Origin of the sequence: Pseudogulbenkiania ferrooxidans 2002, from assembly GCF_000174355.1 — a bacterium.
Taxonomy (GTDB): Bacteria; Pseudomonadota; Gammaproteobacteria; order Burkholderiales; family Chromobacteriaceae; genus Pseudogulbenkiania; species Pseudogulbenkiania ferrooxidans.
The window spans coordinates 1-53,949 of record NZ_ACIS01000005.1; the positions used below are offsets into that span (position 1 = coordinate 1).

Consider the following 53,949-nt stretch of genomic DNA (forward strand, 5'->3'; position numbering starts at 1 on the left):
CCGACGCTGCACCGCATGCTGCAGCAACTGGAAAGCGCCGGGATGCTGCAACGCGACGGCGACGGGCGGCACTACAGCACCGGGGTGCGGCTGCGGCGCATGGCCGAGAACCTGCTGCTCAACAACACCGTGCACGGCGCGCGCCACGCGGTGCTGCGCCAGCTGGTGGAAGAAGTGGGGGAAAGCTGCAACATCACCGCGCTGTCGGGCAGCGAAGTGCTGTACCTGGACCGGGTGGAAACCCCGGCGCCGCTGCGCTTCTACCTGCACCCCGGCTCGCGGGTGCCGGCGCACTGCTCGGCGAGCGGCAAGCTGTTTCTGGCACAGATGAGCCCGAGCCAGCGGCGCCGGCTGCTGGAACACGTGCCGCTGGAACGCTACACCGCGAAGACGCTGACCGACCTGGCGGCGCTGGAGCGGGAGATCGAGCGGGTGAAGCGGGACGGCTACGCCTGCGACGACGAGGAATTCCTGCCGGGGCTGTTCTGCCTGGCAGTGCTGGTGCCGACGCCGGGGGGCAAGTCCAACACCGGGATAGCGATTCAGGCGCCGGTGCTGCGGGTGACGCCGGACAAGGCGCTGCAGCTGTTGCCGGCGTTGCAGCGGGCGGCGGCGGCCCTGGCCAAGATCGAGGCCGAGGCCATGCCCGAGGCACGGGAGGGCGAATGATGCTGCATCTTCCGGCCGGCCGGGGGTGTCCCGGCGCGAATGCTCTGGCCCCGCCGCAGGGCGAGACCGGCTGAAGCCGGACCTGCACGGGAGCGCCAGAGGTTGACGATTATTTGACCCACGCCGCGCAGCACGCCGCGGCAACCACTGGAGAGCTTCCGTGACAGACATCAACCAGATTCAGCCCGACCGCAAGGTCTCGGTGCGCGAGGTGTTCGGCATCGATTCCGACCTGAAAGTGCCCGCCTTCAGCGAGCGCGACGACCACGTGCCCGAGGTCGACGAGGCCTATCGTTTCAACCCGGACGTGACGCTGGCGATTCTCGCCGGCTTTACCCGCGACCGCCGCGTGATGGTGCAGGGGCTGCACGGTACCGGCAAGTCCACGCATATCGAGCAGGTTGCGGCGCGCCTCAACTGGCCGTGCGTGCGCGTCAACCTGGACGGCCACATCAGCCGCCTTGACCTGGTCGGGCGCGACACCATCGTGCTGCGCGACGGCCTGCAGGTGACCGAATTCCAGGAAGGCATCGTGCCGTGGGCGCTGCAGCGCCCGGTGGCGCTGATCTTTGACGAGTATGATGCCGGCCGCCCCGACGTGATGTTCGTGATCCAGCGCATTCTCGAGCGCGACGGCAAGTTCACCCTGCTCGATCAGAGCCGGGTGATCCGGCCGCACCCGTATTTCCGCCTGTTCGCCACCTCCAACACGGTGGGGCTCGGCAACCTGTCCGGGCTGTACCACGGCACCCAGGTGCTGAACCACGCCCAGATCGACCGCTGGAACATCGTCGCCACGCTCAACTACCTGTCGCGCGAGGAAGAGATGGCTATCGTGCTGGCGCGCGTGCCAGCCAAGGACCACGAGCAAGGGCGCAAGCTGGTGGCGTCGATGGTGGCGGTGGCGGAGTTGACGCGAAAAGGCTTTGCCGCCGGCGACCTGTCGACGCTGATGTCGCCGCGTACCATCATCAGCTGGGCGGAAAACTGCGAAATTTTCCGCAACCCGGCACTGGCCTTCCGCCTGTCCTTCCTCAACAAGTGCGACGAGGCCGAGCGCCCCATCGTCGCCGAGTACTACCAGCGCTGTTTCGGCGTCGAACTGGACGAATCCTGGATGCTCACGGCGGGAGCGCAGTAATGGCCAGCCAGCAGCAGAACGCCCAGCGGCAGCAGCAGGTCGAGGAGCTGTGCGCGGCGGCGCTCCGCGCGCTGACCGGCGATGCGGCGCTGCACTACCGCGGCGGCCGGCTGCATCGCGCGACGCGGGCGCTGCCGGTGCACGCGCCCCACCTGCGCGTCGACCCCGGCGCCGACGACTTCGTGGCCTGCCGGGCAGCGGCCGACGGCATGGCGCTGCGCCTACAGTATTCCGATGCCGCGCTGCACCGCAGCCTGTGCCCGGAGGAGCCGATCGATCGTCTGGTCTTCGAGCTGCTGGAACAGCTGCGTGTCGAGACCCTGGCGCCGACCGACATGCCGGGCATGGCCGGCAACCTGCGCCGGCGCTTCGAGGACTGGTCGCGCGCGTTTTATCGTTCCGGGCTGACCGAGGGTGAGGCCGGCATCCTGCTCTACACCGTGGCGCAGATGTGCTGGTCGCGCCTCAACGCGCTGCCGGTGCTGCACGAAACCGAGGATTACATCGAGAGCACCCGCTGGTCCCTGGTGTCGGCGCTGGGCAGCGCGCTGGCAGGCATCCGCCGCCAGCGCCACGACCAGGCCGCGTTCGCCCCGCACGCGCTGGAGATCGCCCGCATCGTCGGCGACAAGGTGCGCGCCAAGCGCGCTCAGCCGGGGGAGGGCGAGGCCGGCGAGGAGGCCGAGGGCGACGCCCGTGCCGCTTTCGCGCTGCTGCTCGACTTTGACCAGGACGAGGGGGGCGACGGCATCGCCGCCGCCGTCAGTGGCGCCAGCAAGGTGTTTGTCGAGGCGGAGCAGGCCTACCGCGTCTATACCACCCGCTACGATGTCGAGCTGGCCGCCGGCGCGCAGGTGCGCAAGGCGCTGCTGGAGGAGTACCGCGAGCGCCTCGACCGGCGCGTCGCCGCCCAGGGCGTCAATGTTCCGCGTCTGGCGCGCCTGCTCGGGGCCGTGCTCGCCGAGCCGCGCCGCGACGGCTGGCGCTTCGGCGAGGAGGAAGGTCAGGTGGATGGCCGCCGCCTGTCCCAGCTGATCACCTCGCCGGGCGAGCGCCGCCTGTTCCGCCGCGAGCAGTTCAAGCCGGCGGCGGACTGCCAGGTGAGCGTGCTGGTGGATTGCTCGGGCTCGATGAAGACGCACGTCGAATCGGTGGCGACCCTGGTGGACATCCTGTTGCGCGCGCTCGAGATGGCCGGCGTCAGCACCGAGCTGCTCGGTTTCACCACCGCCGCCTGGAATGGCGGCCGTCCCTACCGCGAGTGGATGAGCCGCGGGCGGCCACGCCATCCGGGGCGGCTCAACGAAGTTTGCCACCTGGTATTCAAGGACGCTGAGCGCAGCTGGCGGCGCGCGCGCCGTGACATCGCGGCGTTGCTCAAGGCCGACCTGTTCCGCGAGGGAATCGACGGCGAGGCGGTCGACTGGGCCTGCAACCGCCTGCTGGCGCGCAGCGCGCAGCGGCGCCTCCTGATCGTGATTTCCGACGGCAGTCCCGCCGACAGCGCCACCGGGCTCGCCAACGATGCCTTCTATCTCGACAACCATCTCAAGGACGTCGTCGCCCGGCGCGAACAGCAGGGGCAGGTGGAGATACTCGGCCTTGGCGTTGGCCTAGACCTGAGCCCGTTCTACCGTCGCTGCCTGGCGACTGACATGAGCCAGGCGCTCGACAACGCACTGTTCTTCGAGATCGTGCAGCTCATCGGCGGGCGACACCGGCGCTGAGTGGTCTTTCCCCGATTCTTCAACCTGACCAGACACTGACCATGACTATCAAGGTAATCGATTTTGACAAGGACGCAGGCCAGCGCTCCGAGCAGCGCCTGGCGAATCTTCCCGACCGCGTGGTCGAGGGCGACCCGCATCATCAGACCGTGTTGCAGTTCGAGAGCGCGAACGGCGAGGTGATCGCCGGCACCTGGCGCAGCACTCCCGGCAAATGGCACGCGTTCACCGACCGCGACGAGTTCTGCTACATCATATCCGGGCACGTGCGCCTGATCGCGGCGGACGGCAGCGCCCAGGCGTTCAAGACCGGCGATGCGTTCCTGATCCCGAACGGCTTTCGCGGCTACTGGGAAGTGCTCGAGCCGACTACCAAACATTTCATGATCCGCCGTTATGCGGCGCAGTGAGCAGAAACGGAACAGGTGAACCATGGCAAAAACCAGAATGGTGGTGGAGTTCGGCATGGGGACGTCAATCCGCAGCCGCAATTACACCGAGGCCGCGGCGCGCGCGATCCGCGATGCGCTGTGGCGCAATTCGCTGAACGTGGCCGAGTTTTTCGGCTTTCCCAAGACGGCGATGATCATCGACGTCGAGATCGGCATCCAGCGGCCGGAGGAGGTCGACTGCGAGGCGCTGGTCGGGCTGTTCCCCTACGGCACGCCGTCGATCACCGTGGTGAGGGGCGGCCTGGACGTGCCCAAGCACGGCAGCGATGGCCTGAGCGTGATCGCTCACGCCGCGATCATCGTGTCCTTTGATATGGAGCCGGCACATGGCTGAGAAGCGCATCATCCTGGAAATGGGGTCCGGTAACGACCTCTATGGCGGCGACTACACCAAGGCCGCCTGCCGCGCGGTGCAGGACGCGCTGCATCATTCGTCGATCATTCTGTTCCGCTCGCTGGGCTATGACCACCGCACCATGCGGGTGCAGGTCACCATCGGCGTGCAGGAGCCGGACCAGGTCGACACCGCCGCTGTCGCCGCCACCTTGCCGCGTGGACGGGCCGAGGTGACGGCGGTGTTCGGCGGCCTCAACGTGCATGACCCGGAGCAGGGCACCACCCATATCATCGCCACCGCTGCGGTGGAAGCGTTTCTGCCTGCCGACAACGACTGGCGTCTGAGCGAGCCGGCCTGAACAGTCGCCCGGTTGCCGTCGGCAACCGGGCTCACTTCCCCTGCATGCCTGCTGCAAGACAGGGGGGCCGGATCACGAGCCTGACGTCAGGCTGCACCCGGCTCCCGGCCTCTTCGCGGCAACACCCCCGTCGCCGGCTCTCGGCTATTACGGCGGCGGGGGATCAGACCTTGAAACGCTCCAGCAACGCATCCTGCTGCCCCACCTGCTCGACCATCACCTGGCAGTGATCCAGCTGCGTCGCCGCCCCCTGTGCCACGGCGTGGCTGATGTCGCGGATGCCGTCGGTGCGCCGGCTCAGTTCGCGCGTGGCCATGCTTTGCTCCTTGGCGACTTTGGCGATGTGCAGGTTCATGTCGTTGATGCGCGTGATCGCGTCACGGATGCGCCCCAGGATGTCGTTGGCGCTGGCGGCGTCGTCGACGGTCTGCTTGGCGGTGTGGCTGCATTGCAGCATGCTGCTCTCGGCGCGTTTCACGCCGTTTTGCAACTGCTCGATGATGTCGCGGATCTCGGCGGTCGAACTCTGGGTCAGCGAGGCGAGGGTGCGCACCTCGTCGGCGACCACGGCAAAGCCGCGTCCGGCCTCGCCCGCCCGTGCCGCCTCGATGGCCGCATTGAGCGCCAGCAGATTGGTCTGGTCGGCGATGCCGGCGATCTTGGTCAGGATCGACTCGATGTGGCGGCTGAGCAGCACCAGCTGGTTGATGGAGAGTCCAGTCTCGCCCAGCTTGTCGGCCAGCAGCTGGATCGTGCTGGTGGTGCGCGATACCACCGCTACGCCGTGCTCGGTTTCAACGTTGGCGGTTTCGACGGCGCGGGCCGCCACCTCGGCGTGCTCCGCCACGGCCTCGGCGGCGCCGTTCATGTCGTTCATGGTATGGGCCAGTTGATCGAGCTCCTGCAGTTGCAGGTACAGCCGCTCGGAGGCGGATTGCGCCTGACTGGAGGTGGCCGTGCTGGTCTGGCGCACCTGCGCGGCGCTGTTCATCACGTTGCCGATCAGGGTTTGCAGGTGCTGCACGAAGCCGTTGAATTCGGCCGAGAGCAGCGCGACTTCGTCCTTGCCCGTGGCCGGCAGGCGGCGCGTCAGGTCGCCCTCGCCACGGTTGATGTCCTGCAGGGCGTGATGCAGCCGCTGCAAGGGCGACAGCAGCCGTCCCATCAGGACGCCCAGCACCAGCAGGCTGAGCGCCACGCCAATGATCGCGCCCACCAGCGCACGCTGGCTGGCGGCGTCGGCCTCGCGCATCAGCGCGGCTTCGTCGAGCACCACACCCAGGTACCAGTGCATGCCGTGCAGGCCGCTGAGCGGCACGAAGGAGACCAGTTGCCGTCGCGCGCCGTTGACCGCGGTCAGTGCCGGCGTCAGTGCGGGGCGTTGTCCGTCGAACAGCCGGCTGTAGGGCTGGCCGTTCAGCTTGGCGTCGGGGTGCGAGATGATCTTGCCGTCCCCTGCCAATAGGAAGGCGTAGCCGGCGTCGTTGAAGTCGAGCGCGTTGACGGCGGCGGCGATGCCTTGCAGGCTCAAGTCGCCGCCGAACGCCCCCATGAAGCGGCCATGGTCGCTGAGTTTCGCCACCGCGGAGATCAGGATCTCGCCGGTGGCGGCGTCGGCGTAGGGTTCGGTGAGCACCGCCCGCTGCGCCTGGCGTGCCACGGCATACCACGGCCGCTGGCGCGCGTCCCAGCCGGGCGGGTTCCATTTCGGGTCGTTGGTGAGGCGCTTTCCGTCGCTGTCCAAGCCGCCGAAGACCAGCAGGAACTGTTCTTTCAGCAAAGGTCGGTCGAAGACCTGCTGAATCTGCTCGGGGCGGAAGTCGGCGTCGATGCTCTGGGCCATCAGGTCGATCAGCTGCAGCTTGGCGTTGAGGCCGTTTTCAATCTGGCGCGCCAGCGCGTTGCCAGCCTGGGCGATGCTGGATTCGGCCTGCGAACGCAGGCTGGTGCGCAGCTGGCTCACTTGCACCAGCGACAGCAGGCTGACGGTGAGAAACAGAACGGCGGCGCCAGCGAGGCCGGCCTTGTGTGAGATCTTCATATCGAGAGCTTCTTGTTGGTTTGGTTGGGGGATGAGGTCACGGCCGGCCGGGTAGGGCAGTTCCGGCGCCTCCTGACCCGAGCAGCGCGGGCAGGGCGCTGAGCATCAGGCTGACCCCGATCAGCAGCAGGATGCAGAAGGCGATGCGGCGCATCGTCGCCGGGGCGACCGGCGGCGGGTAGCGGCGCCCAAGCAGGGTGACGAAGGCAGCCAACAGCATCGATAAGCCGGTCAGCAGCCAGACCGGCGCCGACAGTTCGCCCTGGCTCGCCACGAACAGGGTGCGGGTGCCCGAGGTGAAGGCAAACACCAGGAGCAGCATGCTGCGCACCGCCGCCAACTCCATCGGCTGGCGGTAGAAGTGAAAGATCACCGGCGGCCCGGCCATGCCGAACAGCCCGCCGAACAGCCCGGAAAACAGCCCGCTGACGAAGAAGCTGCGATCGGGCGAGCGCTGTGCCAGCTGCGTGGGACGCAGAGCGAACACGATGCCGCTGTAGGTGATGGCGCCGCCCAGCAGGAATTCCAGCAGGAGTGAGGCGGAACTGCTGAGGTAGTTGAGCAGCACGACCCCGGCCAGGATCGACGGCAGCACCCCCAGCAGCACCGCGCGCGCGGCGCGCCAATCGATCAGGTGCCACTTGCCGCGCAGCGCTACCGCGCTGTTGACCAGCGTCACCATGCTGACCACTGCCGCCGCGACCGGCACCGGGGCCAAGGCGAAGCCGCTGGTGGCGCCCATCACGATCATGCCCAGTCCGAAGCCGGTGACGGTCTGGAAATAGGTGCCGGCGGCGATGGTGGCCAGCAGGGCGAGGAGGGTGTCGAGGTGCATGGGCGTGTCCTGGCGGCGGGTCGACGGGCGGTCTAGCCCGCTGTGGCCGTCTCGCGGGCGGCGTGCGCCTGCACCACCGTCACCGCGATGACGTGGAACACGTCGTCGGCGCTGCAGCCGCGCGACAGGTCGTTGGCCGGTTTGGCCAGGCCTTGCAGCAGCGGCCCGATGGCCACCGCGCCGCCCACTCTTTCGGCCAACTTGTAGCCGATGTTGCCCGCTTCCAGATTGGGGAAGATCAGCACGTTGGCCTTGCCCTTGACCTGCGAGTCCGGCAGCTTGCGGTTGGCGATCTCCGCCACGATGGCCGCATCGAGCTGTACGTCGCCGTCGATGGCGAGCTCGGGGCGCTGCGCCTTGACCTGGGCGGCGGCCTGCGCCACCTTGTCCACCGCCGCATGCTTGGCGCTGCCGTTGGTGGAGAACGACAGCATGGCCACGCGTGGCTCTTCCATCAGCAGCTGGCGCGCGCTGTCGGCTGCGGCCAAGGCGATGTCGGCCAGTTCGCTGGCGCTCGGGTCCACCACCAGGCCGCAATCGGAAAAAATCAGCCCGCCCTTGAGCGAGTGGAACGGCTCGCACAGCATCATCAGGAAAAAGCTGGAAACCAGCTTGAAGGAAGGCTGCACGCCAATGACCTGGATCGCGGTGCGAACTACGTCGGCGGTGGTGCGTACCGCGCCGGAGACCGTGCCGTCGGCCCGCCCGGTTTTCACCAGCAGGTTGGCGCAGACCAGCGGGTCGCGCGCGGCGCTGTCGGCCTGTTCGCGCGTCATGCCCTTGTGCTGGCGCAGCTCGAACAGAGTCTGTGCCAGCTCCGCCTGCAACGGGGCGTCGGCGGGGTCGTGAAAATCGATGCCGCTCAGGTCGAGACCGCGTTGTTGAGCCAGCGCCGCGATGGCGGCGCGGTCGCCGACCAGCACGATACGGGCGATGCCCTCGCGCGTGGCCCGTACCGCGGCATCGAGGACACGAGGGTCCTCACCTTCGGAAAGGGCGATCCGGGCGGGGGCGTGGCGGGCCTGCTCAATGATGCGGGTGAGTGCTCTCATGGTGGGGACTCCTGATAAAACCATTCCCGGCAAGGGAAAAAAGGGCCGGAACCCAGGCGCGAGGGACGCCAGAGCCCCGGCTAACACTCAACATGGATTGAGTAGGAGGATGAAAGGGTCGAAGTCATTGCCATGGGAGGCGCCCCGGCGGTCAGACCAGAGCGCGTCCCGTTTGCTCATACATAATCCTTGTACTTATCGAGGAAGCGGACCGGCTTGGACAGCGCATCGCGACGGAACGGGTCACCCAGCTCGCGGGTGCACATGATCTCGATGATGCAGGTCTTGCCGTGGTTCATCTGCAGGTCGATGGCCTTCTTCAGGGCCGGGCCGACGTCCTCGAGGCGGTCCACGGTGATGCCTTCGGCGCCCATGGCGCGGGCGATCTCGGCGAAGCTCTGGTTGTCGAGTTCGCCGGCAACGAAGCGGCGGTTGTAGAAGTCGACCTGGTTCTTCTTCTCGGCACCCCACTGGCGGTTGTGGAACACCACGGCGGTCACCGGGATGTTGTGACGCACGCAGGTCATCGTCTCCATCAGGCTCATGCCCCAGGCACCGTCACCGGCGTAGGACACCGCCGGGCGATGCGGTGCCGCCACCTTGGCGCCGATGATGGTCGGGAAGGCGTAGCCGCAATTGCCGAAACTCATCGCGGCGAAGAAACTGCGCGGCTTCTCGAAGCGCAGGTAACTGTTGGCCACCGAATTGATGTTGCCGATATCGGTCGATACCATCACATCCTCCGGCATCGCCTTCTCCAGCTCGCGCAACACCTGGCGCGGATGCAGGTAGTGGCCGCCGTTGAAGGTGCGCTCCTGGGCGTTCTGGTCGATCATGTCGAGGCTGAAGGCATCGCGCTCGTGCGTCCACTCGTCCAACTCCTTCTCCCAGGCCGCCTTCTCGGTGGCGATCTTGTCGCCCCGCTCGGCACGGGTCGCATCGCAGGCCAGGGTGCGGTTGGCCAGACGCTGCGTCAGCGCCACCGCCGCCGCCTTGGCATCGCCGCAAATGCCCACCGAAATCTTCTTCACCAGGCCCAGCATCTTGTTGTCGGCGTCGATCTGGATGATCTTCGCGTTCTTCGGCCAGTAATCCATGCCATGCTGCGGCAGCGTGCCGAACGGCCCCAGGCGCGACCCCAGCGCCACCACCACGTCGGCCTGCGCCATCAGCTTCATCGCCGCCTTCGAGCCCTGATAGCCCAGCGGACCGCACCACAGCGGATGGCTGGCCGGGAACGAATCGTTGTGCAGGTAGCTGTTCACCACCGGCGCCCCCAGGCGCTCCGCCAAGGCCTTACACTCCTCGACGGCATCGCCCATCACCACGCCGCCGCCGGAAATGATCACCGGAAACTTGGCCTGCGCCAGCAACTCCGCCGCCTCGTTCAGGCTCTGCTCGCCACCGGCACCGCGATCCAGACGCGCCGGCTGCGGAATCTCGGCGGTGATCTCGCCGTAGAAATAATCGCGCGGGATATTGAGCTGGGTCGGGCCCATCTCGCTCATGGCGCGGTCGAAGCAACGGCCGGTGTACTCGGCCATGCGGGCCGGGTGCGTGACATGTCCCTGGTACTTGGTGAATTCCTGGAACATCGGCAACTGGTTACACTCCTGGAATCCGCCCAGACCCATGGTCATGGTGCCGGTCTCCGGGGTCACGATCACCACCGGGCTGTGTGCCCAGTACGCGGCGGCGATGGCGGTGACGCAGTTGCTGATGCCCGGGCCGTTCTGGCCGATCACCACGCCGTGGCGGCCGGACACGCGGGAAAAGCCATCCGCCATGTGGGCGGCGCCCTGCTCGTGGACCACCGGGATCAAACGGATGCCGGCGGGGGCGAAGATATCCATGGCATCCATGAAGGCCGACCCCATGATGCCGAACATATCGGTCACGCCATTGGCCACCATGGTTTCGACGAAGGCTTCGGAAGGGGTCATCTTGGTGGGGCCGACGGGCACCGTACGGTTGGCTTGCTCGCTCATGCTGACTAGTCTCCTGTGGGTATTATCTCAAAACCGGTACGAAAGATTCCGATATGTGAGACACGACTCAACTCTAGGAGGCTGCTCGCGGCAAGTCAACAAGAAATTACGTAAAACGATACTTGTTGTATCAAAAACAGAAACTGAACTATGATGGAAACGCCATGAACGACACAGCACAGACCCCGAAGAGCGAACCGGGCCGGCTCGACGGCGACACGCCGACGCTGCGGCTGTTCGCGCTGTTGGAAGTGATCGCCGAAAAGGACCAGTTCTTCAGCCTGCAAGGACTGGTGGAAGAAACCGGGCTGCCCAAGCCGACGCTGCACCGCATGCTGCAGCAACTGGAAAGCGCCGGGATGCTGCAACGCGACGGCGACGGGCGGCACTACAGCACCGGGGTGCGGCTGCGGCGCATGGCCGAGAACCTGCTGCTCAACAACACCGTGCACGGCGCGCGCCACGCGGTGCTGCGCCAGCTGGTGGAAGAAGTGGGGGAAAGCTGCAACATCACCGCGCTGTCGGGCAGCGAAGTGCTGTACCTGGACCGGGTGGAAACCCCGGCGCCGCTGCGCTTCTACCTGCACCCCGGCTCGCGGGTGCCGGCGCACTGCTCGGCGAGCGGCAAGCTGTTTCTGGCACAGATGAGCCCGAGCCAGCGGCGCCGGCTGCTGGAACACGTGCCGCTGGAACGCTACACCGCGAAGACGCTGACCGACCTGGCGGCGCTGGAGCGGGAGATCGAGCGGGTGAAGCGGGACGGCTACGCCTGCGACGACGAGGAATTCCTGCCGGGGCTGTTCTGCCTGGCAGTGCTGGTGCCGACGCCGGGGGGCAAGTCCAACACCGGGATAGCGATTCAGGCGCCGGTGCTGCGGGTGACGCCGGACAAGGCGCTGCAGCTGTTGCCGGCGTTGCAGCGGGCGGCGGCGGCCCTGGCCAAGATCGAGGCCGAGGCGCAGGCCGGGGTCGGACGCGCGGAGGGGCCGGCACTGTCGGACCCGGATTGATATAAGGAGCGGGTCATGAAAATTATCGTCCTGGGGGCCGGTGTCGTCGGGGTCACGTCCGCCTGGTACCTGTCCCGGCAGGGCCATGACGTCACCGTGATCGAGCGCCAGCCCGAGCCGGCACTGGAAACCAGTTTTGCCAACGGCGGCCAGATATCGGTCTCGCACGCCGAACCATGGGCCAATCCCCATGCCCCGCTGAAAGCGCTGCGCTGGCTGGGAAAAGAGGATGCGCCGCTGCTGTTCCGTTTGCGCGCCGACCCGGCCTTGCTGGGCTGGACGCTGCGCTTCCTGCGCGAGTGCCGTGCCGACCGCTACAAGCAGAATATGCGGCACGTCGTCGCGCTGGCGCTCTACAGTCGGCAATGCCTGAAACAGCTGGGCAGCGAGCTGGCCGGACTCCAGTACGACCGGCTGGAGCGGGGCATCCTGCACGTCTACACCGACCACGCCGAATACGCCAAAGGGATCCAGGCCGCCCGGCTGCTCGGCGAGTTCGGCTGCGAACGGCGCCCGGTCTCCGCCGAACAATGCCTCGAGCTCGAGCCAGCGCTGGCGCCCCTTGGCGAGCGGCTGGTCGGGGGCGATTTCGCCGCCGACGATGAGTCGGGCGACGCCCGCCAGTTTACTCGGCAACTGGCCGAGCACTGCCGGCGCGCCGGGGTGCAGTTTGCCTTCGGCCAACCTTTGGTTCGCCTCGAAGCGGAGCCGGGGAGGATCGCGGCGGCGGTGACCGCTGACGGGCAGCGCCACGTCGCCGACGCCTACGTCGTGGCGCTGGGGAGCTACGGCCCGGCGCTGCTGCGCCCGCTGGGCATTTCCCTGCCGGTTTACCCGGTCAAGGGCTACTCGGCCACCTTTGCCCTGTCGGAATCGAGTGTCGCCCCCACGGTCAGCCTGATCGACGACGAATACAAGATCGTCTTCTCCCGGCTGGGAAACCGCCTGCGTGTGGCCGGTACCGCCGAGATCGCCGGTTTCAATCACGACCCGAACCCCATCCGTTGTGACCTGCTGGTGCGCCGCACCCGGGAGCTGTTCCCGGAACTCAACGATCAGGGCGAACCCGAATTCTGGAGCGGCCTGCGCCCCGTCACGCCATCCGCGGTCCCCTTCATCGGCCGCTTGCGCTACCCCAACCTCTGGGTCAACACCGGTCACGGCACCCTGGGCTGGACTATGGCGTGCGGCTCGGCCGCCGCACTCAGCAGTCTCGTGGGCGGGCGGCAGCCGCCAGTCGATTTTCCGTTTATGGGGTGAGCGGGTGGCCCAGTGCAGGGCAAGGCCGTTCTCGGGCTAAAACCCGTAGCGGGCGAGAATGCGGTCGACTTCGCCTTCCTGCTGCAACGCCTGCAAGGTGGCATCGAGGCGCTTGATGAAATCGGCCTTGAACGACGGGGAGGCGCGGCGGCTGAAGCCCACGTAGGCTTCTTCCCCCGACAGTTCCGCCACCTCGTGCAGCGTGAGTGCATCCAGCTCCGGAAAGTGGGGGGTATCGTTCTTCATGCGCCTCAGCGTGTAACGGATCGACAGGCTGTCGTTGGCGTAGCAGCCGATACGGTTCAGAGCGAGCTTGCGCAGGTTTACTATGTTGCCGTTCGCCTCGTCAATCCGCACCGTGTGGTTCTGACGGGCGGCCACCAGCACGCCGGAGAGGGCGAAGCCGGCGTTGACGCCGATGGTGACGTCGCCGAAGTCGCGCGGGAAGCGCTGGCGAGGCTTGCTCATGGTCCTGTCGTTGCACACCACCACCACGCGTTCGCGGTAGAGCGGGATCGAGTAGGCGTCGATAAACGTACGCTCCGCCCGACGGTATGGCGGAAACAGCGCGAACGCCTCGCCGCTCTCCAGCATCGACAGTCCTCGCCGCCACGGCGTCGGCACCAGTTCCAGCTGGTAGCGCTCCGCCATCCTGCTGGCGGCCGCCTGCAGCAGCTCGACATAGACGCCTCTGAACTGGCCATCCTCGAGGTAGGCATACGGAGGGTAGGAGTCGTCCCCGTACAGCACCACCTTCTCGCCTGCATCGCAGGACAGTGCAACCAGAAGGGCCGCCAAGGCGGGGCAGGCGCAAGGCTTCACGATGGTCCTCCCTGAACCGATTCGTTGACGCGTTGAGTATAGGTGCGGTGGTCCGTCACGGCCGGACAAGAGCAAGCCGGCAACCTGGCGGAAATCCGTCCCGGCGCCGGCGCTGCCCGTAATGGAGGTGGCCGGTCACGGCTATGCCAGTAGAAATGCCCGTCAATGGGGGATGTTTCTTCGGGCGGATGCGCGCAGGGCAGACCCGCCTGCCATTTCATGGGCATCGAAAACCGGATTGATGGCGGGAGTCCATCGTGGATAACGGGACGGTGGCGTCAGCGGTCATCCATTGCCCACCTTATAGCCGGGCCTTCGGAATCTTGAATACCCTCTCGACGGGGTATCCGGGGCGGTCGTAATGGATCACCGCCATTTTGTGATGTTCGCACTCGGTGGGGTCGTGCAGGTAGATGAACGCTTTTAACCCCCCATGTTTACCGCGCTGGACGGCCCAGGCGCGAATGAAATCATCACTGTCAAATACGGTCGGCAGGTTGTTTGCAGGCATGGTGGCATATCCACGGTCTTGTTGATTGTTTTTTAACTATAGGTAACAGCGATTGATACCGAATCGGCCGGGCTTGATGTAACTCAAACTCGCGACAATTAGGTGGATTGCCGCTCGGCGGCCACCGCCCGGACAAGGGCGGTGTCGGCCGGCATACGTGATGTGGCAGGCGTACTGGCACAGGGCCATAGCGATGGGATGAGCCGGGATGAACTGGGCGGGCGGGGCCGGGCGGATGGCAGCACGGTTAAACGTTGAGCGATAAGCCGCATCCGGCCTGTTCCAGCATCACCAGATTGATTCTCTGGGTTTGTGAGTCATCCGCTTCGGTAGGCAGGATCAGCCGTCCTTCCGGCGAGCCTTTCAAGGGTTTGGCGGTCACGGCGAAGGGATGGAAGCCCACGTACCAGCCCAAGCTATTTTTGGCATTGACCCAGCCGCATAGCGAATCTCCATACTGCTCATGGTCAATGGACCATTGCAAATCCCTGAACTGGGCTGAGTCGGGGTCTTTTAGCGAGTCTCGTACAACCTGCAAGTAGGCGGCCTGCTTTTGCTCTCTCTTTTTGTCTTGTTCAGCCTTCTGCCGGGCCAGTTCGGCAACTTTCTGCTCTTGGAATTGTGAGGACGCATCGGGTGGAGAGTCGCCACAGGCGACAAGCGAGATCAAGGTCAGGATAACGAGAAATGACGGTGGGGTCTTCACGTCGAATTCCTTATTACATGCGGTGGGCAAGAGCGGCACCGCCTGGACTTGTTCAGGCCGGTCATGACTGCCTGAGCTCTGCTGTATAACCTCACGATAGCTAAAAAAATCCTGCTCTCAAGCAGGCAAATGGCAGAACCTGGCCCATCTTCCCCGTCAACTCGGGCAGGAGGCTGCTACACGATGATGTCATGGCCATGGGCCATTTCAGAACGACCTCCGGGTCACGTCCGAACTGTCAGGTGCAGTCTCGCTGTCCGGCGGGGACTGCTTGCCAATCCGTCGCGGTTGGCCACCTTTTATCCAGTGAGCAATAACGTCACCCACTACAACACCACGGTCACGGGTATTGCCAGCGCCGCCATCACGGCGACAGCAAGGAGTGGACCAGAGTCCAAGGTGGGACCTGCGCAACCGAGCTTATGGTGGTCGTGATGGCAGCGGCCGGAACCTCGTCCACGCTGGATGACTGATTTATGCCGTCTCTTCCAGAAACAACAACGGCCCACTGTGTAGTGGGCCGTTTGTTCACATACGAAAATGTCTTAGTGGATGACCGACAGGAGGTGCTTCGGCAGCCAGTCGGCACCGCCGCGCGGCCAGGCAACCAGCACGCCGCGGGCATGGTCACATGCGACGACCGTGCCATCACACTTCTCAACATGGCCATACGGCGCATAATTCACACGCAAACCAGGCTGTGGTTGAACATCGTTACTTTGGAAAAGGGACAGAAGGCTAGAGATGATGTATTTCATATTCGAGATTGGACTTGCTGTGGTTTCTAAATTACTAAGCAAATTATAGGTGCCAATTGTGCGGTGCACCATAAGAATTGCGACAAATATGTTCGTAATTGAGTTTTTGTGTGTAACATTTCGAACATTCTACGTTTGCGGAGAGGTTGGTTGGATGGTGGTCATGGGGTGGTTGTGGTGTGGTGGGCGTGCCTCTCGATTACAGCCGGCGGTCAGCATGGGGGTAATCACAACGACGGTTCCCATCCTGGGGCTGTAGGCTCGGAGGATGGTGCCATTTGGTAAGGAGGCTCACGCGGCCGGTGAGTGACCTCGCAGAACGTGTGTCGGGAGTGTCATTTAGCGCGCTAATTGGCACAAACCGGTGAGACGACGCTGTGACAAAACCGCGCAAAAGAGTGCCAAAACTCGCGCAACGTTACAATAGCTTTGTCGGTCATGTGTGTAGCACCCACAGGTAACAGGCAAAGAAAAAAGCCATTGAGAACCAGTAACTTACTGATTTTCAATGGCTTCGGTATCCGGTGGTGGAGGCGGCGGGAATCGAACCCGCGTCCGGAAATCCTCTACAGTGAGTTCTACATACTTAGCCGTGTCATTTGGATTTAACTCCGGGTCACGCCGACGGGCAGGCTGGACTGGAGCGAGTCACCTATTGTTTCGCGCTGGATCAAGTGACCCGGTACAGCGCTAGCTGATGTAGAGTGACACTGCAGCGGTTTGACCCACCCGACCCATCAGCGAATCGTTGCAGTGTCTAGCGCGATTAAGCGGCTAGAGCGTAAGTTTCGTCGTTTGCGACTAAATAAATTCAGTGTTTTACGGGGTGACTGAAATCCCGGTATGCCCTCATCTGCTTCGCAACCCCCGTCGAAACCAGGTCGCCCCCAGATAAAGTGTTGTGATTGTACAGACAAAGGGGGGGGTCTGCTAGTTCCGCGGTCGATTAAAGATAATTCAACAACTGGAGCGGATGGTCGATGGCGAGGTCGGCACCCCAGTCGTGCGGGGTGTCGAGATCCGAGATGTAACCCCAATTGGCCAGCACCGTTTTCATGCCTACGGCGTGGCCGGCCTGGATGTCGCGCTCGGCGTCACCGACGTAGATGCAGCAGCTTGGGTCGGCGCCGATCAGTTCGGCTGCATGCAGCATCGGTTTGGGGTCGGGCTTGGCGACGCCGACGGTGTCGCCGCTGACGACCACCGCCGGGGGCGTGGCGAAAGGGAGGGCGGGTACCAGGCGGTCGGTGAAGCGCATCGGCTTATTGGTGACGATGCCCCAGCGCAGATCGCGTGCGGCAAGTTGCAGGATCAGCTCGTTGATGCCGTCGAACAGGCAGGTCTGGTCGGCGAAACTGGCCTCGTAATGATCGAGGAAGCGAGTGCGCAGCGTATTGAAGTCGGGATGGCCCAGGTCGATGCCGAACCCCAGGCGGATCAGGCCGCGGGCGCCGTGCGAGGCGATGGGGCGGATGGCGTCAAAAGGCTGCGCTGGCAGGCCTTCTTCCGCCAGCAGCCGGTTCAGCGCGGCGCCGAGGTCGCGTGCGGTATCGGCCAGGGTTCCGTCAAGGTCGAACAGTACGGCTTTGATCATGGTGTGTGATGCGGGTCAGGCTTCGGCCAACCTTTTGCACGGGCGCTAGGTTGGCCGCAGGGGTTACAGGGCGGTCTTGCCCAGGAATAGCTTGTACGCCGGGTTGTCGGTCTCTTCGACGTAAGGGTAGCCCAGGCTGTCGAGGAAGGTCTGGAAAGCCTCGTTGTCGCAGCCGGGCACCTGGATGCCGACCAGCACCCGGCCGTAGTCGGCGCCGTGGTTGCGGTAGTGGAACAGGCTGATGTTCCAGTCGGTACGCATGGCGTCGAGGAAGCGCATCAGTGCGCCCGGACGTTCCGGGAACTCGAAGCGCAGGATGCGTTCGTCGCGCAGTGCCGGGGCGTGGCCGCCGACCAGGTGGCGAATGTGCAGCTTGGCCAGCTCGTTGTCGGTCAGGTCGAGGCCGTCCAGCTCGTTGCTCTTGAGGTCGTCGATGATGCGGGTGACGTCGTCCTTGCTGCTGATCTGCACCCCGACGAAGACGTGGGCGGTCTTGTCGTCGGCGTAGCGGTAGTTGAATTCGGTGATGTTGCGGTTGCCGACCACGCTGCAGAACTTCTTGAAGCTGCCCGGTTTTTCCGGAATGGTGACCGCGATCACCGCCTCGCGCCGCTCGCCCAGCTCAGAGCGCTCCGACACGTGGCGCAGGCGGTCGAAGTTCATGTTGGCGCCACAGTTGATGGCGACGAAGGTCTTGCCCTGGCAGCCTTCCCGTTCGACATAGGCCTTGACCGCGGCCACCGCCAGTGCGCCGGCCGGCTCGGTGATCGAGCGAGTGTCTTCAAAAATGTCCTTGATGGCGGCGCAGATGGCGTCGGTGTCGACCAGGATGATCTCATCAAGCAACTCCCGGCAGATACGGAAGGTCTCTTCGCCCACCAGTTTCACCGCCACGCCATCGGCGAACAAGCCCACGTCCTTCAGCTCGACGCGCTCGCCCTTGTCGATGGACTGCTTCATGGCATCGGAATCGACCGGCTGCACGCCGATGACCTTGATTTCCGGCTTCAGGCGCTTGATGTAGGAAGCCACCCCCGCCGCCAAGCCGCCGCCGCCGATGGCGACGAACACGGCGTCGATCGGTCCAGGATGCTGGCGCAGGATTTCCATCCCGATAGTGCCCTGGCCGGCGATGACGTCAGGGTCGTCAAACGGCGGGATGTAGGTCTTGCCGGTTTCCGCCACCAGCTTCATGGCGTGCTGGTAGGCATCGCTGAACGACTCGCCGGACAGCACGACCTTGCCGCCGCGACGGGTGACGCCGTCGATCTTTACCTGAGGGGTGGTCACCGGCATCACGATGATGGCTTCACAGCCGATTTTCTGGGCGGACAGCGCCACGCCCTGGGCATGGTTGCCGGCGGAGGCGGTAATCACGCCTTTTTCCAGCTGCTCGGCGGTGAGCTTGGCCATCTTGTTGTAGGCGCCGCGCAGCTTGAAGGAAAAGACCGGCTGCAGGTCTTCTCGCTTCAGCAAAATGGTGTTGTTGAAACGGCGGGACAAGTTGGGGGCCGGTTCCAGCGGCGTCTCGATTGCCACGTCATAAACGCGCGAGGTCAGAATACGTTCCAGATAATCTTGAGGGTGGTGCATGGTGATGCCGATTGTCCTGATGTTTTCTTTGTGAACTGTCAGAGTATCAGGAACTCCAAGCTCTCGGGAAGCCGGCAGCTCCTGCATCGGACGCCACGATGGATCGCCAGGGTAATTTTTGGCGGAAGAGGGCGGATTCGGGTGTGTTTTTGGCCGCATCGGTCCGAAGCAGGGGTATAATTGCTGGCCATATCGTTCACACCCATCATCGTGAAGTGCCGTTCCACGCTAATGAAAAAACTGACTAGCCTGCTTGTGGCAGCCGCTGTTGCTCTGCCGTCCGTTTCCTTCGCCAATGCCCCGTTCGTTCCTCCCGTTCCGGAAATCGCCGGCAAGGCTTATTACCTGGTCGATTTTTATAGTGGCCAGGTCGTTGCCTCGAGCGATCCGGATAAGCGGATCGCCCCGGCTTCGCTGACCAAACTGATGACCGGTTACCTGACCTACAAGGCCATCAAGGAAAAGCGCCTGACCCTCGATCAGAAACTGACCGTGTCCCATAAGGGCTGGACCACGGGCGGTTCGCGCATGTTCCTCGATCCCAAGATTCCGGTCAGTGTCGACGACCTGATCAAGGGCATGGACGTGCAGTCGGGTAACGACGCCTGCGTGACCCTGGCAGAAGCCATCGCCGGCAGTGAAGAGGCTTTCGGCCAGATGATGACGGCCGAAGCGCGCCGGCTGGGGATGAACAACACCCAGTTCCGCAACGCCACCGGTCTGCCAAACCCGGAACACTACACCACGGTACACGATCTCGGCATCCTGGCCAGCGCGATCATTCGTGAGTACCCTGAGTTCTACAAGACCTACTCGCTCAAGTCGTTTACCTATAACGGCATCTCCCAGCCCAACCGCAACCTGCTGCTGTACCGCGACCCCAACGTTGACGGTATGAAGACCGGCTTCACTGACGATGCCGGCTACAACATGGTGGCGTCCAGCCGTCGTGATGGTCGTCGGGTGATTTCCGTGGTGGTGGGTACCGCCAGTCCGGAAGCCCGCGCTGTGGAAAGTTCCAAGCTGCTGAACTATGGCTTGCAATTCTTCGATACGCCCAAACTCTATGCGGCGAGCAAGCCGGTTTCGGAAATTCCGGTGTACAAGGGCGATGCCAAGAAACTGCCGATCGGTTTCGCTAGCGATGTCTACACCACGGTGCTGAAGGGGCAGTCTGCCCAGCTCAAAGCCGACCTGACCACCAGTCAGCCGGTCATCGCGCCGATCAAGGCTGGCCAGGTCGTGGGCAAGCTGGTCGTCAGCCTGGATGGCAAGAAGGTGCTGGAGCGCCCTGTGGTGGCGCTGAAGGCGATCGAACAGGGTAATTTCTTCAGCCGCTTGTGGGACAGCATCAAGCTGATGCTGGGCTGGTAAGTGCGGGAGGTTGGCCGGGGCTGTCGTCTTCGGCCAACCTTCATGTTTTTTCAGGATTAAAGAGTGATGAGTAACGATCTCAAGGATTTGCTGGATTTCCCCTGTCGCTTCCCGATCAAGGTGATGGGCGAGCAGCACCCCGATTTCCAGACCACCATCTATGAGGTGGTGCGCGTGCACGCGCCGGATCTCGAGATGGTGGACATCGTGGCGCGCGACAGCTCCAGCGGCAAGTACATCTCGCTGACGGTCAACGTCATGGCCGTGTCGCGCGAGCAGCTGGACAGCATTTACATGGCGCTGACCGCACATGCCATGGTCAAGGTGGCGCTGTAACCATGGGTCGTATCGTCAAGCATCTCGGGCTGGTCGACTACTCTCCCACCTGGCGGGCCATGCAGGCCTTTACCGATAATCGCACCGCCGATACGCCGGACGAGCTGTGGTGCCTCGAGCATCCGCCGGTGTACACGCTGGGTCTGGCCGGCAAGCCCGAGCACCTGATCATGCCGAGCCAGATCGAGGTCGTGAAGTGCGACCGTGGCGGCCAGGTGACCTACCACGGCCCCGGTCAGCTGGTGGTGTATTTGCTGATCGACTTCAAGCGCATGGGCATCGGCGTGCGCGAACTGGTGCGGCGCATCGAACAATCGGTCATCGATCTCTTGGCCGAACTGGGTATCGAAGCCAACGGCGACGTCAATGCGCCGGGGGTATACGTGCGGGGCGAGAAGATCGCCTCGCTGGGACTGCGCATCAAGAACGGCGCGGTGTATCACGGTCTGAGCCTGAACGTGGACATGGACCTGACACCGTTCAGCTGGATCAACCCTTGCGGCTACGCCGGCCTCAAGGTCACGCAGATCAAAGACCAAGGCGCTTCGCTGACGGTGGCTGAAACGGCTGAACGCCTGCTGCCGCACTTGGAGCGACACCTGACGGTGAAGAAGGAGACCGCATGAAACTGGACAACCAGACTGGCGTGAAGCACAAGGGCGCCGAAAAGACCGCACGCATCCCGATCAAGATCGTGCCGCTCGACGAAAAACTGAAGAAGCCCGAGTGGATTCGCGCCAAGCTGCCCAACGGCCAGCGTTTCAACGAGATCAAGCAGATTCTGCGCGAGCAGAAACTGCATACCGTCTGTGAAGAAGCCACTTGCCCGAACATCGGTGAGTGTTTCAGCAACGGCACCGCCACCTTCATGATCATGGGCGACATCTGCACCCGGCGCTGCCCATTCTGCGACGTCGGCCATGGTCGTCCCAACCCGCTCGATCCGAACGAGCCCAAGCACCTGGCCGAAACCGTGGCCGCGCTCCGGCTCAAGTACGTGGTGATCACCTCGGTCGACCGCGACGACCTGCGTGACGGCGGCGCCCAGCACTTTGCCGACTGCATCAGCGAAATCCGCAAGCTGTCGCCGAGCACCCAGATTGAAGTGCTGGTGCCGGACTTCCGCGGTCGTCTCGACATTGCGCTGGACATCCTGACGCAAACGCCTCCGGACGTGATGAACCACAACCTGGAGACCGCGCCGCGTCTCTACAAGCAGGCCCGTCCGGGTGCCGATTACCAGCACTCGCTCACCCTGCTCAAGGAATTCAAGGCACGCAACCCGAATGTATCGACCAAGTCCGGCATCATGGTCGGCCTCGGTGAGACCGACGAGGAAGTGTACGAAGTGATGGCCGACATGCGCGCCCACGACATCGACATGATCACCATCGGCCAGTATCTGCAGCCGACCGACGGCCACCTGCCGGTGCTTCGCTACGTCCATCCGACCGTGTTCAAGCAATTCGAGGACAAGGCTTACGAAGCCGGCTTCAAGCATGCGGCGGTTGGCGCCATGGTGCGTTCCAGCTACCACGCCGACCAGCAGGCGCATGGCGCCGGGGTGTAATGGCGTGACGCAGCGGGTGCTGGTGTGGGATCTGCCGCTTCGCCTGTTTCACTGGGGTATGGCCGGGCTGTTTGGCGCCATGTGGTTTACCGGCAAACAGGGCGGTGACTGGCTGCATTACCATCAGTTGGCGGGTTTTACGCTGGCCACGCTCTTGCTGTTTCGCCTGGTCTGGGGCGTGTTCGGCAGCGAGACGGCGCGCTTTGGCCGTTTCGTGGCTGGGCCGCGCACGGTGGTCCGCTACCTGCGCGGCGAATTGAGCGAGGCGGAGCAGCCGGGGCATAACCCACTGGGGGGCTGGATGGTGCTGGCCCTGCTTTGCACCTTGTCGCTGCAGGTGCTCTCCGGGCTGTTTGCCGCCGACGTCGACAGCTATCTGTACGATGGCCCGCTGGCGGCCCGTGTCGCCGGCGAAGTGGCCGAGCGCATCACGGCCTGGCACAAGGCCTCGTTCGATGCGTTGCTGGTGTTGGTGTCGCTGCACCTGCTGGCCATTCTGGTGTATCGCGTGGTCAAGCGCAAAAACCTGGTGCTGCCGATGATTACCGGTTACAAGGCGATCGATGGGCAGGTCCGCTCGCTGCATTTTGCTCCGGCGGGCTTGGCACTGCTCGCGCTGGGCGGTTCGGCGGGGGTGTTCTACGCGCTATTGCATTAGCCTCCAGATACACAGTCATAAAAAAAGCTGGCCTATGCCAGCTTTTTTTATGACTGTCGTGCAGCTCACTTTTCCGGGCCGCGGAAACTGTCGTGACAGGATTTGCAGCTTTGTGCCACCACGCCATAACTGCGCTTGATGTTGGCGATGTCGCCCGTTTTGGCCGCGGCATCGAGGTCGTTCACCGCCGTCAGGAACTTCTGCTGTGCGGCCTTGAATTTTTCCGGCTGGCTCCAGATTTCGGGCTTGGCTCGGCTTTTCGCGTCGATGCTGTTCGGCGTGAACAAGGTGAAGGGGGTCGCGGCGATCTGCTTCAGTGTATCCGCCTGCTTGATGAATTCATCCTTGCGGTACGGTGCGCGATCGCGTGCCACCAGCCCCATCGGCTCGAACGTTCGCAGGATTTTCTTGAAGGACTGCTGGCGCTCTTCCCCGGACGAGGCCAAGACCGGGAGCGACAGAACTAACAGGGCGAGGGCGGGGGCAAGGTTTTTCGGGAGTGTCATTGGCGTCGAACTCGGGTTGAACAAGCCGATAAGAGTGAGCGCTTCAGCTTAAGTTAAGCTGAAGCGCTCGGGTAAAACGCGAGGGAGCGGTGACGGACGGTTGGCCTCAACTCAGCTCGCCGGCCTGCTTCGAGCGACGTGCCGTGTAATGACTGGCTTTACCAGCCTGGCTAGGGGTGTCGAGTTGCAGGGTTTGCTCGGCGAGCATGTCCAGATGAGCGGCCAGTTTGGCCTGTTCGTCGCGCGTCAGATTGTTTTTGCCCGGCGCTGGTTGCGCGGTCCGCTGCGCCGCTTGCTGGCACTGCGCGAAAGCGTCGGAACGGGGGGTGATCAGGCCTGCGGCAAGCGCGCTGGTTACCAAGAGGCAGCCAGCCAGACACGATAGCATCCGCTTCATATGTTCTTCTCCGGTCGTTGATTGGCGTGAAGCCAGTCTAACACCATGAGAAATCCATCATACATGCCAAGAGTGTTAATAGTTGTGAAGGGAAGTGTTATATAATAACATAATGACTTCACTCCAAAATCGTTGACCTTTCCCGTGATGAACAAGCAAAGCTATTTGGCCGCTGCCGAGCAGCATTGCCTGCACCGAGGCTGCAAGCTCACTGCCTTGCGCCGGCATATCCTCGAGCTGGTGCTCGAATATGATGGCGTGGTCAAGGCTTACCAGGTGTTGGCCGATCTGCAGCGCGAGCGCGGTGTGGCCGCGCCGCCAACCGTCTACCGGGCACTCGACTTTCTGGTCGAGCAGGGGTTATTGCATAAGGTGGATGCCTTGAACGGCTTCGTCGTATGCAGTCATTTCGAATGCAATCACCATGGTTTGATCCTGGTGTGCGAGCAATGCGGGCGGGTCGAGGAAATCGATGCCAGCCAGTTTTTGGGGGCGCTGAAGGAAGTGACCGAGGCGGTGGGTTTTGAAAGTCGTGAGCAGAACTTGCTGCTCACCGGGTTATGCAAGGCATGTCACGCATGAAAAAAACGATTGTCAATCTGTTCACGGGGTTTCTCGGGGTGGGCAAAACCACGGCTTTGCGCCATCTGATCGCCAACCGGCCGGCACATGAGCGCTGGGCTGTTATCGTCAATGAATTTGGCGAGGTCGGTATCGACGGCGCGGCTCTGAGCAGCGACGAACTGCCGGTGGCTGAAATCGCCGGTGGCTGCATGTGCTGCGTGGCCGGCCCGCAAATGACGGTCACCGTGGCCAACCTGCTGCGCCGCGAGCGGCCTGACCGGCTTCTGATCGAAGCCAGCGGGCTGGCCCATGCTGCGGGCGTGATCGACGAATTGCGCGAACCGCCGCTGGGCGATGCGCTGACGCTGGGGGCGGTACTGACCGTGGTCGACCCACGCCAGTTCACCAATCCCGATTACTTCCGCCAGCCGCTTTATCGCGACCAGGTATCGCTGGCCGACGTGTTAATCGCCAACAAGGTCGACCTGGCCGACGTCGACATGCTGGACGCCTTCCGGCGCCAAGCGGCCAGTCTGTTTCCGCCAAAATCGCTGGTGTCTGAGGTACGGCAGGGGGCGCTGGATCCGGCCTGGCTCGACCTCGCGGTGGTGCCCAAATCGCGTTATCGCCCGGCAGTGCCGTCCCAGACCGCCATGGACTGGCGCTCGCAGGGCTGGCTCTTCTCCCCGGATACGGATTTCAACGGCGAGGCGTTGACGGATTTCTTCGACACCCTGCCGCAACGCGTGCCGGGGCTGGTGCGTGCCAAGGGGGTATTCCGGGTGCTGGGTTCGTGGGTCTGGCTCAACTGGGCGGAAGGGCAGTGGGGGGCGAGCCAGGTTGCCTGGCGTCGTGACAGCCGCTTCGAATTGATCGCCCCCGAGTTGGATGCGGAAGAGATCGAGGCCGCCTTGCGCGCCTGTATCGAACAACAGTGAATGGCATCATCATGAACAATGATCATCATCACCATCATCAGGAACCCACTCCGCAGCTTGGCGTCAGCCTGATGGGAATGTCGGTGGCCGAGCGGCTGGGCGGCGTGCTGGTCCTGCTGGCCCTGTTGTGGAGTATCGTCGGCTGGGCAATGGGGGGCGGAGAATGAGTGTTCGCGTCGAGAACCTGACGGTCTCCTACCTGCGTCACCCGGCGGTGCATCACGTCAGCGGATCGTTTGCCGAAGCCGAGGCGACCGCCATCTTCGGGCCCAACGGCGCCGGCAAGAGCACGCTGCTCAAGACCATGATCGGGGCACTGAAGCCGGACTCCGGTCATGTCAACCTGGGGCCGTTTCAGCGCAAGGACATTGCCTATCTGCCGCAACAGTCGGAGATAGACCGTACCCTGCCGGTTTCGGTCCACGACCTGGTGGCCACGGGGCTGTGGCACCAGACCGGGGTGTTCGGCAAGGTTGGCCGAAAGCAGCGGGCAAAGATCCAGGAGGCGCTCCAGGCAGTGGGGCTGGTCGACTTCGCCGAGCGTCCGATCTCGGCCTTGTCGACAGGGCAGTTCCAGCGCGTCTTGTTTGCCCGCATCCTGCTGCAGGATGCGCCGCTGATCCTGCTGGACGAGCCGTTCAACGCCGTCGATGCCAAGACTACTTATGATCTGCTCGAGCTGGTGCGCCGCTGGCGCGATGAAGGACGCACGGTGATCGCGGTGCTGCACGATTATGAACAGGTACGGGCCTACTTCCCGTACACGTTGCTGCTGGCGCGCGAAGTCGTGGCCTGGGGCAAGACCGAACTGGTGCTGACCGACCTCAACCTGCGTCGGGCGGCGGAAACGGCAGCGCACTGGCACGAACGTGCTCCGGTTTGCCGTGTGGACGAGGAGGCGGTGTAATGACGCACTTGTACGACCTGCTCATCTCGCCCTTCGTCGAATTCGCCTTCATGCGCCGTGCCTTGGCGGGCTGCCTGGCGCTGGCGCTGGGTAGCGGCCCGGTCGGCCTGTTCTTGGTGATGCGCCGCATGAGTCTGATGGGCGATGCGATGAGCCATGCCGTGCTACCCGGGGCGGCGGTCGGTTTCATGGTGGCCGGATTGAGCTTGCCGGCGATGAGCCTGGGTGGCTTTGTCGCCGGGGTGCTGGTGGCGTTGCTGGCCGGCCTCGCCACCCGTTTCACCACCGTCAAGGAAGACGCCAGCTTCGCTGCCTTCTACCTGCTGTCGCTGGCCGTAGGGGTGTTGCTGGTGTCGCGCAACGGCAGCAACGTCGACCTGATCCACATCCTGTTCGGCTCGGTGCTGGCGGTGGACGATGCCGCCTTGCTGCTGGTGTCCGGCGTGGCGTCGTTCAGCCTGGTGGTGCTGGCGATCATCTATCGCCCGCTGGTGCTGGAGAGCCTCGACCCCGTGTTCCTGCGCGCGGTCGGCGGCAAAGGCGGTATCTGGCATCTGGCATTCCTGATGCTGGTCGTGCTGAATCTGGTGGCCGGCTTCCAGGCGCTGGGCACGCTGATGGCGGTGGGTTTGATGATGCTGCCTGCCATCACGGCCCGGCTGTGGGTGCCGAGCATCGGCCGCATGCTGGCCTTCTCGGTCGGGTTGGCGTTTGTCTGCGGCATCGGCGGGCTGCTGCTGTCCTATCATTTTGAACTTCCATCCGGGCCGGCGATCATCCTGCTGGCCGGGCTGTTCTATCTGCTGTCCCTGTTCGTGGCGCCGCTGGGTGGGGCCTTGCCCCGCTATATCCGTGCCCGCCATTTCGAGTCGTAAGGTAAAGAAATGAAGAAAACCTTGTTGGGTGTTGCCCTCTTGAGCCTGCCTTTGTGGGCATGGGCCAAGCTGCCGGTTGTAGCCAGTTTCAGTATCGTGGCGGACATGACCCGTGAAATCGGTGGCGACCGCGTCGAAGTGGTGTCGCTGGTCGGGCCTAACCAGGATGCCCACGTGTTCCAGCCGGCGCCGGCGGACGTGAAACGCCTAGCCGCGGCCAAGGTGTTCGTCGTCAACGGCCTGGGCTTCGAGGGGTGGATGGGGCGTCTTACCCGTTCCGCTGGGTTCAAGGGAACGCTGATCGAAGCCAGCAAGGGTATCCAGCCGTTGATGGTGGAGGAGCATGGGGTGGAAGAGCACGGCCACCAGCGTGGTGGTGTCGACCCGCACGCCTGGCAAGACCCCGAGCGGGTGCGGACTTACATCAAGAACATTGCGGAAGGGTTGAGCAAGGCGGATCCAGAGGGACAAGCCGTCTACCGGCAGCGTGCGGCCGACTACGGGCGCAGGGTGAGCGAGATGGATCAATGGGCGGCCAAGGCCTTTGCCGCCGTGCCGGCCGTGCAGCGCAAGGTACTGACCTCGCACGACGCTTTTGCTTACCTGGGTAAGCGCTATGGCATCCAGCTGCTGTCACCGCAGGGGGTGAGCACCGATACCGAGGCGTCAGCCAAGGCTGTGGCGATGCTGGTACGACAGGTAAAAAAGGAAAAGGTCAAGGCCATCTTCTTTGAGAACATGAGCGACAAGCGCCTGCTCGAGCAACTGGCAAGGGAGGCCAATGTGAAGGCTGGCGCGGCACTGTACGCCGATGCCCTGTCGGCGCCCAACGGCCCGGCCAATAGCTACCTGGCGCTGTTCCGTTACAACGTGGATACCATTCTCAAATCGTTCCGTTGATCAAAAGTGGGGGTGTTGCGGCAGCAGATGGCTGAGTAATTGATACACACCCATTCCCACCACGGCCAGTCCGGCAATCAGCCGCACTGGCCGTTTTTGCAGCCAGCGTTTCAAGGTGTTGGCGAACAAACCCATGGCGAGCAGATTGGGCAGCGTTCCCAGAGCAAACGCCAGCATGACCAGCGCGCCACGAGCGGCCGACCCCGAGGCCAGGGCGGTGAGGCTGGCACTATAGACCAATCCGCACGGCAACCATCCCCACAGCGCGCCTGCCAGCAGCGCCTGACCTGGATGGCGTATCGGCAGCAGGGGAGCCAACAGCGGCTGCAAGCGCCGCCACACGGGCTTCCCGATTGTTTCGATGCGGGTGATGGCGGGCGATAACCCTGCCAGGTATAACCCCATGCCGATGATCATCACGTTGGCCAGCAGGTAGAGGCCAATCTGCAGCGGGCGTACTTGCAGCAAGGAGAGCCCTGCCTGCGCCAGACCGCCGAGTAAGGCGCCAATCAGTACGTAGCTGGCCATGCGCCCGATATTGTAGGAGAGCAGGATGAAACCGCGTCGTTGCTCTGGCAGATTCAGGGACAGCGCCGTGACTATGCCGCCACACATGCCGATACAGTGCCCACCGCCGAGGAGCCCGGCCAGGAACAAAACAAGAAAACTGGTTTCAATCATCGACGGCACCGTCACGGAAAGCCTGATTTTACCAAAGAGGCAGTGGCTCTACCTGCATGTCGCTTTTCTTGCCTTTGGAATAATTGAAAAGGCACCGATTTTATTTTGGCATTCACCAAGCAAAGAGCTAAAAATCAATAAGTAAGAAACAGTTGTTGTACTGGTAAATATCTGTGTCAACAATGGCTGGGCGCACCCTGCGCTGCCCTGAGAGGCTGCTGTGAGGTGCCTGCCGCCATGAACGTTCACAACCATAACAAACGAGAGCGTAGTGAGGAGCATCATGGCGAATAGTGTGACTGTCGAGAAACTCGGGCAATCGGCCATTCTGACCATCAACAACCCTCCGGCCAACCTGTGGACGTTGGCGAGTCTGCGTGAATTGGGGGCGGTGATGGAGGAAATCGAACAAGACGATTTGATCCGTTCCGTGGTGCTAACTGGAGAAGGCGATGCCTTCTTCTCGGCCGGTGCCGACCTTAATCAGTTTGCCGGCGGAGACCGGCAGTTGGCTGCCGAGGTCATCGATGCCTTTGCGCTGGCATTCGGTGCGATCCGCGGTTTCCATGGAGTAACTGTGGCCGCGATCAATGGCTATGCCTTGGGGGGAGGGCTGGAGTGCGCCTTGGCTTGCGATTACATGGTGGCAGAAGTCGGCGCGCAGCTTGGTCTCCCGGAGACCAAGGTAGGGCTGCTGCCTTGCGCTGGTGGCACCAAGGCGTTGACTGACAAGGTCGGTGTGTCCTGGGCGAAGCGGATCATTCTTGGCGGTGAGATTCTCACGGCGGCCAAGGCCTTGTCCATTGGCCTGGTAGAAGAGGTGGTTGACCCCGGCCTGTCCAAGATTGTTGCCGTCAGTCTGGCGAATAAAGTCGCGCGCCAGGCTCCGCGAGCCATCCAGGAGGTACGCAAGCTGATCGTGGGCAGTGCATACCATGACATGGAGGAACATCTGGCTTTGGAGAAGCAAGCCATGCTGCGGCTGGTCGGGGGGGAAGAGCAGCTGGAGGGGGTAGCCGCCTTCATGGGCAAGCGAACCCCGAAGTGGTGCGACGACGAGTGAGTGCGGGTGCGGCAATGAAAAACGGGGCGGTTATCCGCCCCGTTTTTTGATGACTAGCATTCCGATTACTGGATACTGGCCTTGGCCTTCAGATCACTGATGAACTTCTCGATGCGGCCGGACATGATGCGCTGTTCTAGCTGCGGGCGGATCTGTTCCACCGGCGGAGCCGCTTCGGTGCGCACGTCGTCAAGCTTGATCACGTGCCAGCCGAATTCGGTCTTGACCGGTTCCGAGGTGACCTGGCCCTTGGCCAGCTTGGTCATGGCTTCGGAGAACGGAGCTACAAAGTTGCTGGCTTCGCTCCAGCCGAGATCACCGCCGTTGTTCTTGCTGCCCGGATCGATCGACTTTTCCTTGGCCAGCTGGTCGAACGCCTTGCCTTTGCGCAGCGCGTCGATCACGGCCTTGGCTTCCGCTTCGGTCGGAACCAGGATGTGGCGAGCATGGTAGCTCTTCTTCTCCGGGAACTGCGACTTGATCTTGTCGTATTCGGCGCGCAGCTGTGCATCGCTCACCGGGTTGCTGCGCTGGAAGTCCTTGATCAGACGGCTGGCCAGTGCCATGGTCTGCATGTTCTCCAGCTCGGCGCGGTATTCGGGCGACTTGTCGAGACCTTTCTTCACCGCTGCCTGACGCAGGATTTCGGCGGTGATCAGTTGGTCACGCGCCGCGGCCTGCAGGTCCGGCGACGACTGCTGGCCTTGGGCTTCCATCATGCGGACGACAGCGTCGATACGGGACTGGGAAATGGCGGTCCCGTTGACGACCGGAGGCGCCGCCAAGACGGCGGTCGACAGCACGGCGGCGGTCAGGGTGCTAAGCAGCAGAGTTTTGCGCATGTTAGATAGTATCCTTTGTCGTTCTTGATTTACTGGATTTTGGCCTTGGAGCGAAGTTCACCGACGGCCTTGGCTACGTCTTCTTGCTGAATCTGGCGAGCGATCTGGGCTTTCACTTCGTTCAGCGGCGGCAACTTGGCGTCGCGGATGTCTTCAATCTTGAATACGTGCCAGCCCAGCCCGGATTTGAACGGCTGGCTGCTGCTCTGGCCCTTGCCCAGACCTTTCAGCGCTTCAGCCAGCTTGGGTTCCATCTGGCTCAGGTTGCCCCAGCCCATATCGCCGCCAGATTGTTTGGCGGCCGGGTCTTTGGAAAGCGTCTTGGCCAGGTCTTCGAATTTCTTGCCCTTCTTCAGGTCGGCGATCACCTTAGAGGCTTCCGCCTCGCTGGCCACCATGATCTGGCGGGCGTGCACTTCCTTGCTGCCGGCCTGCTGGGAGGCGAGCTGGTCATAGCGGGCCTTGATCTTGGCGTCGGTAACCGGGCTCTGTTTCACGATCTCGGCAAACAGCGCATCGCGCAGCATCTCTTCTCGAACGTTCTGCAGGCGCTCGACGAAATCCGGCTGTTTTTCCAGGCCACGGCGCGTGGCTTCCTGCAGGATCAGCTGCTTGTTGATCAGGTTTTCCTTGATCTGCTCGCGCAGTGCCGGGCTGTCCTGGACTTTGCCATTGCTATTCTTACTCAGCATGGTGACGGCTTCGTCGACGTCTTTTTTGTCGATGGCGACACCGTTGACGGTGGCAACGGCTTGCGCAGCAGCGAGGCCGGGGATGCCGATGGCGGCAACGAACAGCAGAGCGGCGAGACGGGAATGTCGCATGAGGGAATCCTTATTGGTGATATCAGATTTCGTTCGGGGCGAAAGCCTTGATGGCCAGGGCATGGATGCCGGTTTTCATGAGATCGCCCAGCGCCTCGTATACCATTTGGTGGCGCTTGACACGACTCAGACCCGCGAAGCAGGGGCTGACAATGGTCAGGTTATAGTGTCCACCACCCGATCGGGCGCCGGCGTGGCCGGCATGGGCGGCGCTATCGTCCTCGATGTCGAGGTGTTCGGGTTGCAGGCTGGACGACAGGCGTTCTTGCATCCGTTGCAGGATGTCGCTCATGCCGGGAAAACCTTGCGGAACGGTTTGATCTCGACCTGCACGTAAACGCCGGCAGCGACGTAGGGGTCGGCATCGGCCCAGTCGCGCGCCTCGTCGAGTGAAGCGAATTCGGCCACGATCAGGCTGCCGCTGAATCCGGCTGGACCCGGATCAGGCGAGTCAATGACCGGAAACGGCCCGGCGACGAGCAAGCGGCCCTGCTCTTGCAAAGCCTGCAAGCGCGCCAGGTGAGCCGGGCGGGCGGCCAGACGGTTTTCCAGAGAGCCTGGCTGGTCCTGGCCGATAATGGCGTACAGCATTACTTTTTTTCCTCTAGATACTTGGAGAGAAACAGGCTTTGGGCGATGACGAAGGCGAACATCAGGCCCAGTCCACCAAACAGCTTGAAATTGACCCAGATGTCTTCACTGAAGCGGTAGGCAACGAACAGGTTAAGCGCACCCATCAGGGCAAAGAACGCCACCCATGCGTAATTGAGCTTGCGCCATACGGCAGCGGGGAGTTCCATTTGCTGTCCAACCAAGGCTCTGATGCCGTTCTTGCCGGCAAGTTCCCCGATCAGCAGCCCAGCGCCCATGATCCAGTACAGTACGGTCGGCTTCCACATGATGAAATGCTTGTCATGCAGCAGCAAGGTGGCACCGCCCAGCACCACGATCAGCCCGAGGCTGACCCATTGCATGGTTTCGACCTTGCGGTGGCGCAGCCAAGCACTGGCCACTTGCAATGTGGTGGCGGCAATGGCGACAGCGGTGGCGATAAACATGTCTCTGCTGAACCAGTAGGCACCGAAGAACAGCAGGACGGGAAAGAGGTCGGACAGGAATTTCATGCAAACGATTATGGGGGCAGGCCGGCCGCAATACAAGCTGCGGCCGTAGGCTGTCTTAACGTTGAACCTGCTTGACGATGCTCATGGCGCTGGCAACCAGGCCGCCGATATCGGCGACGTTGCCGGGCAGGATCAGGGTATTGTTCTCTTTGGCGAGCTTGCCGAACGCGTCGACATATTGTTCGGCCACCCTGAGATTTACCGCTTCGATGCCGCCCTCGGTCTTGATCGCCCCGGCCACGCGCTGGATGGCTTCGGCCGTGGCGGTGGCAACCAGGCGCAGGGCTTCCGCTTCGCCAAGGGCCTTGTTGATGGCAGCCTGCTTTGCCCCTTCCGACTGGTTGATGGTGGCCTGCATTTCGCCCTGCGACTGCTGGATGGCCGCTTCGCGCGTGCCGGAGGCGATGTTGATCTGTTCCATCTTGCGGCCTTCCGACGAGGCGATCAGGGCGCGCTTTTCCCTCTCGGCCGTGATCTGTGCCTGCATGGCGTGCAGGATGTCCTGCGGAGGCACCAGGTCCTTGATCTCATAGCGCAGCACCTTGACCCCCCAGGAGAAGGCGGCTTCGTCAAGTGCCGCCACGACCGCGCGATTGATCTCGTCACGCTCCTCGAAAGTCTTGTCGAGTTCCATCTTGCCGATAACCGAACGCAGCGTGGTCTGGGCCAGTTGGGTGATGGCCAGTATGTAGTCGCTGGAGCCATAGGAGGCGCGCTGCGGGTCGGTGACCTGGAAGTACAGGATACCGTCGACCTTGAGCTGGGTGTTGTCGCGCGTGATACAAATCTGGCTGGGAACGTCGAGCGGAATCTCCTTGAGGATGTGCTTGTAGGCGACGCGATCGACGAAAGGTACGACGATGCTGAGTCCGGGCTGCAGCGTGCCGTGGTAGCGTCCGAGCCGCTCGATCACGTAGGCATGCTGTTGCGGTACGACTTTGATCGACTTGAGGACGAAGATCACTACGGCCAGAAAGAGGATGAGCGCCAGTTCCATTAGTGTTGTCCTGGTGGTGTTGAGGAAATCTTGAGCCGGCCGCCATCGCTGCCGGTGATGTAACCGGTCTGGCCGCGAGAGAGGGTGGGGTCGAGCAGTTCGGCATCCCATTCGGTGCCACGGTAATGAACGCGGGCTTGACCATTGCCGCCAATGCTGACGATGCGTACGGGTTGGCCGAAGTCAGGTTCGCGGCGAGGCTGGCGCGGGTTGGCGTGGCGCTGTTTCCAGCGGGTGACGAGCCACAGTCCGATCACGCCGGTCAGGCTGGCAGCGGTCAGCTCGGCGGCGGTTCCAAAGCCGCTTAGTGCCGCCAGCCCACCCCCGGCCAGGGCTAGCGCTACCACCAAAAGGTAGAAGGTGCCGGTGACGAACTCGGCGATTAGGGCAACCACGGCGCAGGCGAACCATAGGGTAGGGGTGATCGGCATTGTTACCTTTCCGGCCATGATGAATGGGTTATTGTCCGTCCCGGCTGGGTTGGTGACAAGCATGAGAGACGTGTTGGCCTGGCCGGGCTCATCGGCAATTGCTTTGCTTCATCTCAGTCTAGGTGGGGCTTCGGGTAAGATGGGGGCTTTGCGTGTGCTAACAAAACTCGGGTAGCAGGGTGTGCTGCCGCGCGCCCGCGAATCGATCCAGGTAGGCACAGTGTGATTTATTCATGGCTTCAGTTTGAGGGAAGGCAGCAATGTTGCAACTGGCGGCACCGGTAACGGCCGAGATCGAGATCAAGAAAAGCCGCTTTATCGCCGTACTCTATCCGGTGACCAGCCGGGCCGAGGCCATGGACCGCTTGGCCGAGGTGCGTCAGCGCTGGAAGGATGCCCGGCATTACTGCTCGGTCCTGCTGACGGAAGGGGATTCGGGACTCGACGACGATGGTGAGCCTTCCGGCACGGCGGCCAAGCCGATGTATGCGGTGCTGACGCACAAGGACGTGGGCAACGTGCTGGCGGTAGTGGTGCGCTATTTCGGGGGGATCAAACTGGGAGCAGGCGGCTTGGTGCGAGCCTATGCCCAGGCAGTGAGTACCGCGTTGCAGCAGGCCCAGCTACTGCCGACCGTCAAGCTGGCTCGCTACAGGGTCAGTACCGGCTTTGCCGAGGAGTCGCGATTGCGGCGCTTTTGTTCGGATCATGGGGTGGTCGTACTGGAGGCCGCTTACGGCGATCGGGTGCAGCTGACTCTGGAAGCGCCGGCGGAGCAGGGCGGGCAGTTGCTGGCCCAGCTGACCGATTATCTGTACGGGGCGTTGACGGTTCTTGAAGACCAGGCCAAGGCGCCAACTGACGGAAAGGCCCGGGGATAGGTTAGCCGAGGTGTTCGGCCAACCTGTCGATGTCACAGTGACTTGAGGAGGTTCAGGGCGTCGTGCAGGGTGTCGCACGTGGCGAGGGCCTTGGCGTTGTCTTCCGGGCTCGGCTTGATCAGGTCTGGCACCAGGATGACACGCATGCCTGCGGTGTGTCCCGCCAGGAGCCCGTACGGAGAGTCCTCAAGCACAATGCAGCGCTCAGGTGCGATGTCGAGCCTGGCGGCGGCGGCCAGGTAAACATCGGGGGCCGGTTTGGTATGCGGGACCTCGTCACCGGCAACGCTGATGTCGAAATAACGCGCCAAACCGGTGCGTTGCAGTTTGAGGTCGCACATCAGCCGCTGTGTCGACGTCGCCACGGCGCGCGGAATGTCCTGTTCGCTCAGCCAATCCAGCACCGCCTCGATACCACTCTTGAGGGGAATATCATCCTCGGCGAGCTGGCGCCGGTAGTGATGACGGCAGGCTTCGCTCAAGGCTTGGCCGAGGGTGCGGTCGCCGTAGTGCTCGATGACCCGTTCCAGGCTCCGGCTGACCGACAGGCCGACCATGCTGTGAATCAGTTCCTCGGGGATCTGGATGTCGAGCGATTCGCCCGCCAGGCGCCAGCTCGAAGCACTCACCGATTCGGTATCTATCATCAAGCCGTCCATATCGAACAAGACGGCGTCAAAGCTGCGTATCATGGTTGTTTCCCTGTATCCAGCGGCAAGCTGAACAGAATTTCCTAAAACAGGCAAGGTCGATGGCTTTGGTAGAGTCATCGCGCCGTGATGCAATGGAGACGAGCATGGTGCTTTCGGTGCTGGTTGCCAACCCCAAGGGTGGGAGTGGCAAATCGACCCTGGCGACAAATCTGGCCGGATATTTTGCCAACAGCGGTGACAAGGTCATGCTCGGCGATGTCGATCGGCAGCAGTCTTCCCTTCGCTGGCTGGCACAACGCCCGCCGGCACTGCCGAGCATTCACGGCTGGCAGGTCGAGCCCGGCGAGCCGGCAAAGCCGCCGAAGGGCACCAGCGTCGTGGTGCTGGATAGTCCTGCCGGGCTGCATGGCAAGCGACTCAACAGCCTGATCTCCCGAGTCGACCGTATCCTGATCCCGATTCAGCCTTCCCCGTTCGACATGTGGGCGAGTGAGGAATTCTTCCATCGGCTGTTGGAAGAAAAGGCGATCAGGAAAAACAAGGTATTCATGGCCGTGGTCGGCATGCGTGTCGACCCGCGCACCCGCTCGGCGCGTGAACTGGAGTCTTTTCTGCTGCAACACGACGTGGCAGTGCTGAGCTGGCTGCGGGATACCCAGTTGTATGTGCAGGCCGCGGCGCAAGGCCTGACCTTGTTCGATCTGCCTGCCAGCAAGGTGGCCAGGGATCGTGCCGCGTGGCAGACCATTGTCGAGTGGTTGCGTCCCCCGGCCGGGGAGGGCTGGTGCGATAAGTAGAATAGAGCGGGGATGCGAGCCCTGCCGTGGTGGCCGGGATACGCGATTTGCCCGCAGAACCCCGCTTTCCACGCTTTTTGCCTCTCCTTGGCCAGATTCAACGACGTGACCTGAACCCGGTTAGCGCTAGCGACCACCATGGGTGGTTTCCCGGTCAACCGCCTGCCCCATTCTTCCGCCGATCCCCACCATGGACCACCCGGTCGTCTCGCGCCGGTTTTGATCGGCTTGATGTCGCTCAAGGCAAAGTGAGCGACGATTGCTTTGCTTTGTTCCCGGCAATTATTTATTATAAATAATAATTATAAAATATCGTTATTTCTGAGATCGTTTCGTGAAAATCAACCTGCCGGTTACCGATCAGGAACATCTGGTCGACCCATTCAACCCTATCGTCAGCAAGACTGATGCCAAGGGCAGCATCACCTATGTGAACCGTGCCTTTGTCGATATCAGTGGCTTCAGCGAAGCGGAATTGGTCGGCCGCAATCACAACATCGTGCGCCATCCGGATATGCCGCCCGAGGCCTTTGCCGACCTGTGGGAGACTATCAAGACGGGGCGGCCGTGGCGGGGTTTGGTCAAGAATCGCTGCAAGAATGGAGATTTTTACTGGGTGGAGGCGTATGTCACGCCGATTACCGAGCATGGCAAGATTACCGGTTACATGTCGGTGCGATCGGCGCCTCGGCGCGAGGAAATTGCGGCGGCCACGGCGTTGTACCAGGCTGTCCGCAACAAGCAGGCGGTGGTGCCGTCCACCCTCAAGGCCTTGCGGCGTTGCATCGACGTGCTGCGCTGGGCCCCTTTGCTGGCGGGGAGCGGGGTCGTGTTGTTGTTGGCCGGCAGTCTAGTGCCGCCAGGAGCGGGCGGGGCAGCGCTTGCCACGGCCGGCGCTGTGCTGGCGGTGAGTGGCGGGGCTTGGGGATGGTGGCGAGTCAACAAGGTGTTGGGCCTGTTGCGGCAGGGATTCGGTGAACTCGCGGAGGGGCGGCTCGGCCGCAACCTCCAGGTCCGTGATGGCGGGCTGCTGGGCGAGGTGATCGGCGGTCTGGAGTCGTTGCGCATCCATTATCGCGCCGTGGTGGCGGATGTGATCGGTGCGGGTTCGCGGACCTCCGGCCAGGCTGACCAGTTGCGCGACGAGATGCATTCGCTGGCGGCGCGCTCGGTGCAGCAGGGCGAAGGCCTGATGCAGATCAGTCGCAATATGGAAACCATGAGCGCGGCGATCAAAGATGCGGCGGAACTGGCGGAGCAGAATCTGAACGGCGCCGAATCGACGAAATCGGTTGCCGAAGCCGGCAAGGACACGATGCAGGCGGCAACGCGGGCTGCCGAGCGCACGGTGTCGGTGGTTGGAACCTCACGCGCAGCGATCTCCGAAATGGATCACTCGATGCAGCGTATCCGCACCATGACCGACATGATCCACGAGATCGCCGAGCAGACCAACCTGCTGGCACTCAACGCAGCTATCGAGGCGGCGCGCGCCGGCGAAGCGGGACGCGGCTTTTCTGTGGTGGCGGATGAAGTGCGCAAACTTGCGGAACGGACCAGTTCGGCAACCGGTTCGATTACCGAAGTGGTCCAGCAAATCGGTGAGATCACGCGCCAGGCCGTCTCCAGCATGGATGCGACTGTCGAAGAGGTGGAAGAGGTCAGCGGGCATATCCGCCAATCTTCGGCCAACCTCGAGAGCCTGATGCAGGTGGCCGAGCAGGCGCGGCGTCAAGCCAACGATCTCGCCATGGGCATGGAGGAGAACTCGCAGTCGGTGCACGAGGTGGCGGCCTCGCTGGAGCAGCTCAACGCCATCGCCGAGCAGAATCTGCATACCACGCGTGCCATCGAGCAGAGCTCGAACCATCTGGCCGAAACGGCCGGCGACCTCTCCAAGCTGACAGCCGATTTCCACAAGTGGAATACCCGCTGAAGACCTGCTCAGTGGGGCAGCCGTGCTGGTGCCCAGAGTCTGCTTTTTTCTGTTCGGGGTATGCCGCTGCTGTTGTGGCACGCCCTGCTTAACCCTCAAACGATCATGTCGGGCGGGCCGGCTCTATCGGCTCAGTCCGCTTCACCGCGCGCCTGGACCCAGATGCGGTTTTCCAGCTGCATGGCGATTTCCTGCCGCTGATTGGTGGTGGTCCAGCGTACGGTGACGATGCCGAAGCCGGGCTGGCTGTTGGAGCGGCGATTTTCCAGCACCTCGACACACACGGTGAGAGTGTCCCCGGCGCGGGTGGGGCGTGGCCAGCGCATCGAAATGATATCCATGCCGACCAACCCGTTCGCCACCGTGCCCAGATCGGACAGGGCGACCAGACGCATGCTGAGGCTGCTGGTGTGCCAGCCGCTGGCGGCAAGGCCATCGAACACGCTGTTCTTGGCCGCTTCGTGGTCGGTATGGAAAAACTGCGGGTCGAACTGGTGCGCGAAGGCTAGCAACTCTTCCTCGGTGAGGGTATGGCTACTGGTCTCGAAGCGTCGGCCGGGGGTCAGGTCTTCCAGGAACAGCATGCTTTTCTCCTTCGTTACAGGCGCAGCGTTTCGAGCAGTTCTCCCTCCAGCGCCAGCACGCTCTTGCCGTCTTTCAACGCCGAGCCGGTGACCAGGAAGGAGTCCTCGACGCGGCTGCCCAGCGTCATGATCTTGGCCGAGTGGACGTTGAGCCGGTAGCCGGTCAGCACCTTGGCGATCCGCGCCAGAAGGCCGGGCCGGTCGCCCGCAACGATCGTCAGCACGAAGAAGTTGTCGCGGTCGTCGGGGCGGATCATGACCTGGGGGCTGACCGGGAAGTGCTTGAGATGGCGGCTGATACGGCCCGCGGGAGGCAGAGCGATCGGTGCCGCTTTTTTCAGGCAGTCCGCCAGTTCGAATTCGATGAAGTTGATCATATCCCGGTAGTCGCCATCATGGTGCTCCGGGATAAAGACGTGGAACGTGTCGAGCGCGTAGCCGTGCCGCGTGGTATGAATCTTGGCGTCGGCAATGCTGTAATTGCTGCGACCGAAGAAGGCGCAGATGCGGGCGAACAGCTCCGGCTGGTCCGGGGTATAGACCAGAACCTGGATGCCTTCGCGGTCGTCCGACAGTCGCGTCTTGACCATCGGTTCGGTGACGTGGGTGAAACGGTTCAGCACCCGGGTGTGCCAGGCGATCTCGCGTGCTTCGTGGCGCAGGAAATAGACCGTGTCCAGCTCATCCCAGAAACGCTGAATGGCGTCGTCGGGTACTGCGAACAGGCGTAATTGGGTGAGGGCCTCCTGCTTGCGGTCATTCAGCTCGGAGGCCACGTCCAGTGCGCCGCCGCTCATCAGCACCTTGAGGGTGGCGTGATAGAGGTCTTCCAGCAGCTTGGCTTTCCAGGCGTTCCACACCTTGGGACTGGTGCCGCGAATGTCGGCCACGGTGAGCATGTACAGTGCCGCGAGGCGGCGCGGGGTTTGCACCATGTCGGCAAAGCGCAGCACGGTATCCGGGTCGTAGATGTCCTGCTTTTGGGCGACGCTCGACATCGTCAGGTGTTCGCCGACCAGCCACACCACCAGCTCGGTATCTTCGGCCGACAGGCCGTGGCTTTCGCAGAACTGGCGCGCGTCGTCCTTACCGAGCACCGAGTGGTCGCCGCCCCGGCCCTTGGCGATGTCGTGGAACAGCCCGGCCGCGTACAGCGCTTCCGGCCGGACAAAATCGTTCATCAGCCTAGAGAGCAGTGGGTATTCGTGGCTGAAAGCACTGATGGCGAAGCGGCGCAGGTTGCGCACCACCATCAAAATGTGTTCGTCCACAGTGTAAACGTGGAACAGATCGTGTTGCATCTGACCGACGATGCGGCCGAAGTTGGCCAGGTACTTGCCCAGTACGCCGTACAGATTCATGCGTCGCAGCGTTCGGGTCAGACCGGGTTCGCGCAGAATCTGCATGAATAGCGCCCGATTGGTCGGGTCGCGGCGGAATTTCTCGTTGATGCGGCTGCGCGCGTGCCATAGGGCGCGCAGCATGCGCGGCGCAAAGCCGGTCAATTCCGGGTTTCTCTGCAGGATCAGGAAGGCTTCCAGAATCGCCGACGGCTCTTTCTCAAACACGTCCGGGCGACGAATCCCCAGCATGCCGTTGACGCTATAGAAGCGGGCGTTGAGATTCTGCGTGACGCGCGGCACCTGCGAATAAATCCGTGCCCGCAGGTTGGGGAGCAGAATGCCGTTCAGCTGGCCGACCGTCTTGGCGGCACGGTAATACAACTGCATTACCTGTTCACTGGCGCGCTTGGCCGGGGTGTCCTTGAGCCCCCAAGCCAGGCCCATTTGCTGTTGCAGGTCGAAGATCAGACGATCTTCGCGCCGGCGCGCCAGCAGGTGCAGGTCGATGCGCAGTTTCTGCAGCTGGCTCTCGCTATGCTTGATCAGGCGGGCTTCGGCCAAGGTCAGGATGCCGCGCCGCACCAGCGCATCCCAGTTGTCGCCCAGATCGATGGCCTTGCTGATCCACAGGATGGTTTGCAGGTCTCGCAAGCCGCCCAGGCTTTCCTTGACGTTCGGCTCGAGGTTGTTGGTGACACCGAAGTAGCGGTTATGACGCTGCTGCTGTTCGAGAATCTTGCCTTCGAAAAAGGCCAATGGGTCGCGCTGCTGGGCGAGCGCGGTACAGACTTCCTGGTGTAGCTGGGCGTCTCCGGCAAGGAAACGATTTTCCAGCAGCGTGGTCTCGATCGTAATGTCGTTGGCGGCTTCTTCCAGGCACTCCGCGAGGGTGCGCACGCTGTGGCCGACCTCCAGTCCGCTATCCCACATCAGGCCGATCAGGCGGGTGATCGCATCGTTCAGCTCGGTTTCGGTGGCCGATGGCAGCAGGAACAGCAGGTCGATGTCGGAGTGCGGGAACAATTGCCCGCGCCCGTAGCCGCCGACCGCGACCAGCGCCGCCTGCTGGCCGAGCTCCAGTGCTCCCCACATGTCCTGCAGGATGCCATCGACGACCTGGCTGTATTGCTTGAGGAAGCGCTCCGGATCACGCTTCTTCAAGTAGGCCTCAGCCAGCCGCTGACGACCGTCGTTGAGTGTCCGGCGCCAGGCCTTGCAGCGTTCGAGCATCGGATCGGTCATGTCAGCGCCTTTCTTGTCGCACGGTGATGGTAATGCCCGCCAGCAGGAACAACAGGGTGGGGAGCGTGGCCGCAAACATGGCATTCCAGTCGTAGAGCAGGCCCAGGTGCGCAAACAGCCGGTTGACGAAGTGGAAGGCGACCCCCAGGCAGATGCCGACGAACAGCCTTATCCCCAGTTGGGCATGACGGCGTTGGCGCGGCGTGAAGGCGAGAGCCACCAGGGCCATGGAGATGCAGGCCAGCGGATAGAAAAATTTGCTCCACAAGGCAATTTCGTAGCGTTGGGTTTTCTGCTCATTGCTGCGCAAGTGTTCGATGTAGGTCGTCAGGTCCATGGCCGACATCTGCTCGGGGACTACCAGCAGCACGTCGAGGATCGACGGTTCGATCACCGAATGCCAATCCAGGGTGTTGAGTTGGCGTGTTGTTGTCGCCTTGTCGCCCAGCGTGGTTTCCTTGACCTTTTCGAGTCGCCACACGTGCTGTGGCCGCTGATAGGTGCCGCGCTCGGCAAAGCGGGTTTGCACTAAGCGGTAGTCCTTGTCGTAGGTGTAGATACGAACCCCGAGCAGGGTGTTGTCCGGCAGCATTTCGCCCACGTTGATGAAATTCTGGTCATCCTTGACCCAGATGCCCGAGTGGAACTCCTGGGTGACCATCGACTTGGTCGCCGATAGTTTCATGCGCTCCGCCTGCTTTTCAGAGAACGGGGCGCCGAATTCGCCCAGCAGGCCGGTGATCACGGCAAAGCCGATGCCGAAACGCAACAGCACGCCCGCGACCTGGGCGAGGGTGACGCCACTGGTGCGGATGATGGTGTATTCGCTGCTGGTGGCGAGCTGGGTCATGGCGACCATGCCGCCGATCAGAACCACGAGGGGCATCAGTTCGTAGGCGTGACCCGGCATCAGGAGCGCAATGTAGAGCAGCATCTGCGGCACGCCGTAGCTGCCGTGTCCCAAGTCGGGGACTTCTTTGATGATGTCGAAGAAAGCGTACAGTGCGAGCAGGGCTGCTAGCGCATACAGCGTGGCCACGGTCAGCTGGGTGGTGATGTAGCGGTAAATCAGTTTCATGGATCAGGATTTCCGGATGAGCTGGCCCAGGAAGCGACCCGGTGAACTGGCCGGGCGGTTGCGGTACGCCAGCATGCCGAGTGCTACCAGCAACATCAGCATATGGGGAGCCAGCATCGCATAGGCGCTCAGGCGATCTTGCAGCACCCAGTTACGGCATAGGGTTAGGGCATTTTGGTAAACGAAGTAAGCCAGCAGGGCCAGCAGAAGGTTGTAGGTGTGGCCGCTGCGCGGATTGAAATAAGACAAGGGAATGGCGAGTAGCGCCAGGACGACCGTGCTGATGGGCATGGACACCCGCCAGCCGAGTTCGGCCTTGTCGCCGGCCTTGTCGCTCAGGGCCAGCGCGGCGGAGGTCATGGTCTGGCGCGAGTTGCCTGAGGGAATAAACTGGGGTTGGTCATTGATGACCACGCTGTAGCGGGCAAATTCGGCAACTTCATAGTCCGCCTCTCCCGGATTGCCGACATAGCGCCGGCCGTTTTCCAGCAGCAGAAGCCGCTCGCCCTGCTCGTTGGTCACGATTCGGCCGGATTTGGCGAAAATACTGGCCACCTTACCCTTGCTCATGTCCTGCATGAAGATGTTGGCAGCCGAGCCGTTCTTTCCGGAGAAATTCTCGACGAAATAGACGCGACGGGAGGAGTGGGATTCCTTGAAAATGCCGGGGGATATGGCCGAAACATCCTCGTGCTGTTTGAGGATTTCGGCGTATTCGTGGCTGCGCTGCTCAGCCCAGGGTCCGATCAGTAGCGATGAGATGCCGACCAGAATGGCCAAGGGGACGGCAAAACGCAGCACCGGCTTGACCCAGTCCTTGAGCGACACACCCGAGGCCAGCCAGACGGCCATTTCATGATCCCGCCAGAGTCGGGTCAACACCACCAGGACGCTGATGAATACGGTGAGAATCAACAGCAGGGGAAACAAGCCGAGTGTCCAGAAACCGATCAGGGCCGCTACCGCCTCATTGGCGATGCGCCCCTCGGCGGCACGGCCGAGCAGATTGATGGTCTGGGTAGTGACCAGAATGGCCAACAGGACCACGAACACGCTGACCGCAGTAAAAGTCAATTCACGGGTCAGGCTTTTTTGAAAAACCATTGAGCAGGGCCTTTTTGACTTTTTATGTTAAGCGTAGAGATAATTTGAATGAATTTTCAGAGGTGCCTGTTTGGCAAATTCTGGAGTGGGAGACTATCTGTTTGCGGTCAATGCCTCTATTCTTGGGCGTAACCGGCTGACACACGGTTGGAACAGGCATAATTGACGCACATAATCCATGAGAGTTCACGATGGAATTTAACATAAAAAGCGGTAGCCCGGAAAAACAGCGCGTCGCCTGCGTTATCGTCGGCGTGTTCGAGTCGCGCAAGCTGACCTTCGCTGCGGACCTGCTCGATCGCATTTCCAACGGTTTCATCAGCGATGTGATCCGCCGCGGAGACATGGAGGGGAAGTTGGGCTCCACCCTCATCCTGCATGCGGTGCCGCACACACTGTGCGACCGGGTGATGCTGGTCGGCTTGGGCAAGGAGCGTGATTTCCGCGCCAAGGAGTATCGCGAGGCGATCCGCAGCTCGGTTCGGGCCCTGACGCAGACGTCGGCCAATGAGGCTGTGAGCTATCTGACCGAACTGGCGGTCAAGAAGCATGATGCGGAGTGGATGATCGAGCAGGCGACCGTGGTAACGCTCGACACCCTGTATCGTTTCGACCGCTTCAAGACCAAGTCCGAAGACGGTCCGCGCGAGCCGCGCAAGCTCACCCTCGCGGTGCCGCGTCGCAGCGACCTGGCCGACGGCGAAAAAGGCCTGCAGCGCGGCCTGGCCATCGGCAACGGGATGAATTTCGCCAAGGACCTGGGCAACCTGCCGGGTAACGTATGCACGCCGGATTATCTCGCCCGGCAGGCGGAGGACATGGCCCGCCAGTTCTCGGTCAAGGCCGATATCTACGCTCCCGACGCCATCGAGGCGCTAGGCCTGACCTCCTTCCTGTCGGTGGCCAAGGGCAGCGAAGAAGAGGCTCGTCTGATCGTACTGTCCTACCAGGGCGGCAAGACGGACGATAAGCCGATTGTGCTGGTCGGCAAGGGCATTACATTCGATTCCGGCGGCATTTCGCTCAAGCAAAGCGAAGGCATGGACGAGATGAAGTACGACATGTGCGGCGCGGCGACCGTGCTGGGCGCATTCCGCTCCGCTGTCGAAATGCAGCTGCCGCTGAACCTGATCGCCATCGTTCCCACCTGCGAAAACATGCCGTCGGGCAAGGCCAACAAACCGGGTGACATCGTGACGACCATGTCCGGTCAGACCGTCGAAATTCTCAATACCGACGCCGAAGGCCGACTGATCCTGTGCGATGCCCTGACTTTTGCCGAACGCTTCAATCCGGCACTGGTCATCGACGTCGCCACGCTGACCGGCGCCTGCATCATCGCCTTGGGCAACGTCGCCAGTGGCCTCTACAGCAACCAGGATTCCCTGGCGCGCGAATTGCTGGCGGCGGGCGAAGAAGTCGGCGATCGTGCCTGGCACTTGCCGCTGTGGGACGAGTATCAGGAGGCGATCAAGAGCCCGTTCGCCGACATGGTCAATACCGGTGGGCGCCCGGCCGGCAGCATTACCGCGGCATGTTTCCTGTCTCGTTTTGCCAAGTCCTTCGATTGGGCCCACATGGATATTGCCGGAACCGCATGGAAGAGCGGCAAGGACAAGGGGGCTACCGGCCGTCCCGTGCCGCTGTTGGTTCAGTTCCTGCAGGACCGAGCCGATATCGCCGTCGGTAACGTGGTGCGTCGCGGCCGGCCACGGCGTGAATCTCACGATTTGGTTGACGATGCCGCGGATTGACTTTTACACCAACGTCGCCGACCCCCAGGCTTTTGCTTGCCGGCTTGCCCAAACGGTATTCCGCAAGGGCGAGCGTTTGCTGGTGTGGTTGGCCGACGAAGGGCAATTGGCCGGCTTCAGTGCCCGCTTGTGGAGCATCGCGGATATCCAGTTCGTGCCGCATTGTGAGCTGGAGGCTGGCGAAGCTCCGGAAACGCCGATCTGGCTCACGACGCGCTTGCCAGCCGAGTTGGAGCACCCGGTTCTGTTGAATCTGGGACCGGAGTTGCCAGCACATCCCGAGCACTTTGCCCGTATTCTGGAAATTGTCGGTTGCGACGAGGCGTCGTTGGCGACAGCGCGCGAGCGCTTTCGGTTCTACCGCGCGGCAGCCTACGAGATCGAACATCACGATATGAGTCACCTCTGAGATGAATCCCTCGCAAAACGCATCGCTTCCCGCTGGTCTGGAACTCCCGGTGTTGACCGACGTAGTCGAAGAAGCTGCGCCGCCCGTCCTGGCGGAAGAGCCTCCCTTCGAGCTGCCAGACTTCGACTTCTCCGGCGAACTGGATGCGATGGCGACGGCCATGCCGGATGCCGCCGCCATCGAGCTGGAGATTCCTGAGTTACCCCTCGACGATGTGCTGGATGTGGGGCCGATGCCCGCGAGTAACGAGCCGGTAGTGGATTTTTCGAACCTGCCGTCGCTGGATCTCGACGTGGCTGCCTTGGACGAGCTGGCGCTGGGCGAGGTCCTGCCCGAGTTGCAGAAGGCTGTGCCGGTGCCGCCGGAGAATGAAGCAGCCCCGGCGGGCGATCTGGGTGCGGGCGTCTTTGATTTTGTGCTGACACCGGCGACGACGTCGGCCGAGCCTGCACCATTACCGGACAGTGCGTTGGATATCCCCGAGCTGACCATGGAATGGTCGGAGCCGGTGGCAGCTCCGGACGTGCAATCCGAGAGCGCTACCGTGGCCTCCGTGCCGGATTCGGTCGGTTTGGCGCGCCCGGTTTCGATTCCGTGGCCGACAGACGACGTCCCGGAAGCCGCTGTCGCCATCGTGCCAACGGCAGATCAAGACCAGGGCAGGGTGCCAGATGGCGTGTCTGGTGACGGGCAAGTTGAACCGGACGTTGCCGCCGCCGAGCCGGTGGTGGATCGGTTCGCGTCCTGGGCTGAAAATGTCGAGGTGGATCCGACCCCTCTCATGGATGTGGCTACCGAGCCGGTTTTGGCTCAGCAGCGTATCGATATCGACAGCTTGCCGTCTGGCGTGCTGGGTGGTGGGGTCGGTCCCGAGCCGTCTTCTTCGTGGGCTGTGACGTACGCTCCGTCCGGGGAGGGAGACGAATTGGCCAGCGTTCCGGCCTTGCCGGAGCTGGATGTCTCGTTCGTGGAAACCACCGAGGTGCACAACCTCCCGGCAGAAGAGCCTCCCTCGCCGTCGGCCGGCGTTGCCGAGTCGCCTACGGAAGTTGATGGCAATGCGTGGCTCGAGCAATTCGTCAACGGCGAATTGACCGAGCTTTCGGCGGCGGCAAACGAGACCGAGGAAGTTCAGCCTTCGGTTCACGAGGAAGTCGCGCTGGATCTACCGCATGGGATTGGTTTGGCGGAAGCGGCGGCCGGGCTGGACAGTGTGGCTGTTGATCTGCCTGTGTTGGAAGAGGAAGAACCACCAATCCTTGCGTCGGAGCTTGACGAACTGCTGCCGGGAGCGAGCGGTTCGTCTGAGCTGGGGACCTCCGCCATGTCGCCCGACCGGGCCACCATGTTGGATCACGTTGTTCCTGTCGATGGGGACTTGAAGGATGGTGCTGCCGGCGTCACGACGGTTGAGGTTGAAGCCTCCTTCATGCCTGAGAGCAGCGTGGCAGCCGTGTCGTCACCCGTGCCGCAGCCGGGTCCCGAGGCGATGCCTGACGCGGTGGCGCCGTTGCTGGAGCGGCCCGAACCGGTTGTCGGTGCGGATACAGTGGTGGAGAAGAGCCCTGAACCCTCCTGCGCCGTGGTAGATGAGCAGGCCTTGATCGATTCACTGACGCAGAAGATTCTGCCGCGGATGAAAGTCGAGCTGTCGCTGTGGTTGCAGGATGCACTGGAAATGCAGGCGCGGCAGATGCTGGCCGGCGTCATGCACCAGTTGAAAGAGGACTACGAGATGCTGTTCAACGAAACGCTGCGTGAGAGCCTGCGTCAGGCCATCAGCGAAATTGGCCGAGACGAACGGGACGGTAAGTCGTGATGGGGCATCGGCTGTCACGTATCGTCACCCGCACCGGTGACGATGGAACGACCGGTCTGGGTGACGGTAGCCGGGTTGACAAGGATGCCACTCGCATCTCCGCCATGGGCGATGTCGACGAGTTGAACAGTGTGATCGGCGTACTGTTGGCCGAAGCGCTGCCGTCTGAGGTGGCGCTCTGGCTAAGCGAGGTGCAGCACGTGCTGTTCGACCTCGGTTCGGAATTGGCCGTACCCGGCTACAAGGCGCTGCAGCCGGCCCAGGTACTGGCGCTGGAGGGCAAGGTGACAGAGATGAACGCCGAGTTGTCGATGCTCAAGGAGTTCATCCTTCCTGGCGGTTCGCGTTCTGCCGCGCTGGCTCACCAGGCCCGTTCAGTCTGCCGTCGCGCGGAACGGACAGTGGTGGCGCTGGCTCGTGAGGAGGAGGTCTCGAAAACGGCCCGGCAGTATCTCAATCGCTTGTCTGACGCCCTGTTCGTGCTGGCGCGGCATCTCAACCGTGTGGAGGGCCGCCCTGACGTGTTGTGGCAGCCTCGCCGGCATGAGAGCGATCGCTGATTGTCGATATACAGTGGAACGGCCGCAAGGCCGTTTTTGTTTTGTGAAGGGTGCATGTGCAGATGAAAGTGAATCAGCGGCAACTCGGTGCCGTCATGACGCTGTTTTCCGGGGCCTCCACGGCTAAAAAGCTGATCGCAGGCGTCACGCTGCTCTTAGCGGTTGGTGCCTATTTCGCCCAGGTGGATAACGGAGAAATCAGCGGAGTTGTCGTTGGGGTGGCCGATGGCGACACCATCACCGTGCTGGATGCGGCGCAACAGCAGCACAAGATCCGGTTTGCCTTCATCGATGCACCCGAGAAGGCTCAGCCGTATGGGCAGCGTGCCAAGCAGGTACTGGCTGCCCGCGTTTATCGCCAGGTGGTGAAGGTGGACGTGGTGGAAAAAGACCGTTATGGCCGGATCGTGGGGCGTGTCTGGCAAGGAGCGACGGACGTCAATCTGGCTCAGCTCAAAGAGGGTTACGCCTGGCATTATCGCTTTTATGCCAGCAAGAATCAGTCTGCTAAGGATTTCTCCCGCTACGAGGCGGCCGAACAGCAGGCGCGCGGCCAACGCCTGGGGCTGTGGGAAGGGAGCGCCCCACAAGCGCCATGGGAGTTCCGGCGCAGTAAACGCGGCAACTGAGGCCGCTTCGGCCAACCTTGGGGTCAATTGGGGGCAGGTTTAGGCTTCAGGTTGTGGCCAGTGCTGGTCGAGCCATTCCAGTATGCGATTGGCAACCTGGGGCCAGTGGGCGTCCAGCATCATCATGTGGCCGATGCTTGGCAGAATCTCGGCGGTGCAGTTGAGCCGGGAGGCGGTGGCGACCACGTCGGCAGCCGAGATCAGCCTGTCGTCGGCGGCACCCAGCACCAGCGCCGGCACCGGCGGCAACGGGCGAATGAACAGCGGGTTGACCAGGGTCATGTCCATGATGGCGCGCTGGCTTTCCTGCTGGGCTTGTCTGGCCATCAGGGCGATGACCTCGTTGCTGGCGGCAGGAGAAAACAACATGTCCCGCAACTCGCGCCAGTCCGGTTGGTTCATGCCGTTCTGATACAGATTCAACGCAAGGAACTGCGATGGCGCTTGGCTCAGCAAACGGAGGCTGGAGCCGGCGAGCCCGTGCGGCGGCACCGAGGCCAGGAAGACGGCGCCCGGCAGGCTGTGCAGGGCAAGGTATTGCTGCAGTACGAAGCCCCCCATCGAGTGGCCGATGACGATCGGGGTGTGGCCGATCTGGCGAATCATGGCCGACAGATTGCGCACATAGTCGTCGATGCTGATGCCGGACAGGTAGTTGCGTCCGCTGCTGCCGCCGTGTCCCTCCAGGCTGGGTGCCCAGCAATCGTAGCCTTGCTCGGCGAACCAGGGCAGGAAATGCGCCTGCCAGCACCAGGCGGCGGAGAACGCCCCATGCAGGAACAAAAGGGGCGGCGCGTTTCGCGCCACCCCTTTTGCCGCCTCGTGAATGACCTCGAGACGGGGGTGCGTCATAGCACTTCGGCAGCGAAATCGGCCAGTCTCGAGCGCTCGCCACGCTGCAGCGTGATATGGCCCGAGTGCACCCACCCCTTGAAGCGGTCGACGACGTAGGTCAGCCCGGAACTGCCTTCGGTCAGGTAGGGTGTATCGATCTGCGAGATATTGCCGAGGCAGACCACCTTGGTGCCGGGGCCGGCGCGGGTGATCAGCGTTTTCATCTGCTTGGGCGTGAGGTTCTGCGCCTCGTCGATGATCAGGTACTTGTTGAGGAAGGTGCGGCCGCGCATGAAATTGAGGCTCTTCACCTTGATGCGCGAGCGGATCAGGTCGCGGGTGGCGGCACGGCCCCAGTCTCCGCCGTCGTCGTCGCTCTTGTTGAGGACGTCGAGGTTGTCTTCCAGCGCCCCCATCCAGGGCGTCATCTTTTCTTCCTCGGTGCCGGGCAGAAAGCCGATGTCCTCGCCAACCGGCACCGTCACCCGGGTCATGATGATTTCCGAGTAGAGTTTCTGTTCCAGTGTCATGGCGAGTCCCGCCGCCAGCGTCAACAGGGTCTTGCCGGTGCCCGCCTGGCCCAGCAGGGTGATGAAGTCGATATCCGGGTTCATTAGCAGGTTGAGAGCAAAGTTTTGCTCACGGTTGCGCGCCACGATGCCCCAGACGTTGTTCTTCTGATGACTGAAGTCCTTGAGCGTCTCGAGGAAGGCGGTCTTGCCCTCGATCTTGGTGACCATGGCCAGCAACGGCTGCTCGCCGGATTGCCAGAGCAACTGGTTGACGTGCATGTCGGGCACGTCCGGCCCCTTGATCTGGTAGTAGCGTCGGTCATGCTCCTGCCACGAGCGCAGGTCTTCGCTGTTGCGATCCCAGAAACTGGCATCGATCTCGCGCGATCCGGTGTACAGCAGGTCGGTGTCTTCCAGCACCTTGTCATTGAAGTAGTCTTCCGCGTCCAGTGCCAGCGCACGTGCCTTGATGCGCATGTTGATGTCTTTGGACACCAGGATGACGGGGCGTTCAGGATGCAGTTCCTTGAGCGCCATGACGATGCCGAGGATCTGGTTGTCGGCTTTGCCGACCGGCAGCGAGGTGGGCAACACGCTGTAAATGGCCTGGGTCTGCAGGATCAGCTTGCCGGAGGCGGCATCCTTGCTGGGCCCGGCCAGCGAGATACCGGCGTCGATGCGGGCGTCGGTGCTGCTGACGATCTCGTTCAGGAAGCGGCTGGCCTGGCGGGCGTTGCGCGCCACTTCGGACATGCCGGTCTTGTGATTGTCGAGCTCTTCGAGGGTGATGATGGGGATGAAAATATCATGCTCTTCGAAGCGGAAGAGGCAGGTCGGGTCGTGCAGCAGTACATTCGTGTCCAGCACAAACAGCTTGGCGATTCTGCTTTTCCTGTGGCTTGTCATGATGAGTCCCCTTGTCTGCGCAGTGCCCGGCCGGGGATGCCGGGCAGGGCTGCGCTCAAAGCGTCTTGACGAACGCCAGCACTTCTTCGGCGTGGCCTGGCACCTTCACGCCACGCCATTCCCGCGCCACGTTACCCTGCGCGTCGACGACGAAAGTGCTGCGCTCGATCCCCCTTACTTGTTTGCCATACATGTTCTTCATCTTGATGGCAGCGAAACGGTTGCAGACGACTTCTTCCTGGTCGGCCAGCAATTCGAAGGGTAGTTCGAGTTTGGTCTTGAAGTTTTCGTGGGACTTCAGGCTGTCACGCGAGATGCCGACCACCTCGGCACCGGCTGCGCTGAATTCCGTGTAGAGGTCGCGGAAGGCCATCGATTCGTTGGTGCAGCCAGGGGTGTTGTCCTTGGGGTAGAAATAGATGACCAGCGGTTTGCCGGCTTCGGCCAACGTGAACGTTTTGCCGGAAGTGGCCGGCAGGGTGAAGTCGGGGCAGCGTTCGCCTTGCATGCGTAGCTCCTGGGTAGGGTGGTAATGACATGGGCCTGCCCTTTTCTTGAAGACTAGCGGAAACCCATGACGCTGGGAAGAGGGGTTATTTGTTCGGTGAGGAAGGGCGGCGCAACAGCACCATCAAGGCGCCGCTGCCACCCTGGCGTTCGTCCGCCTCGCAGAAGGCCAGTACCTCGGGGTGGTGTTTGAGCCAGTTGCGTACCATGCGCTTGAGCACCGGTTCGCCTTGCGAGCCGAAGCCCTTGCCGTGGATGATGCGCACGCACTGCCCTCGCAAGCCAGCACGGTGCAGGAATAGCGTCAGGGTGTCCTGGGCCTGGTAGCGGTCGAGTCCGTGCAGGTCGAGCTCGGCGACAACGGGCCAGTGTCCCGCGCGCAGGCGTTTGAGCGTGGCCGCGGGCATGCCGTTTCGGGCAAAGTTGCGCTCGAGTTCGGCCGGCTCGAACCAGCCGACGGCATGCGCCAGCAGCGCCGCTTCCAACTCCAGGGGGAGCTGGCCATATCGATCCGACTGACGCGGGCGCGGGCTGGGTTTGGGGCTGTACGGCGGGACACGGTTGCCGTCCTTCACCGGGCGGACGTCACTGAACAGCGCGCGAAAGTCCGGCTCCGGCTCGGGAGGCTTGACCGGAGTCAAAACAGGCAAGGCGGCTTGCCTTGCCTGTTTGCGAAACCCCTTCAGCTGTTCCTTGAAGGGCTTCAAGGCTTACTTGCCGTCCAGGAAGCGCTCGGCATCGAGGGCCGCCTGGCAACCCGAGGCGGCGCTGGTGACGGCCTGGCGGTAGATATGGTCCTGCACGTCGCCTGCGGCGAATACGCCCGGCACGCTGGTGGCGGTGGCATTGCCTTCGCGGCCGCCCTTGGTGATGATGTAGCCGGTGCTGTCCATTTCCAGCTGGCCCTTGAAGATATCGGTGTTCGGCTTGTGGCCGATAGCGATAAAGACCCCGGTCAGGGCGATGTCACGGGTCGAGCCATCGGCGGTGCTCTTCAGGCGTGCGCCGGTTACGCCGGAGTCGTCGCCCAGCACCTCGTCCAGCGTTTGGTTCAGGGCCAGCGTGATCTTCCCTTCCTCGACTTTGTGCATGAGGTGGTCAATCAGGATTTTCTCGGCACGGAAGCTGTCGCGACGGTGCACCAGGGTCACGTGCTTGGCGATATTGGCGAGGTACAGGGCCTCTTCCACAGCGGTGTTGCCGCCACCGATCACCGCCACATCCTGATTGCGGTAGAAGAAACCGTCGCAGGTGGCGCAAGCCGACACACCTTTGCCCATGAAGGCCTCTTCCGAGGCCAGGCCCAGGTACTGGGCGGAGGCGCCGGTGGCGATGATCAGGGCGTCGCACGTATATTCGCCGGCGTCACCGACCAGGCGGATCGGCTTTTCCTGCAGGTGGGTGGTGTGGATATGGTCGAAGATCATCTCGGTGCCGAAACGCTCCGCGTGTTGCTGGAAGCGCACCATCAGCTCGGGGCCCTGCACGCCGTCGGCATCCGCCGGCCAGTTGTCCACGTCGGTGGTGGTCATCAGCTGGCCGCCCTGTGCCAGGCCGGTAATCATCACCGGCTTGAGGTTGGCGCGCGCGGCATAGACTGCAGCGGTGTAGCCGGCCGGGCCAGAACCAAGGATGAGAAGAGGGCTGTGGCGAGTCGTGCTCATGGAGATGTTCCTGTTCTTGGGGTGTAGATCAGTATTTTAACAAGTTATGACTGACAGAACCGCTGCCGGAGGTTACAGTCAAAATAGTAGCAAGCAATGTGGGAGATGTGGGCATGGACCCGATTAGTCAAGCCGGTTCGGTGGATGTTGCCACGACGCTGCAAGTGTACTCCTTGAACAAGGCCAGAGAGGTGGTGTCGGATACCGTGCTCTCCTTGGTCGAGGGCGCGGTGACCGCTTCCGAGCAGGTGGCATCGGTCAATCCTCCTCATCTGGGTCAGAATGTCGATGTCACCGCCTGAGCGGCCAGCGGCGGCTGTAACTTCTTCCGATGAAGGAGGATGCCGTGCGTTACCTGATGCTGACGTGTTTGTTCGGCCTGAGTCTCTTCGTGCTGGCAGAAGAAAAGCCGGCGATACCGGGTTGGTCCTCCTATCAGGGGGGGGATTATTCTACCGCCCGGAAGCTGTTCGAGGAGGGGGCTCGCGCAGGTGAGCCGGTGGCTGAGTTCAATCTCGCCATGATGTACTGGCACGGGCAGGGGGTTTCGGCCAACCGTGACAAGTCGCTTGAGCTGCTGCGTAAATCTGCCGGCCATGGTTTGTCGCGAGCGCAGTACGCGATGGGGCTGTTGTACGAGAACGGCGATGGTGTGCCGCGCTCCCAGCCGGAAGCAACCCGCTGGTTCGACCTGGCGGCGCGACAAGGCTACCGTGATGCCCAGGTCAGCCTGGGCACCCAGTATTACCTGGGGCGCGGCGTGATGCAGGATTACCTGCAGGCGGCCAAGTGGTACAAGGCGGCCGCCGAGCAAGGCGATGTCGGCGCGCAGTATCTGCTGGCCAGCCTGTACGAGCACGGCGACGGGGTGGCGCAGAACTTGCGCGAGGCGATTC

The 53,949-nt window shown here is 62.5% G+C and carries 60 protein-coding genes and 1 other RNA gene (1 of these 61 only partly in view); 30 read left to right on the forward strand and 31 right to left on the reverse strand.

What is annotated here, in order from left to right; translation table 11 throughout:
- The 6 genes from FURADRAFT_RS09270 to FURADRAFT_RS09295 all read left to right on the forward strand — a co-directional run.
- Positions 1 to 669, forward strand: a 669-nt coding sequence (locus tag FURADRAFT_RS09270; protein WP_008953875.1) for an IclR family transcriptional regulator, incomplete at its 5' end; no start/stop codon positions are given.
- A 160-nt stretch (positions 670 to 829) separates the two neighbouring features.
- Positions 830 to 1,810, forward strand: coding sequence for an AAA family ATPase (locus FURADRAFT_RS09275; protein WP_008953876.1), 981 nt, complete (start codon positions 830 to 832; stop codon positions 1,808 to 1,810).
- On the forward strand, positions 1,810 to 3,537 hold the full coding sequence (locus FURADRAFT_RS09280) for a cobaltochelatase CobT-related protein (protein WP_008953877.1): 1,728 nt from the start codon (positions 1,810 to 1,812) through the stop codon (positions 3,535 to 3,537). Before FURADRAFT_RS09275 ends, FURADRAFT_RS09280 begins: the two co-directional genes overlap by 1 nt.
- Before the next feature lie 41 nt (positions 3,538 to 3,578).
- Complete coding sequence (locus FURADRAFT_RS09285; RefSeq protein ID WP_008953878.1) at positions 3,579 to 3,947, forward strand: cupin domain-containing protein; 369 nt, start codon at positions 3,579 to 3,581, stop codon at positions 3,945 to 3,947.
- Positions 3,948 to 3,969: 22 nt separating this feature from the next.
- Positions 3,970 to 4,323, forward strand: a complete 354-nt coding sequence (locus tag FURADRAFT_RS09290) for a Lin0512 family protein (protein ID WP_008953879.1) — start codon at positions 3,970 to 3,972, stop codon at positions 4,321 to 4,323.
- Positions 4,316 to 4,684 (forward strand): Lin0512 family protein, encoded by a 369-nt coding sequence (locus FURADRAFT_RS09295; RefSeq protein WP_008953880.1) that lies wholly within the window; start codon positions 4,316 to 4,318, stop codon positions 4,682 to 4,684. The genes FURADRAFT_RS09290 and FURADRAFT_RS09295 overlap by 8 nt, the downstream gene beginning before the upstream one ends.
- Positions 4,685 to 4,847: 163 nt before the next feature.
- Here FURADRAFT_RS09295 and FURADRAFT_RS09300 read toward each other — a convergent pair whose 3' ends face one another.
- The 4 genes from FURADRAFT_RS09300 to xsc all read right to left on the reverse strand — a co-directional run bounded on the left by FURADRAFT_RS09300 (position 4,848) and on the right by xsc (position 10,600).
- On the reverse strand, positions 4,848 to 6,725 hold the full coding sequence (locus FURADRAFT_RS09300) for a methyl-accepting chemotaxis protein (RefSeq protein ID WP_008953881.1): 1,878 nt from the start codon (positions 6,723 to 6,725) through the stop codon (positions 4,848 to 4,850).
- Between the two features lie 37 nt (positions 6,726 to 6,762).
- Complete coding sequence (locus FURADRAFT_RS09305; RefSeq protein WP_008953882.1) at positions 6,763 to 7,560, reverse strand: sulfite exporter TauE/SafE family protein; 798 nt, start codon at positions 7,558 to 7,560, stop codon at positions 6,763 to 6,765.
- A gap of 32 nt (positions 7,561 to 7,592) precedes the next feature.
- Positions 7,593 to 8,612, reverse strand: a complete 1,020-nt coding sequence (pta, locus tag FURADRAFT_RS09310) for a phosphate acetyltransferase (RefSeq protein ID WP_008953883.1) — start codon at positions 8,610 to 8,612, stop codon at positions 7,593 to 7,595.
- 176 nt (positions 8,613 to 8,788) lie between these two features.
- Complete coding sequence (gene xsc, locus FURADRAFT_RS09315; protein WP_008953885.1) at positions 8,789 to 10,600, reverse strand: sulfoacetaldehyde acetyltransferase; 1,812 nt, start codon at positions 10,598 to 10,600, stop codon at positions 8,789 to 8,791.
- Positions 10,601 to 10,764: 164 nt separating this feature from the next.
- Between xsc and FURADRAFT_RS09320 the strand changes: the two genes are divergently transcribed.
- Positions 10,765 to 11,610 (forward strand): IclR family transcriptional regulator, encoded by an 846-nt coding sequence (locus FURADRAFT_RS09320; RefSeq protein WP_008953886.1) that lies wholly within the window; start codon positions 10,765 to 10,767, stop codon positions 11,608 to 11,610.
- Positions 11,611 to 11,625: 15 nt separating this feature from the next.
- Positions 11,626 to 12,870 carry a D-amino acid dehydrogenase gene (locus FURADRAFT_RS09325; RefSeq protein WP_008953887.1) on the forward strand — a complete coding sequence of 415 codons (1,245 nt, stop codon included), beginning with the start codon at positions 11,626 to 11,628 and terminating at the stop codon, positions 12,868 to 12,870.
- Positions 12,871 to 12,906: 36 nt separating this feature from the next.
- On the opposite strand, the gene FURADRAFT_RS09330 is transcribed toward FURADRAFT_RS09325, so the two are convergent.
- From FURADRAFT_RS09330 to ilvA, 7 genes are all read right to left on the reverse strand, one after another.
- Complete coding sequence (locus FURADRAFT_RS09330; RefSeq protein WP_008953888.1) at positions 12,907 to 13,692, reverse strand: substrate-binding periplasmic protein; 786 nt, start codon at positions 13,690 to 13,692, stop codon at positions 12,907 to 12,909.
- A gap of 301 nt (positions 13,693 to 13,993) precedes the next feature.
- Positions 13,994 to 14,203, reverse strand: coding sequence for a hypothetical protein (locus FURADRAFT_RS09335; RefSeq protein WP_008953889.1), 210 nt, complete (start codon positions 14,201 to 14,203; stop codon positions 13,994 to 13,996).
- Between the two features lie 247 nt (positions 14,204 to 14,450).
- Positions 14,451 to 14,909, reverse strand: coding sequence for a hypothetical protein (locus tag FURADRAFT_RS09340; protein WP_008953890.1), 459 nt, complete (start codon positions 14,907 to 14,909; stop codon positions 14,451 to 14,453).
- A 545-nt stretch (positions 14,910 to 15,454) separates the two neighbouring features.
- Positions 15,455 to 15,667 carry a hypothetical protein gene (locus FURADRAFT_RS20540; protein WP_150105045.1) on the reverse strand — a complete coding sequence of 71 codons (213 nt, stop codon included), beginning with the start codon at positions 15,665 to 15,667 and terminating at the stop codon, positions 15,455 to 15,457.
- Positions 15,668 to 16,192: 525 nt separating this feature from the next.
- Positions 16,193 to 16,556, reverse strand: a transfer-messenger RNA (tmRNA) gene (gene ssrA, locus FURADRAFT_RS20155).
- A 57-nt stretch (positions 16,557 to 16,613) separates the two neighbouring features.
- Entirely contained in the window at positions 16,614 to 17,261 is a 648-nt protein-coding gene (locus tag FURADRAFT_RS09345; protein ID WP_008953891.1) for an HAD family hydrolase, read from the reverse strand.
- Positions 17,262 to 17,324: 63 nt separating this feature from the next.
- Complete coding sequence (gene ilvA / locus FURADRAFT_RS09350; RefSeq protein ID WP_008953892.1) at positions 17,325 to 18,854, reverse strand: threonine ammonia-lyase, biosynthetic; 1,530 nt, start codon at positions 18,852 to 18,854, stop codon at positions 17,325 to 17,327.
- Between the two features lie 231 nt (positions 18,855 to 19,085).
- On the opposite strand from ilvA, the gene FURADRAFT_RS09355 reads away from it, so the two are divergent.
- From FURADRAFT_RS09355 to FURADRAFT_RS09375, 5 genes are all read left to right on the forward strand, one after another.
- Entirely contained in the window at positions 19,086 to 20,228 is a 1,143-nt protein-coding gene (locus FURADRAFT_RS09355) for a D-alanyl-D-alanine carboxypeptidase family protein (protein WP_008953893.1), read from the forward strand.
- Positions 20,229 to 20,294: 66 nt separating this feature from the next.
- A complete protein-coding gene (locus FURADRAFT_RS09360; RefSeq protein ID WP_008953894.1) occupies positions 20,295 to 20,564 on the forward strand; it encodes an HP0495 family protein in 270 nt (89 codons plus the stop codon).
- Positions 20,565 to 20,566: 2 nt separating this feature from the next.
- The gene (lipB, locus tag FURADRAFT_RS09365; protein ID WP_008953895.1) at positions 20,567 to 21,190 is read left to right on the forward strand and encodes a lipoyl(octanoyl) transferase LipB; all 624 of its coding nucleotides are present in this window, start codon (positions 20,567 to 20,569) and stop codon (positions 21,188 to 21,190) included.
- Positions 21,187 to 22,134, forward strand: coding sequence for a lipoyl synthase (gene lipA / locus FURADRAFT_RS09370; RefSeq protein WP_008953896.1), 948 nt, complete (start codon positions 21,187 to 21,189; stop codon positions 22,132 to 22,134). The genes lipB and lipA overlap by 4 nt, the downstream gene beginning before the upstream one ends.
- Positions 22,118 to 22,792 (forward strand): cytochrome b/b6 domain-containing protein, encoded by a 675-nt coding sequence (locus tag FURADRAFT_RS09375; protein ID WP_008953897.1) that lies wholly within the window; start codon positions 22,118 to 22,120, stop codon positions 22,790 to 22,792. Before lipA ends, FURADRAFT_RS09375 begins: the two co-directional genes overlap by 17 nt.
- Before the next feature lie 65 nt (positions 22,793 to 22,857).
- On the opposite strand, the gene FURADRAFT_RS09380 is transcribed toward FURADRAFT_RS09375, so the two are convergent.
- Both FURADRAFT_RS09380 and FURADRAFT_RS09385 read right to left on the reverse strand, forming a co-directional pair.
- On the reverse strand, positions 22,858 to 23,322 hold the full coding sequence (locus tag FURADRAFT_RS09380; protein WP_232503548.1) for a c-type cytochrome: 465 nt from the start codon (positions 23,320 to 23,322) through the stop codon (positions 22,858 to 22,860).
- An 82-nt stretch (positions 23,323 to 23,404) separates the two neighbouring features.
- Positions 23,405 to 23,695 (reverse strand): hypothetical protein, encoded by a 291-nt coding sequence (locus FURADRAFT_RS09385; protein WP_008953899.1) that lies wholly within the window; start codon positions 23,693 to 23,695, stop codon positions 23,405 to 23,407.
- A 147-nt stretch (positions 23,696 to 23,842) separates the two neighbouring features.
- Here FURADRAFT_RS09385 and FURADRAFT_RS09390 point away from each other — a divergent pair, with 147 nt between their 5' ends.
- The 6 genes from FURADRAFT_RS09390 to FURADRAFT_RS09410 are packed head-to-tail and all read left to right on the forward strand — an operon-like array spanning position 23,843 to position 27,879.
- Positions 23,843 to 24,277 carry a Fur family transcriptional regulator gene (locus FURADRAFT_RS09390; RefSeq protein ID WP_008953900.1) on the forward strand — a complete coding sequence of 145 codons (435 nt, stop codon included), beginning with the start codon at positions 23,843 to 23,845 and terminating at the stop codon, positions 24,275 to 24,277.
- Positions 24,265 to 25,197 carry a CobW family GTP-binding protein gene (locus FURADRAFT_RS09395; protein WP_040652747.1) on the forward strand — a complete coding sequence of 311 codons (933 nt, stop codon included), beginning with the start codon at positions 24,265 to 24,267 and terminating at the stop codon, positions 25,195 to 25,197. The genes FURADRAFT_RS09390 and FURADRAFT_RS09395 overlap by 13 nt, the downstream gene beginning before the upstream one ends.
- Before the next feature lie 11 nt (positions 25,198 to 25,208).
- Positions 25,209 to 25,364: a hypothetical protein gene (locus FURADRAFT_RS20705; RefSeq protein WP_158453617.1), complete on the forward strand. Its 156-nt coding sequence runs from the start codon at positions 25,209 to 25,211 to the stop codon at positions 25,362 to 25,364.
- On the forward strand, positions 25,361 to 26,104 hold the full coding sequence (locus FURADRAFT_RS09400; RefSeq protein ID WP_008953903.1) for a metal ABC transporter ATP-binding protein: 744 nt from the start codon (positions 25,361 to 25,363) through the stop codon (positions 26,102 to 26,104). Before FURADRAFT_RS20705 ends, FURADRAFT_RS09400 begins: the two co-directional genes overlap by 4 nt.
- Positions 26,104 to 26,979, forward strand: a complete 876-nt coding sequence (locus FURADRAFT_RS09405) for a metal ABC transporter permease (protein WP_008953904.1) — start codon at positions 26,104 to 26,106, stop codon at positions 26,977 to 26,979. Before FURADRAFT_RS09400 ends, FURADRAFT_RS09405 begins: the two co-directional genes overlap by 1 nt.
- A 9-nt stretch (positions 26,980 to 26,988) precedes the next feature.
- The gene (locus FURADRAFT_RS09410) at positions 26,989 to 27,879 is read left to right on the forward strand and encodes a metal ABC transporter substrate-binding protein (RefSeq protein ID WP_008953905.1); all 891 of its coding nucleotides are present in this window, start codon (positions 26,989 to 26,991) and stop codon (positions 27,877 to 27,879) included.
- Here FURADRAFT_RS09410 and FURADRAFT_RS09415 read toward each other — a convergent pair whose 3' ends face one another.
- Entirely contained in the window at positions 27,880 to 28,560 is a 681-nt protein-coding gene (locus tag FURADRAFT_RS09415) for a sulfite exporter TauE/SafE family protein (RefSeq protein ID WP_008953906.1), read from the reverse strand.
- A 283-nt stretch (positions 28,561 to 28,843) separates the two neighbouring features.
- On the opposite strand from FURADRAFT_RS09415, the gene FURADRAFT_RS09420 reads away from it, so the two are divergent.
- Positions 28,844 to 29,623 carry an enoyl-CoA hydratase gene (locus FURADRAFT_RS09420; RefSeq protein ID WP_008953907.1) on the forward strand — a complete coding sequence of 260 codons (780 nt, stop codon included), beginning with the start codon at positions 28,844 to 28,846 and terminating at the stop codon, positions 29,621 to 29,623.
- 65 nt (positions 29,624 to 29,688) lie between these two features.
- On the opposite strand, the gene FURADRAFT_RS09425 is transcribed toward FURADRAFT_RS09420, so the two are convergent.
- The 7 genes from FURADRAFT_RS09425 to FURADRAFT_RS09455 are packed head-to-tail and all read right to left on the reverse strand — an operon-like array spanning position 29,689 to position 33,841.
- Positions 29,689 to 30,465, reverse strand: a complete 777-nt coding sequence (locus FURADRAFT_RS09425) for a peptidylprolyl isomerase (RefSeq protein ID WP_008953908.1) — start codon at positions 30,463 to 30,465, stop codon at positions 29,689 to 29,691.
- A gap of 29 nt (positions 30,466 to 30,494) precedes the next feature.
- A complete protein-coding gene (locus FURADRAFT_RS09430; protein WP_008953909.1) occupies positions 30,495 to 31,289 on the reverse strand; it encodes a peptidylprolyl isomerase in 795 nt (264 codons plus the stop codon).
- Positions 31,290 to 31,311: 22 nt separating this feature from the next.
- Complete coding sequence (locus FURADRAFT_RS09435; protein ID WP_008953910.1) at positions 31,312 to 31,581, reverse strand: BolA family protein; 270 nt, start codon at positions 31,579 to 31,581, stop codon at positions 31,312 to 31,314.
- Positions 31,578 to 31,880 (reverse strand): YciI family protein, encoded by a 303-nt coding sequence (locus FURADRAFT_RS09440; RefSeq protein ID WP_008953911.1) that lies wholly within the window; start codon positions 31,878 to 31,880, stop codon positions 31,578 to 31,580. Before FURADRAFT_RS09440 ends, FURADRAFT_RS09435 begins: the two co-directional genes overlap by 4 nt.
- Positions 31,880 to 32,413, reverse strand: a complete 534-nt coding sequence (locus tag FURADRAFT_RS09445; RefSeq protein ID WP_008953912.1) for a septation protein A — start codon at positions 32,411 to 32,413, stop codon at positions 31,880 to 31,882. The genes FURADRAFT_RS09440 and FURADRAFT_RS09445 overlap by 1 nt, the downstream gene beginning before the upstream one ends.
- A 55-nt stretch (positions 32,414 to 32,468) precedes the next feature.
- Entirely contained in the window at positions 32,469 to 33,410 is a 942-nt protein-coding gene (locus FURADRAFT_RS09450) for an SPFH domain-containing protein (RefSeq protein WP_008953913.1), read from the reverse strand.
- Positions 33,410 to 33,841, reverse strand: a complete 432-nt coding sequence (locus FURADRAFT_RS09455) for an NfeD family protein (RefSeq protein ID WP_008953914.1) — start codon at positions 33,839 to 33,841, stop codon at positions 33,410 to 33,412. Before FURADRAFT_RS09455 ends, FURADRAFT_RS09450 begins: the two co-directional genes overlap by 1 nt.
- A gap of 260 nt (positions 33,842 to 34,101) precedes the next feature.
- Between FURADRAFT_RS09455 and FURADRAFT_RS09460 the strand changes: the two genes are divergently transcribed.
- Positions 34,102 to 34,722 carry an IMPACT family protein gene (locus FURADRAFT_RS09460; protein ID WP_008953915.1) on the forward strand — a complete coding sequence of 207 codons (621 nt, stop codon included), beginning with the start codon at positions 34,102 to 34,104 and terminating at the stop codon, positions 34,720 to 34,722.
- Between the two features lie 32 nt (positions 34,723 to 34,754).
- On the opposite strand, the gene FURADRAFT_RS09465 is transcribed toward FURADRAFT_RS09460, so the two are convergent.
- Complete coding sequence (locus tag FURADRAFT_RS09465) at positions 34,755 to 35,414, reverse strand: HAD family hydrolase (protein WP_008953916.1); 660 nt, start codon at positions 35,412 to 35,414, stop codon at positions 34,755 to 34,757.
- Positions 35,415 to 35,518: 104 nt separating this feature from the next.
- Between FURADRAFT_RS09465 and FURADRAFT_RS09470 the strand changes: the two genes are divergently transcribed.
- Entirely contained in the window at positions 35,519 to 36,172 is a 654-nt protein-coding gene (locus FURADRAFT_RS09470; protein WP_008953917.1) for a ParA family protein, read from the forward strand.
- 334 nt (positions 36,173 to 36,506) lie between these two features.
- Positions 36,507 to 38,108 (forward strand): methyl-accepting chemotaxis protein, encoded by a 1,602-nt coding sequence (locus FURADRAFT_RS09475; protein ID WP_008953918.1) that lies wholly within the window; start codon positions 36,507 to 36,509, stop codon positions 38,106 to 38,108.
- Between the two features lie 131 nt (positions 38,109 to 38,239).
- Here the strand turns inward: FURADRAFT_RS09475 and FURADRAFT_RS09480 are convergent, their stop codons facing one another.
- Genes FURADRAFT_RS09480 through lptF form a run of 4 tightly spaced genes read right to left on the reverse strand, consistent with a single transcriptional unit; the run spans position 38,240 to position 43,459 of the window.
- Positions 38,240 to 38,692, reverse strand: a complete 453-nt coding sequence (locus tag FURADRAFT_RS09480) for a MaoC family dehydratase (protein WP_008953919.1) — start codon at positions 38,690 to 38,692, stop codon at positions 38,240 to 38,242.
- Between the two features lie 14 nt (positions 38,693 to 38,706).
- The gene (locus FURADRAFT_RS09485; protein WP_008953920.1) at positions 38,707 to 41,277 is read right to left on the reverse strand and encodes a [protein-PII] uridylyltransferase; all 2,571 of its coding nucleotides are present in this window, start codon (positions 41,275 to 41,277) and stop codon (positions 38,707 to 38,709) included.
- 1 nt (position 41,278) lies between these two features.
- On the reverse strand, positions 41,279 to 42,355 hold the full coding sequence (gene lptG / locus FURADRAFT_RS09490; RefSeq protein ID WP_008953921.1) for an LPS export ABC transporter permease LptG: 1,077 nt from the start codon (positions 42,353 to 42,355) through the stop codon (positions 41,279 to 41,281).
- Positions 42,356 to 42,358: 3 nt separating this feature from the next.
- Positions 42,359 to 43,459, reverse strand: a complete 1,101-nt coding sequence (gene lptF, locus FURADRAFT_RS09495) for an LPS export ABC transporter permease LptF (RefSeq protein ID WP_008953922.1) — start codon at positions 43,457 to 43,459, stop codon at positions 42,359 to 42,361.
- 191 nt (positions 43,460 to 43,650) lie between these two features.
- On the opposite strand from lptF, the gene FURADRAFT_RS09500 reads away from it, so the two are divergent.
- The 5 genes from FURADRAFT_RS09500 (at position 43,651) to FURADRAFT_RS09520 (ending at position 48,630) form a co-directional block, all read left to right on the forward strand.
- The gene (locus tag FURADRAFT_RS09500; protein WP_008953923.1) at positions 43,651 to 45,213 is read left to right on the forward strand and encodes a leucyl aminopeptidase; all 1,563 of its coding nucleotides are present in this window, start codon (positions 43,651 to 43,653) and stop codon (positions 45,211 to 45,213) included.
- Positions 45,200 to 45,622 carry a DNA polymerase III subunit chi gene (locus tag FURADRAFT_RS09505; protein ID WP_008953924.1) on the forward strand — a complete coding sequence of 141 codons (423 nt, stop codon included), beginning with the start codon at positions 45,200 to 45,202 and terminating at the stop codon, positions 45,620 to 45,622. The genes FURADRAFT_RS09500 and FURADRAFT_RS09505 overlap by 14 nt, the downstream gene beginning before the upstream one ends.
- A gap of 49 nt (positions 45,623 to 45,671) precedes the next feature.
- The gene (locus FURADRAFT_RS09510) at positions 45,672 to 47,441 is read left to right on the forward strand and encodes a hypothetical protein (protein ID WP_236261566.1); all 1,770 of its coding nucleotides are present in this window, start codon (positions 45,672 to 45,674) and stop codon (positions 47,439 to 47,441) included.
- Complete coding sequence (locus FURADRAFT_RS09515) at positions 47,441 to 48,001, forward strand: cob(I)yrinic acid a,c-diamide adenosyltransferase (RefSeq protein WP_008953926.1); 561 nt, start codon at positions 47,441 to 47,443, stop codon at positions 47,999 to 48,001. The genes FURADRAFT_RS09510 and FURADRAFT_RS09515 overlap by 1 nt, the downstream gene beginning before the upstream one ends.
- A gap of 62 nt (positions 48,002 to 48,063) precedes the next feature.
- Entirely contained in the window at positions 48,064 to 48,630 is a 567-nt protein-coding gene (locus FURADRAFT_RS09520; protein ID WP_008953927.1) for a thermonuclease family protein, read from the forward strand.
- 39 nt (positions 48,631 to 48,669) lie between these two features.
- Here the strand turns inward: FURADRAFT_RS09520 and FURADRAFT_RS09525 are convergent, their stop codons facing one another.
- From FURADRAFT_RS09525 to trxB, 5 genes are all read right to left on the reverse strand, one after another.
- The gene (locus FURADRAFT_RS09525) at positions 48,670 to 49,482 is read right to left on the reverse strand and encodes an alpha/beta hydrolase (protein ID WP_008953928.1); all 813 of its coding nucleotides are present in this window, start codon (positions 49,480 to 49,482) and stop codon (positions 48,670 to 48,672) included.
- Positions 49,479 to 50,882: a PhoH family protein gene (locus tag FURADRAFT_RS09530; RefSeq protein ID WP_008953929.1), complete on the reverse strand. Its 1,404-nt coding sequence runs from the start codon at positions 50,880 to 50,882 to the stop codon at positions 49,479 to 49,481. The genes FURADRAFT_RS09525 and FURADRAFT_RS09530 overlap by 4 nt, the downstream gene beginning before the upstream one ends.
- Before the next feature lie 55 nt (positions 50,883 to 50,937).
- The gene (locus FURADRAFT_RS09535; RefSeq protein WP_008953930.1) at positions 50,938 to 51,390 is read right to left on the reverse strand and encodes a peroxiredoxin; all 453 of its coding nucleotides are present in this window, start codon (positions 51,388 to 51,390) and stop codon (positions 50,938 to 50,940) included.
- Between the two features lie 85 nt (positions 51,391 to 51,475).
- Complete coding sequence (locus FURADRAFT_RS09540) at positions 51,476 to 52,039, reverse strand: Smr/MutS family protein (RefSeq protein WP_236261567.1); 564 nt, start codon at positions 52,037 to 52,039, stop codon at positions 51,476 to 51,478.
- A gap of 60 nt (positions 52,040 to 52,099) precedes the next feature.
- Positions 52,100 to 53,053: a thioredoxin-disulfide reductase gene (gene trxB / locus FURADRAFT_RS09545; RefSeq protein ID WP_008953932.1), complete on the reverse strand. Its 954-nt coding sequence runs from the start codon at positions 53,051 to 53,053 to the stop codon at positions 52,100 to 52,102.
- A 113-nt stretch (positions 53,054 to 53,166) separates the two neighbouring features.
- Here trxB and FURADRAFT_RS09550 point away from each other — a divergent pair, with 113 nt between their 5' ends.
- Entirely contained in the window at positions 53,167 to 53,355 is a 189-nt protein-coding gene (locus FURADRAFT_RS09550) for a hypothetical protein (protein WP_008953933.1), read from the forward strand.
- Between the two features lie 44 nt (positions 53,356 to 53,399).
- A protein-coding gene (locus FURADRAFT_RS09555; RefSeq protein WP_008953934.1) for a tetratricopeptide repeat protein crosses the window boundary here: on the forward strand, positions 53,400 to 53,949 show its 5' portion. Its footprint extends 83 nt past the window's final position; 550 of the gene's 633 nt are visible here — the first part of the coding sequence; it begins with the start codon at positions 53,400 to 53,402; its stop codon lies beyond the right edge, outside the window.

Bases quoted from the DNA above. Each gene is read 5' to 3' on its own strand.
- FURADRAFT_RS09280 (WP_008953877.1), top strand. From the start codon at position 1,810: ATGGCCAGCCAGCAGCAGAACGCCCAGCGGCAGCAGCAGGTCGAGGAG.
- FURADRAFT_RS09285 (WP_008953878.1), top strand. From the start codon at position 3,579: ATGACTATCAAGGTAATCGATTTTGACAAGGACGCAGGCCAGCGCTCC.
- FURADRAFT_RS09290 (WP_008953879.1), top strand. From the start codon at position 3,970: ATGGCAAAAACCAGAATGGTGGTGGAGTTCGGCATGGGGACGTCAATC.
- FURADRAFT_RS09295 (WP_008953880.1), top strand. From the start codon at position 4,316: ATGGCTGAGAAGCGCATCATCCTGGAAATGGGGTCCGGTAACGACCTC.
- FURADRAFT_RS09300 (WP_008953881.1), bottom strand. From the start codon at position 6,725: ATGAAGATCTCACACAAGGCCGGCCTCGCTGGCGCCGCCGTTCTGTTT.
- FURADRAFT_RS09305 (WP_008953882.1), bottom strand. From the start codon at position 7,560: ATGCACCTCGACACCCTCCTCGCCCTGCTGGCCACCATCGCCGCCGGC.
- pta (WP_008953883.1), bottom strand. From the start codon at position 8,612: ATGAGAGCACTCACCCGCATCATTGAGCAGGCCCGCCACGCCCCCGCC.
- xsc (WP_008953885.1), bottom strand. From the start codon at position 10,600: ATGAGCGAGCAAGCCAACCGTACGGTGCCCGTCGGCCCCACCAAGATG.
- FURADRAFT_RS09320 (WP_008953886.1), top strand. From the start codon at position 10,765: ATGAACGACACAGCACAGACCCCGAAGAGCGAACCGGGCCGGCTCGAC.
- FURADRAFT_RS09325 (WP_008953887.1), top strand. From the start codon at position 11,626: ATGAAAATTATCGTCCTGGGGGCCGGTGTCGTCGGGGTCACGTCCGCC.
- FURADRAFT_RS09335 (WP_008953889.1), bottom strand. From the start codon at position 14,203: ATGCCTGCAAACAACCTGCCGACCGTATTTGACAGTGATGATTTCATT.
- FURADRAFT_RS20540 (WP_150105045.1), bottom strand. From the start codon at position 15,667: ATGAAATACATCATCTCTAGCCTTCTGTCCCTTTTCCAAAGTAACGAT.
- FURADRAFT_RS09345 (WP_008953891.1), bottom strand. From the start codon at position 17,261: ATGATCAAAGCCGTACTGTTCGACCTTGACGGAACCCTGGCCGATACC.
- ilvA (WP_008953892.1), bottom strand. From the start codon at position 18,854: ATGCACCACCCTCAAGATTATCTGGAACGTATTCTGACCTCGCGCGTT.
- FURADRAFT_RS09355 (WP_008953893.1), top strand. From the start codon at position 19,086: ATGAAAAAACTGACTAGCCTGCTTGTGGCAGCCGCTGTTGCTCTGCCG.
- FURADRAFT_RS09360 (WP_008953894.1), top strand. From the start codon at position 20,295: ATGAGTAACGATCTCAAGGATTTGCTGGATTTCCCCTGTCGCTTCCCG.
- lipB (WP_008953895.1), top strand. From the start codon at position 20,567: ATGGGTCGTATCGTCAAGCATCTCGGGCTGGTCGACTACTCTCCCACC.
- lipA (WP_008953896.1), top strand. From the start codon at position 21,187: ATGAAACTGGACAACCAGACTGGCGTGAAGCACAAGGGCGCCGAAAAG.
- FURADRAFT_RS09375 (WP_008953897.1), top strand. From the start codon at position 22,118: ATGGCGCCGGGGTGTAATGGCGTGACGCAGCGGGTGCTGGTGTGGGAT.
- FURADRAFT_RS09385 (WP_008953899.1), bottom strand. From the start codon at position 23,695: ATGAAGCGGATGCTATCGTGTCTGGCTGGCTGCCTCTTGGTAACCAGC.
- FURADRAFT_RS09390 (WP_008953900.1), top strand. From the start codon at position 23,843: ATGAACAAGCAAAGCTATTTGGCCGCTGCCGAGCAGCATTGCCTGCAC.
- FURADRAFT_RS09395 (WP_040652747.1), top strand. From the start codon at position 24,265: ATGTCACGCATGAAAAAAACGATTGTCAATCTGTTCACGGGGTTTCTC.
- FURADRAFT_RS20705 (WP_158453617.1), top strand. From the start codon at position 25,209: ATGAACAATGATCATCATCACCATCATCAGGAACCCACTCCGCAGCTT.
- FURADRAFT_RS09400 (WP_008953903.1), top strand. From the start codon at position 25,361: ATGAGTGTTCGCGTCGAGAACCTGACGGTCTCCTACCTGCGTCACCCG.
- FURADRAFT_RS09405 (WP_008953904.1), top strand. From the start codon at position 26,104: ATGACGCACTTGTACGACCTGCTCATCTCGCCCTTCGTCGAATTCGCC.
- FURADRAFT_RS09410 (WP_008953905.1), top strand. From the start codon at position 26,989: ATGAAGAAAACCTTGTTGGGTGTTGCCCTCTTGAGCCTGCCTTTGTGG.
- FURADRAFT_RS09415 (WP_008953906.1), bottom strand. From the start codon at position 28,560: ATGATTGAAACCAGTTTTCTTGTTTTGTTCCTGGCCGGGCTCCTCGGC.
- FURADRAFT_RS09420 (WP_008953907.1), top strand. From the start codon at position 28,844: ATGGCGAATAGTGTGACTGTCGAGAAACTCGGGCAATCGGCCATTCTG.
- FURADRAFT_RS09425 (WP_008953908.1), bottom strand. From the start codon at position 30,465: ATGCGCAAAACTCTGCTGCTTAGCACCCTGACCGCCGCCGTGCTGTCG.
- FURADRAFT_RS09430 (WP_008953909.1), bottom strand. From the start codon at position 31,289: ATGCGACATTCCCGTCTCGCCGCTCTGCTGTTCGTTGCCGCCATCGGC.
- FURADRAFT_RS09435 (WP_008953910.1), bottom strand. From the start codon at position 31,581: ATGAGCGACATCCTGCAACGGATGCAAGAACGCCTGTCGTCCAGCCTG.
- FURADRAFT_RS09440 (WP_008953911.1), bottom strand. From the start codon at position 31,880: ATGCTGTACGCCATTATCGGCCAGGACCAGCCAGGCTCTCTGGAAAAC.
- FURADRAFT_RS09445 (WP_008953912.1), bottom strand. From the start codon at position 32,413: ATGAAATTCCTGTCCGACCTCTTTCCCGTCCTGCTGTTCTTCGGTGCC.
- FURADRAFT_RS09450 (WP_008953913.1), bottom strand. From the start codon at position 33,410: ATGGAACTGGCGCTCATCCTCTTTCTGGCCGTAGTGATCTTCGTCCTC.
- FURADRAFT_RS09455 (WP_008953914.1), bottom strand. From the start codon at position 33,841: ATGCCGATCACCCCTACCCTATGGTTCGCCTGCGCCGTGGTTGCCCTA.
- FURADRAFT_RS09460 (WP_008953915.1), top strand. From the start codon at position 34,102: ATGTTGCAACTGGCGGCACCGGTAACGGCCGAGATCGAGATCAAGAAA.
- FURADRAFT_RS09465 (WP_008953916.1), bottom strand. From the start codon at position 35,414: ATGATACGCAGCTTTGACGCCGTCTTGTTCGATATGGACGGCTTGATG.
- FURADRAFT_RS09470 (WP_008953917.1), top strand. From the start codon at position 35,519: ATGGTGCTTTCGGTGCTGGTTGCCAACCCCAAGGGTGGGAGTGGCAAA.
- FURADRAFT_RS09480 (WP_008953919.1), bottom strand. From the start codon at position 38,692: ATGCTGTTCCTGGAAGACCTGACCCCCGGCCGACGCTTCGAGACCAGT.
- FURADRAFT_RS09485 (WP_008953920.1), bottom strand. From the start codon at position 41,277: ATGACCGATCCGATGCTCGAACGCTGCAAGGCCTGGCGCCGGACACTC.
- lptG (WP_008953921.1), bottom strand. From the start codon at position 42,355: ATGAAACTGATTTACCGCTACATCACCACCCAGCTGACCGTGGCCACG.
- lptF (WP_008953922.1), bottom strand. From the start codon at position 43,459: ATGGTTTTTCAAAAAAGCCTGACCCGTGAATTGACTTTTACTGCGGTC.
- FURADRAFT_RS09500 (WP_008953923.1), top strand. From the start codon at position 43,651: ATGGAATTTAACATAAAAAGCGGTAGCCCGGAAAAACAGCGCGTCGCC.
- FURADRAFT_RS09505 (WP_008953924.1), top strand. From the start codon at position 45,200: ATGCCGCGGATTGACTTTTACACCAACGTCGCCGACCCCCAGGCTTTT.
- FURADRAFT_RS09515 (WP_008953926.1), top strand. From the start codon at position 47,441: ATGGGGCATCGGCTGTCACGTATCGTCACCCGCACCGGTGACGATGGA.
- FURADRAFT_RS09520 (WP_008953927.1), top strand. From the start codon at position 48,064: ATGAAAGTGAATCAGCGGCAACTCGGTGCCGTCATGACGCTGTTTTCC.
- FURADRAFT_RS09525 (WP_008953928.1), bottom strand. From the start codon at position 49,482: ATGACGCACCCCCGTCTCGAGGTCATTCACGAGGCGGCAAAAGGGGTG.
- FURADRAFT_RS09530 (WP_008953929.1), bottom strand. From the start codon at position 50,882: ATGACAAGCCACAGGAAAAGCAGAATCGCCAAGCTGTTTGTGCTGGAC.
- FURADRAFT_RS09535 (WP_008953930.1), bottom strand. From the start codon at position 51,390: ATGCAAGGCGAACGCTGCCCCGACTTCACCCTGCCGGCCACTTCCGGC.
- trxB (WP_008953932.1), bottom strand. From the start codon at position 53,053: ATGAGCACGACTCGCCACAGCCCTCTTCTCATCCTTGGTTCTGGCCCG.
- FURADRAFT_RS09550 (WP_008953933.1), top strand. From the start codon at position 53,167: ATGGACCCGATTAGTCAAGCCGGTTCGGTGGATGTTGCCACGACGCTG.